Annotated in this window: 29 protein-coding genes and 2 pseudogenes; 15 read left to right on the top strand and 16 right to left on the bottom strand. The window is 65.8% G+C overall.

Translation table 11 applies throughout. The features are described from left to right. Nucleotides 1-146: 146 nt before the first annotated feature. From ON19_RS14750 to ON19_RS38895, 6 genes are all read left to right on the top strand, one after another. Nucleotides 147-1,940 carry a choline/carnitine O-acyltransferase gene (locus tag ON19_RS14750; protein WP_218006417.1) on the top strand — a complete coding sequence of 598 codons (1,794 nt, stop codon included), beginning with the start codon at nt 147-149 and terminating at the stop codon, nt 1,938-1,940. Nucleotides 1,941-2,116: 176 nt separating this feature from the next. Beyond that, entirely contained in the window at nt 2,117-3,544 is a 1,428-nt protein-coding gene (locus tag ON19_RS14745; RefSeq protein ID WP_043691711.1) for an MFS transporter, read from the top strand. Between the two features lie 112 nt (nt 3,545-3,656). Beyond that, nucleotides 3,657-4,841, top strand: a complete 1,185-nt coding sequence (locus ON19_RS40210) for a pyridoxal phosphate-dependent aminotransferase (RefSeq protein WP_368854284.1) — start codon at nt 3,657-3,659, stop codon at nt 4,839-4,841. Further along, on the top strand, nt 4,838-5,869 hold the full coding sequence (locus tag ON19_RS14740) for a 2-hydroxyacid dehydrogenase (protein WP_083899378.1): 1,032 nt from the start codon (nt 4,838-4,840) through the stop codon (nt 5,867-5,869). The genes ON19_RS40210 and ON19_RS14740 overlap by 4 nt, the downstream gene beginning before the upstream one ends. A 161-nt stretch (nt 5,870-6,030) precedes the next feature. Further along, nucleotides 6,031-6,201 (top strand): hypothetical protein, encoded by a 171-nt coding sequence (locus tag ON19_RS41880; RefSeq protein ID WP_157229708.1) that lies wholly within the window; start codon nt 6,031-6,033, stop codon nt 6,199-6,201. A 6-nt stretch (nt 6,202-6,207) separates the two neighbouring features. Beyond that, nucleotides 6,208-6,564, top strand: coding sequence for a hypothetical protein (locus ON19_RS38895; protein ID WP_051168881.1), 357 nt, complete (start codon nt 6,208-6,210; stop codon nt 6,562-6,564). An 11-nt stretch (nt 6,565-6,575) separates the two neighbouring features. On the opposite strand, the gene ON19_RS38890 is transcribed toward ON19_RS38895, so the two are convergent. The 12 genes from ON19_RS38890 to ON19_RS43735 form a co-directional block, all read right to left on the bottom strand. Continuing rightward, nucleotides 6,576-6,788, bottom strand: coding sequence for a hypothetical protein (locus ON19_RS38890; protein ID WP_157229707.1), 213 nt, complete (start codon nt 6,786-6,788; stop codon nt 6,576-6,578). A gap of 111 nt (nt 6,789-6,899) precedes the next feature. Continuing rightward, nucleotides 6,900-7,532 (bottom strand): GNAT family N-acetyltransferase, encoded by a 633-nt coding sequence (locus tag ON19_RS14730; RefSeq protein WP_043691707.1) that lies wholly within the window; start codon nt 7,530-7,532, stop codon nt 6,900-6,902. After that, nucleotides 7,529-8,737: a cytochrome P450 family protein gene (locus ON19_RS14725; protein ID WP_043691704.1), complete on the bottom strand. Its 1,209-nt coding sequence runs from the start codon at nt 8,735-8,737 to the stop codon at nt 7,529-7,531. Before ON19_RS14725 ends, ON19_RS14730 begins: the two co-directional genes overlap by 4 nt. Beyond that, the gene (locus tag ON19_RS14720) at nt 8,734-9,399 is read right to left on the bottom strand and encodes a glutathione S-transferase family protein (RefSeq protein WP_218006416.1); all 666 of its coding nucleotides are present in this window, start codon (nt 9,397-9,399) and stop codon (nt 8,734-8,736) included. Before ON19_RS14720 ends, ON19_RS14725 begins: the two co-directional genes overlap by 4 nt. Beyond that, nucleotides 9,396-12,386 carry a type I polyketide synthase gene (locus ON19_RS14715; RefSeq protein WP_051168879.1) on the bottom strand — a complete coding sequence of 997 codons (2,991 nt, stop codon included), beginning with the start codon at nt 12,384-12,386 and terminating at the stop codon, nt 9,396-9,398. Before ON19_RS14715 ends, ON19_RS14720 begins: the two co-directional genes overlap by 4 nt. Continuing rightward, nucleotides 12,383-17,677 (bottom strand): type I polyketide synthase, encoded by a 5,295-nt coding sequence (locus ON19_RS14710; RefSeq protein ID WP_043691701.1) that lies wholly within the window; start codon nt 17,675-17,677, stop codon nt 12,383-12,385. The genes ON19_RS14715 and ON19_RS14710 overlap by 4 nt, the downstream gene beginning before the upstream one ends. Then, nucleotides 17,667-24,221: a type I polyketide synthase gene (locus ON19_RS38885; RefSeq protein WP_083899377.1), complete on the bottom strand. Its 6,555-nt coding sequence runs from the start codon at nt 24,219-24,221 to the stop codon at nt 17,667-17,669. The genes ON19_RS14710 and ON19_RS38885 overlap by 11 nt, the downstream gene beginning before the upstream one ends. Before the next feature lie 459 nt (nt 24,222-24,680). Next, on the bottom strand, nt 24,681-25,268 hold the full coding sequence (locus ON19_RS14700) for a recombinase family protein (protein WP_043691698.1): 588 nt from the start codon (nt 25,266-25,268) through the stop codon (nt 24,681-24,683). 229 nt (nt 25,269-25,497) lie between these two features. Further along, nucleotides 25,498-26,043 (bottom strand): hypothetical protein, encoded by a 546-nt coding sequence (locus ON19_RS14695; RefSeq protein WP_043691723.1) that lies wholly within the window; start codon nt 26,041-26,043, stop codon nt 25,498-25,500. Nucleotides 26,044-26,095: 52 nt separating this feature from the next. Beyond that, entirely contained in the window at nt 26,096-27,352 is a 1,257-nt protein-coding gene (locus ON19_RS43745) for a Tn3 family transposase (RefSeq protein WP_043691695.1), read from the bottom strand. 21 nt (nt 27,353-27,373) lie between these two features. After that, a complete protein-coding gene (locus ON19_RS43740) occupies nt 27,374-27,802 on the bottom strand; it encodes a hypothetical protein (RefSeq protein WP_227954856.1) in 429 nt (142 codons plus the stop codon). Between the two features lie 2 nt (nt 27,803-27,804). Further along, nucleotides 27,805-28,875 (bottom strand): hypothetical protein, encoded by a 1,071-nt coding sequence (locus tag ON19_RS43735; protein ID WP_227955061.1) that lies wholly within the window; start codon nt 28,873-28,875, stop codon nt 27,805-27,807. Between the two features lie 112 nt (nt 28,876-28,987). Here ON19_RS43735 and ON19_RS44965 point away from each other — a divergent pair, with 112 nt between their 5' ends. Further along, entirely contained in the window at nt 28,988-29,380 is a 393-nt protein-coding gene (locus ON19_RS44965; RefSeq protein WP_372478693.1) for a Rossmann-fold NAD(P)-binding domain-containing protein, read from the top strand. A gap of 3 nt (nt 29,381-29,383) precedes the next feature. Here ON19_RS44965 and ON19_RS14670 read toward each other — a convergent pair whose 3' ends face one another. Continuing rightward, nucleotides 29,384-30,772 carry a CHAT domain-containing protein gene (locus ON19_RS14670; protein WP_227955036.1) on the bottom strand — a complete coding sequence of 463 codons (1,389 nt, stop codon included), beginning with the start codon at nt 30,770-30,772 and terminating at the stop codon, nt 29,384-29,386. 636 nt (nt 30,773-31,408) lie between these two features. On the opposite strand from ON19_RS14670, the gene ON19_RS41875 reads away from it, so the two are divergent. Further along, on the top strand, nt 31,409-31,696 hold the full coding sequence (locus ON19_RS41875) for a hypothetical protein (RefSeq protein ID WP_157229705.1): 288 nt from the start codon (nt 31,409-31,411) through the stop codon (nt 31,694-31,696). A gap of 336 nt (nt 31,697-32,032) precedes the next feature. Here the strand turns inward: ON19_RS41875 and ON19_RS44670 are convergent, their stop codons facing one another. Beyond that, nucleotides 32,033-32,281, bottom strand: a complete 249-nt coding sequence (locus tag ON19_RS44670) for a hypothetical protein (RefSeq protein WP_368854283.1) — start codon at nt 32,279-32,281, stop codon at nt 32,033-32,035. 22 nt (nt 32,282-32,303) lie between these two features. Here ON19_RS44670 and ON19_RS44665 point away from each other — a divergent pair. The 4 genes and pseudogenes from ON19_RS44665 to ON19_RS14645 form a co-directional block, all read left to right on the top strand. Next, nucleotides 32,304-32,474: pseudogene (locus ON19_RS44665) on the top strand (hypothetical protein); the annotation flags it as partial. A gap of 120 nt (nt 32,475-32,594) precedes the next feature. Then, nucleotides 32,595-33,500 (top strand): site-specific integrase, encoded by a 906-nt coding sequence (locus ON19_RS42850; protein WP_169334180.1) that lies wholly within the window; start codon nt 32,595-32,597, stop codon nt 33,498-33,500. 149 nt (nt 33,501-33,649) lie between these two features. Further along, a complete protein-coding gene (locus ON19_RS14650; protein ID WP_157229704.1) occupies nt 33,650-33,847 on the top strand; it encodes a hypothetical protein in 198 nt (65 codons plus the stop codon). Nucleotides 33,848-34,600: 753 nt separating this feature from the next. Further along, nucleotides 34,601-35,296, top strand: coding sequence for an IclR family transcriptional regulator (locus tag ON19_RS14645; protein ID WP_083899380.1), 696 nt, complete (start codon nt 34,601-34,603; stop codon nt 35,294-35,296). An 84-nt stretch (nt 35,297-35,380) separates the two neighbouring features. Here ON19_RS14645 and ON19_RS14640 read toward each other — a convergent pair whose 3' ends face one another. After that, nucleotides 35,381-37,282 (bottom strand): FAD-binding monooxygenase, encoded by a 1,902-nt coding sequence (locus ON19_RS14640; protein WP_043691675.1) that lies wholly within the window; start codon nt 37,280-37,282, stop codon nt 35,381-35,383. 126 nt (nt 37,283-37,408) lie between these two features. Further along, nucleotides 37,409-38,793: pseudogene (locus tag ON19_RS14635) on the bottom strand (MFS transporter). A gap of 83 nt (nt 38,794-38,876) precedes the next feature. Between ON19_RS14635 and ON19_RS14630 the strand changes: the two are divergent. The 3 genes from ON19_RS14630 to ON19_RS14620 all read left to right on the top strand — a co-directional run. Then, nucleotides 38,877-40,397 (top strand): fumarylacetoacetate hydrolase family protein, encoded by a 1,521-nt coding sequence (locus tag ON19_RS14630; protein WP_227954857.1) that lies wholly within the window; start codon nt 38,877-38,879, stop codon nt 40,395-40,397. Next, nucleotides 40,384-41,088 (top strand): GntR family transcriptional regulator, encoded by a 705-nt coding sequence (locus ON19_RS14625; protein WP_051168874.1) that lies wholly within the window; start codon nt 40,384-40,386, stop codon nt 41,086-41,088. Before ON19_RS14630 ends, ON19_RS14625 begins: the two co-directional genes overlap by 14 nt. Nucleotides 41,089-41,128: 40 nt before the next feature. Continuing rightward, nucleotides 41,129-41,845, top strand: a 717-nt coding sequence (locus tag ON19_RS14620; RefSeq protein WP_043691668.1) for an aldehyde dehydrogenase family protein, incomplete at its 3' end; no start/stop codon positions are given.

Genomic DNA, 41,845 nt, shown 5'->3' with positions numbered 1-41,845 from the left:
TCACCACGGCCGCCGTGCTGACAGGACGCTCCTCACAACTCGCGCCGAAGGTCGCAGCTCCTAGGTAAAGACGCTTGTGTGGCCTCATCCGGCCTTCCCACTGATGGAGCCAGCCGCCGCAGCGGTGGTGGTGGGACACTCGGACGGTGAACGAGAACCGCGGCAGCGAAATCAGCGTTGGTACATTCGATTTCGACGATCGACTACCTCGACTCCCCATCCCGACGTTGGATGAGACGTGCAAGCGGTTCCTCGAGCGATGTGCGCCTTTGCTGACAGCCGAGCAACTGGCTGTCACCGAGGCTGCGGTGGAGGGGTTCCTCGCAGCGGACAGTCCGGCACGGATGTGGCAGGAGGAGATCGAGCGATTCGACCGGATGCCCAGCGTCCACAGTTGGCTCGATGCATTCTGGGCGTCTCGCCATCTCGGCTATAGAGACAGTATCGCGTTCAACGCGAACTCCTTCTTCTTGTTCACCGACTCCGAGCATGGACAACTCGAACGTGCCGCCGAACTGATCTCGCGCACCGCCGCATACAAGCTCGAACTCGACGCCGAGTTGGTGTCCCCTGTGGTGCTGCGCGGCCGGCGACAGTCCATGCATCAGAACAGATACCTATTCGGTACGACCAGGATTCCCGGCATCGAATGCGACTCCGTGCGCTCCGCCTACAACGCCGAGGAACCGGGTCCCTCGACGGCAAGCCACATAGTCGTCCTTCTTCGTCGACATGCGTTCCGCTTGGATATCATCGCAGATGACGGAACCGCATATCCTGTCCAGGACGTGATGGCCGGGCTGGACGCGATCAAGGCCACCGATGCGGCTGTGACGCCATCGCCGGGAGCGCTGACGACGACTTCGCGTGTCGCATGGGCGACGGCCCGCCAAGCCCTCATCGAAGATTCGGACAACGCCGCCGGACTCGAGACGATAGAAACGGCACTGTTCTGCGTAGCGCTCGAGGATTACGTGCCCGAGGACGAACGCGCGGCATGCCGCCAGCTCATGCATGGGGATGGCGGGAACCGTTGGTACGATAAAGCGCTGACGTTCATCGTGTTCGCCGATGGCCGCGCGGGCCTCAACATCGAGGAATCCGGTCTGGACGGAACAACCGTGGCCAGCTTCTGCGACGCCGTTTTGGGCGGTTCGACGACAATTTCGGCGGAGAAGACCGGGCGAGTGCCCGCGATATCGCCGATCGAGTTCCATCTCAACCACTATCTGCAAAAGGAGATTCGGCAAGCCTCAGCCGATTTCGTTAGGCAGGTGAATGAGACGGTCACGGAAGTGGTCACGATCGGCGACTTCGGGTCGGACACTGCCAAGCGACTCGGAGTATCCCCGGATGCGTTGGTGCAGACGGCTTTCCAGCTGGCCCATCAACGATCGAGAGGATTTCTCGGCAGCACCTACGAATCCGTTGCTGTACGGCATTACCGCAACGGCCGCACAGAGGCCCTCCGGGCGGTGACCCCCGAGGTCGTTCGCTTTGTAGCCTTGATGGATGATCCGACCGCGACTGCCGGTGCTCGGGCTGAAGCGCTACGTGCCGCGGTGGAGGCGCACGCCGCCAACACCAGAGACTGCCAAGCGGGGCGCGCGCCCGAACGGCACCTGGTGGAGCTACAGCGGATCCAGCGACACTGCGGCGATGAAGCGCTCGCGCTCTACGAATCGCCCGGTTGGGAAATTCTGCGCGATGATTACCTCAGCACCAGTTCCGTCTCATCGGCCAATGTCCGATTCTTCGGTTTCGGCCCTATAAGCACCCGCTGCATCGGAATCGGTTACACCCTGCAGCCCGGACGTCTGGATATTCACCTCAGCGCATCCAGGGAAACAGAGCAGCAAATGCAGAGATTCGCGCTCGCTATGTCGGCCGTAATCCCGGAGTTGTCCGATCTTCTCGGGACGGCAGTCATCGCGCAATGACGCAGGTCGATTATTGATACTGAAGCTTTCACTAAACAGTGCAAGAAAGATGTGAAGCACAGATGCATGGGCGCGGTGGCAAAGATGCCGAACAGGCGTTTCTGATCGAATTCCACACCGGGTGAGCGGAGGTGAAAGCCTATCTAGAGCTTCTGGCAAATCGAACAGTATGTGAAATGGTGTTGCTCAGCCTACTATTCCGTACTGTTCTCAACTCCCAATCTCTGTTGCTGGTCATGCATGTGCGGAGTACGTTGGATCTCTCCTTCGCCGCTGCAGGCCTATTGAGCACCATGGTCTACCTGTGTATGGCCGGAACCGAGCTACGACGCGGCCCGCACCTCAACCGCCTGGGCACGCGCCTCACCCTGATTCGAGCTATCCTGATCAACGGGATGTGCTGGGCAATAGCGCCATTCGCTCCCTTTACAGTGCTGCTTCTGCTCGCAGCGCTGGCAGCATGGTTTGAAATACCAGTTATCAACGTGGCAAAACAGGCTATAACCGTCGCCACGACCGACCGTCAGCGGCGCCCGGCGCTGGCCGCGTACGAAGTGACCGCGGATGTTTCCGTTCTGGCCGGGCCGCCGCTGGCGGTCGCAGCAGTGAGTATTCTGGACACGGATGTGGTGCTCTTGGTGGCACGAATGGTGGTCTTGTGTTGCGGGGCAGTCCTTTTGTTGAGACCCAACCCATCGTTGCGAACCGATACAAGGCGAATACATCGACCAGTCCCACGGCGGTCCTGGTTACAGTCCGGATTCGTCGCGGCCTGCGTCGCGTACGCCGCGGCCGGTGCCATAATCAGCGCGGAGGAAATGTTTGTCATCGCGATGATGAGCGATTTCCACGCCGAAGAGGCAACTGGCCTGATGCTCGCCGTCGGCGCAGCCGGCGCCGTGGCAGGCGGCTATCTTTATGGTTCGATATCCATAACCATTTCGCCGTATGTACTGCTGGCGGGGCTCGGAACCGGCATGGTGCCTTGCGCCTTCGCGTCCGGACCGGTTGAGCTGGCGATAACCGTCTTCATAGTGGGCATGCTGGCCGGTGCGGTTTTCCCGGCATGTACTGATCACATGAACGCAGCATTTTCCCAGGATGCGCCTGGTGAGGCCCTTGGTTTTCATTTCAGCCTGATGTGGGTAGGGATTGCCATGGGAAGTACCGTGGCAAGTCAGACCGTTCACTTCGCCGGTTCGTCGGTAGGAATACTATCCACGGCTGTACTCGGTATCGGTGCGGGAATCGTGCTGGGCCGAATCGCGGCGCGTGCGATCCCCACACGCGGGCAGGCCGGCAAAGCGGGTGGAGCGCGCATTGTCACCGCCGCGCGATGGATACTCGATATCGCACAAGTTGCATTTTCCCGAAATAGCGACGGCTCGCTCGACATATTCCTCGGTGGAAACAGTACCGCCGAGGAAAAGGAGACGCTGCTGGTTCTCGACCTTCGCGATCCGACCCAACTTCGTGACGGGTCATCGGCGGTTTCCAGGCCAAGCGTCAGCGACCGGTCCCAGATGCACGATTCTCGAACGCCGTGGACCAGAATCAGCACCATAGAGAAAATAGAATCACCATGGAACCGATCACCGAGTTGATCCCAAGTTTTGCTGACCACTGTGCACTTCCGGCTATCGCCGTTGGAACGTCCGATATGCGACCAAGTCAAAAACGCCAGATACAACTACGAATATCCGAGGTCAACCGAGCGTGACAAGTATTCAAACGCAAACTTCACATCCCGACCCTACCGCGCAAACAACTAGTACCACGTACGAGCGGCGAAGTCTCGATCAAGCCATAAATTTATCTGACGCCCATTGCCGGCAACCGCTTACGTCTACGCAGATCGACATTATCAACCGATTTCCAGCTCTCTTCCACCAAGCCCGAAAGCGGCCCCAGTCCGAGTTGGAAGAGGTGTTCATCAGCGCTTTCATGGACCTCGCCGGCGAGCCGATACACCATGACTTCTCCAGGTATATGCTGTCGTATTCCGCGTCATCCGCAATAACAATGGTGGCAAGCCACTGCGCTCACACAGGCAAGCGAGTTGCGTTGATCGAACCGGTTTTCGACAATATCTCGTCCATCTTACTCCGCGAAAATGTCAAGGTTGTACCGATATCGGAGCAGGATTGCACGGTCGAGCAACTGCCCGTGGCATTGGCACGGTTCGAGCCTGCGGTGGTATGGCTCGTATCACCTAACAATCCAACCGGATGGATACTGTCCGAACTCGAATTCAGAACACTGGTTCAGCACTGTGTCGACCGTCGTTGCACTCTTGTTCTGGACGCCTCTTTCAGATTCTTTTCACCTGCGCCGCCCGGCTGGTCGCAGTACGAAATCCTCGAACATTCGGGCGTTTCGTATATCGTGCTCGAGGATACGGGTAAGACATGGTCAAGCAGTGAGATAAAGGTCGGGTTGACGGTGTGCAGTCCTGACATGTACGCAGACATGTACCGCCTACACGATGATTTGCTGCAGGGCGTCTCTCCATTCCATTTGCGGGTCCTGACAGAGTTCATCCATGACAGTGCGAGAAATGGCATCGAGCATAGCATTCTGCCTTCGGTCATGAAGAACCGATCTATCCTTCGCGCAATTCTATACGACGGGGATTTCGAATTCGTAACCGAGATGCGATCACCTGTTTCGGTGGATTGGCTGCGTCTCCCGGAAGGAAGTGATTGCGAGGTATTCGTCCACGATGCGATTCGAAATGGAGTTCACATTCTACCCGGAACCAACTTCTTCTGGAACCAGCGGGAGCGGGGGCGAAATCTCGTACGCGTTGCCCTGGCTCGGGATCCACAGTTGATGCTGGAGGGTGCGCAGTTACTGCGACACACCGGAATAAAGCTCGCCGCGCGAGGGATCCAACGATGAGGACTCAATCGAGCCGTAGTCGTGTCTTGGTCACCGGGACGGATTTGATGCCAGCCGATATCGGATGGCTGTGCCAACAGGATCTCGAGGTCGAAATGTGTGACCGCGACCTGTCCGAAATGCAGTTGGCACGTGCTCTGGTAGGCAAGGACGCATACATTCTGGGGGGTGTGGAGCGTGCTACATCTGCTGCGTTGTCCGCCGCCGAAGACCTCAAAGTCATTGCATTCATGGGGGTTGGGTATCAGGCGTACATCGACACCGCCGCAGCGACCGCGGCGGGAATTGCGGTGACCAACGCCCCCGGAGCCAATGCACGTGCGGTCGCGGAATTCACGATCGGTCTCATGGTCGATGCCTGGCGCAGCATCACGGACCTGGCCATGGAAACGAAGGCGGGTCGATGGAACAAGCATATAGGACGCAACCTGCATTCGAGGACGCTGGGCGTCGTCGGCATGGGTACCATCGGCGCTCTCGTCGCTCGGATAGCGGCCAACGGGTTCGGGATGCGAGTAGTCTACGTGAGCCGGACAGCCAAACCGGAATTGGAAAGAGATATCGCCGCTCGGCGGGTCGAGCTACCTGAGCTGCTTACCGAGTCCGACGTCATCAGCCTGCACGCTACCTACGGCCAGCAGACAGAGCGGATGATCGGCGAATCGCAACTTGCTTCCGTCAAACCCGGTGCGATTCTGATCAACACGGCCGAGGCGGAGCTGGTGGATCCTGCATCTTTGCGGTCCGCGCTGCTCGATGGTCGTCTCGCTGCCGCCGCTATGGACAGCTACTACATCATGCCGACGCCATCGGACCGGACCGATCCCCTCGGGTTGATTGCATTGGGCAACAGACGGTTTCTCGTCACCCCGCACGCGGCCGGTGCTACCGAAGAGTCCTTCCGCAGGATACTCACGGCGAATGTCGATTCCATAAAAAATGTCTTGGAAATCGGAGAAGACCCACGAATTATCAACCCTGACTACCGTGACAACGCCCATTGGTTGCCAGTTCGGCAGAGACCTTGAAGTTCATGATTCACGGTCCTGTTCTGCGGCGCATGAACACGCGGTAGGCAGGGCAGTTCATCTCGCGCTCCGACTCGTCACGCACGACCCGCCGGCAGCGAACTCGGGAGCAGCGGGAAGCCGCAGCAAGGAGGCAATGTTGATCGAGAAACAAGAAGACGATGACATTCGCCGGTGTGCCCGAAAGCCGCTGGAGTCAGGCCGTTTTGACCAAGCCACGGTTGGCCGAGATGATGATCGGCCGGGCACTGGCCGCGGGTGTGATCGCCGGGTGGGTGACCGCCGATTCCGCCTACAGGCGTGACGGCAGATTCAGGGCCTTCCTGGAATAGCATCGGATGCCCTATGTGGTAGAGGTCCCGGTCAGACACACCATCATCGACCTCGATGGCCGCCGCAGAGTCGATACCCTGATCAGCCGCGCCCCAGCCGAAGCATGGCACCGGGTCTCGGCCGGTCTCGGAGTCCGAGGTGAACGCGAATACGACTTCGCCTGGGCCACCCTGCCGGTCCTCGACGACATCCGGGCTGGTTTGTACGACACTCTGCTGGCCCGGCGATCTCTCGACGATCCCGCGGATATCGCCTACTACGTGTGCTTTCACCCAGACACCATCGATCGCGGCCAGATCGTGGCCGTGGCCGGTGCGAGGTGGGCGATCGAGGAATGCTTCCAAGCCGCCAAAGGACAATGAGGTCTCGACCACTACCAAGTCCGCAAATACGACGCCTGGTACCGGCACATCACCCTGGCCATGCTCGCCCACGCCTTCCTCGCCGTCACCGCCGCCACCGACCCAAAAGCCCACGCGGGCTGGGCCGAATCACAGTCGCCGAAATCCGCCGTCTCCTGGCGATAGTGCTCCACCCCGCCCGCACCCTCACCCATGCCCTCGCCGCCTCCCGCTGGCGCCGCCACCACCAACACCGCGCCCAACACATCCGCTACCAACGGACCCGATTACCAAAGTAACGAACTACAACTGTCGTGCTAGGTTGCGTCTCCCGATAGGGATGGTCGTTCAGGTGATCATCGACCGGATGTGTTCCGCACGACGATCGCGCCGTAGTCCCTGCTCGGCGGATCTGGATAATAGCCGGGGATGATGTGCTGTCGGTCGGGCACCAGATAGCCGTGCCCCCGGTACATCTCCAGGAATGGATCGACGAGGCAGCCGCCGAGCTGCCGAAACGCGTAGTCGGCTGCGTCGATCTCACCGAACCGGCGGCAGTAGGCGTCGTAGCCGGGGATCTTGGCTCCGGTGAGAACATAGTCCAGTGCGAACCGCTCGGCCAGCTCGACGGGGGTCTCCATCATCACCGCGTATGCCATTCCGCCGCGCGCGGTCCGCTTCAGTGAGCCGGAGGCGAGGTAGATGGCGTTCGCGGCGTCCAGGTCTATCGTCGGGTAGTAACCGTGGCCGGTCACCGTATCCCAATCGCTGAGCTCGGCGACCTTGTCCGGCCTGTAGTGCATGGGGAAGCCCATCAAGGTTCCGACGACCTCATCGTCCTGCTCGAAAATCCAGAACCCCTCGGGGAACACGCGCAGGCGAGCGATCATCTGATCCCGGCTCGCCCGTTGGGATTCCTCCCAGTCCTGCTCGACGGCCATGATGTCATCCAGGTCGTCCAACGCCGCCTGGCGCACCCGGATCGTCATCGCGCCTCCCAGGTCACAGGGAGGCATTCCAGGCCGTGGACGAATACGCCGATCTTCCATCGCAATGTGTCCGGATCGGCCGCGAACCCCAGTCGGGGAAAGCGCTGCACCAGGGTGCCGATGGCAACCTGCGCCTCGAGTTTTGCCAGCGACGATCCGAGACAGAAGTGCAAGCCATGGCCGAATCCCAGATGCTGGTTCGGTGTCCTGGTGATGTCGAACCGGTCCGGTTCGGGGAACCGTTCGTCGTCATGATGTGCAGACAGCAACGAAGCGACAACCAGTTCCTCGGCCGGAATGACCGTGCCTCGGAACTCGACATCGGTCAGCGGAAAGGCCCCGGTGCTGTTTGCCACCGGCGGGCAGTATCGTAACACCTCCTCGATGGCGGGTTCGATGAGTTCAGGCGTGTCGCGCAGCCGCCGCAGCTGCGCTGGATGACGGAGCAGCGCCCACACCCCGTTGCCGATGAGGTTGCCCGTCGTCTCGAAACCCGCCGCGATGAGCAGGAAGACCATGCTCATCAGTTCCACCGATGAGAGCCGGTCACCATGCGTCTGCGCCTCGATCAACGCACTGGTGAGGTCGTCGCGGGGGTGCCTGCGGCGTAGCGCGAGGAATTCCTCGAGGTACTGCTGAAACTCGATCGCCATCCGGCGCAGGGCGTCGAAGTTTCCGTCCGCCGGCGGAGCGATCAGAATTCTGGTCCACTCCCGGAAGCGCTCCTGGTCTTCGATCGGAACCCCGATCAGCTCGACCAGCACGGTGATCGGCAACCGGAATGCCAGTGTGTCGAGCAGATCCACCGAGTCCTGCTGCTCGGCCAGGTCCAGCAGCCTCTCCGTCGCCTCGGCGATGCGCGGGCGCAGCTGCGAGATTCGGCGGGGAGTGAAGGCCTTGGCCACCAGTGCGCGCATCCTGCTGTGCTCGGGCGGATCGGCGTAGAGCATGTGCTTGTCCAGCCGGTCGAACTCGGTAACCCGGAAGTATCTCGAGCGCGCCTGATCCGACAGTTTCCGCTTGTCCTTGCTGAAACGAGGATCACGGAGCAGTTCGACCACGTCGGCATAGCGGGTCACGCGCCACTCGGGCGCCCCCTGGTGCGGATTGAACAGCCGGACGATCGGTGCCTCGGCACGCATCTGCGCCAGCGTCGGCAACGGATCGACCCGCATCTGCTCACCCCACAGGTCGAACTGGTTCATTCGGGTCGCTCCAGCACCTTGCCGACTCGAAGCCAGGTCGGCCTTCCACTGATCTCCCGCCACCACCGCGCCAGGTTCGGGCGCGCCTCGATCAGGTCCGCGCCGTTGGAGGCGACCAGATATTGCAAGTAGGGCAGCCAGGTGACCTCGGCGAGTGAGAACTCGGGACCGGCGAGGAACTCCTGCTCGGACAGCGTGGCGTCCGCGACGTCGAAAGGTGTCGTCAGTGCGGCGCGGGCAGCGGCGATAGCGTCCTGGTCCGGCGGCGGCGGCAACAGCGGAGCAGCGGGGCTGCTCCGGATGATCTCGTAGACCGGGCCGCCACGGACCAGTTCCCACACCGGGCCGCTGACATAGCTTTGCTCGATGCTGATCCACTGTTCCATCAGCCCGCGCAGCTGGAGGTCATCCGGCGTCAGCGCGGGGCCCGGCAGTCGCTGATCGAGATAGCGGATGATCGCCCGCGATTCATACAGCAGGAACCCATCGTCTTCGAGTACCGGAATCTCGCCGAAAGGCTGACGTCGCCGGTGTTCCGGCGACTTGTCGTGTCCTTTGAGAACACTCACCTCGACCAGCTCGGCTTGCTGATCCTTCTCCGCCAGCACCATCAGCACTTTGTGCGTACACGCGCTGGTGGCTGTCCCGTAAACCTTGATCATGATCCATCCTCTTCGCGCTCCGCGAGCATCTTCAGCAAGTATCGAGTGATCGCCCGTGGGGTCGGGTGATCGAAGGCGAGGGTGGATGGCAGCGCGAGGCCCGTTCGCGCGGCCAGTTCGTGCCGCAGTTGCACGGTCATCAGCGAATCCATGCCCAGTTCCATGAACTCGCCGTCGACCGGGACATCGGATGGCGAAGACAACTGGAGCACGGCAGCCGCATCCGCGCGTACCGCTGACTCGATCGCGGCCTCCCGCTCGCCATCCGGCAGCCCGATCAGCTCCTTGAGCCAATGCACCGGTTCGACGGCGACCTCTTCGCGCGGGGGTTCCGGGGTTTCGAGCCAGAAACGCCTGCGCTGCCACGGATAGTGTGGCAACGACACCACCGGGCGGCGATCCGGGTAAAGGCCGCGGAAGTCCACTGGATACCCCACGGTATAGAGGTCGGCGACGGAGTTCAGCAGGCTGCGCATTTCCGGGCGCTGCCTGCGCAGCGTCGGTATCGCCGCCGACGCGCCGACACAGTTCGCGACATGACCGGAGAGCACAGAGTGCGGTGCTATCTCGAGGAAGAGCTGCTGCCCATCTCTGCCCGCAGCGTGCACGGCTTCGGCGAACCGGACCGGATGCCGGACATTGTCCGCCCAGTATTCCCCGGTCAATTCATTTCCGGCGATCCGGTTTCCGCGTGCCGTGCTGTACAGAGGGCACGCGGTCCGGCCGGCCTCGACCGTGCCGAGTTCCTGCGCGAGTTCCACGGCCAGCGGAGCCATCGACGGCGAGTGGAACGCGTAGTCGACCGGCAGCTGGCGGCAGCGAACGCCTTGTCGCTGGAGTGGGCCGAGCACGGTGTGCAGTTCGTCCACCGTGCCGGACAGCACGACGGATCTGTCGTCGTTGATCGCGGCCACAGCGACCGAAGTATCGATCGTCGACAACAAGGCCGCGACCTTCTCGTGGGTGAGCTCGACCGCGACCATCGCCCCCGAACCGGCTGCCCGCGCCATGATGCGGCCCCTCGACACCACGATCCTGACGGCTTCCGCGAGACTCAACGCACCCGCGACATGCGCTGCGGCGATTTCACCGACACTGTGCCCGATGACCGCGTCCGGTCGGACGCCCCATGAGGACAGCAGGGCGGTCAGCGCGATCTGGAAGGCGAACAGCGCGGGCTGGGCGATCTCGGTGCGCTGCAACCTCGACCGGTCCGGTGGCGCGGCCAGCTCCGCGAGCAGCGAGAACGATGCGTTCTTCGCGATGAGCTCATCGCATTGACCGAGCACAGCGGCGAAGATCGGCTCGCTGGATTGCAATTGCCGTCCCATGCCGATCCACTGCGAGCCCTGTCCGGAGAAGACATAGGTGAGCGCGGGCGGTGCGTCGGCTCGTGCCGCGGTGGCACCGTCTCGTGCGAAGGCGTGCAGCTTCTCGGCCAATTCGGCCCCGGACTCGCCGACCACCGCGGTTCGCCACTCGTGATGATCGCGCCGTGCCCCTGCTGTGTAGGCTATGTCGTGCAGATCATTGCCCCGCTCGAGGACACTCGCGTATGCCGAAGCCAGCTCGGTCAGTGCCACCGGGCTGCGCGCCGACAGCGGAAGCACAACCGGCCCGGCGCGCCGTGGCACCTGCTCAGGCGTCGGCGCTTCGGTGACGACGACATGCGCGTTGGTGCCGCTCATGCCGAACGAACTGACGCCGGCGATCCGTGTTCGATCGCCCTCAGGCCATGCGACGGCCGTCGTCGGGATCGCGAATGGTGTTCCGGTCAGGGAAATCCTCGGATTCAGGGTGCTGAAGTGCAGGTTGCGGGGAATCTCCGCATTCCGCAACGCTAGTACAGTCTTGATCAATCCGGCGATCCCGGCGGCAGCTTCGAGATGCCCGATGTTGGTCTTGACGGCGCCGAGCACACAAACGCTGCTGTCCGGCTCCGGTTCGCCGAAAACTTCGGTCAATGCCTCGATCTCGATCGGGTCCCCGAGCGCGGTTCCGGTGCCGTGGGTCTCCAGGTATCCGATGTCGGCGGGGTGCACACGCGCATCGGCGAACGCTTGACGCAGCATGTCCTTTTGCGCCAGTGGGTTCGGCGCGGTCAGTCCGGCCGAGCGACCGTCGGAGTTCATCGAGGAACCCCGCAGCACAGCAAGCACTCGATCACCGTCAGCGAGCGCGTCGGACAATCTCTTCAGCACCACGATGCCGCAACCTTCGCCCCTGACGAACCCATTCGCACGCGCGTCGAATGCGCGACACCGGCCGTCCGGCGACAGCGCCTGCAGATCGGCGACCATCTGGGTCACCGACTCGTCGAGAACGAGGTTCACTCCCCCGGCCAGCGCGAGCGAGCTCTCTCCTGTCCGCAGGCTGCGGATCGCCAGGTGGACCGCAACCAGCGACGATGAGCACGCGGTGTCCACCGCGAGACTCGGCCCACGCAGTCCGAGCAGGTACGACAACCGGCCCGCACCGAAACAGTGGGCAGTTCCGGTGCCCGCGTACGCGCCCATCGCGCCGGATCTGGCGCTGAGCAGCAGATAGTCATTGCTGCTCATGCCGACGAACACACCGGTTCTGCTGCCGGCCAGCCGCTCGGTCACCACGCCGGCATCTTCGAGCGCTTCCCACGCGACTTCGAGCAGCAGCCGATGTTGCGGATCCAGCGCCGCTGCCTCCCTCGGCGAGATCCCGAAGAACGCCGCGTCGAAACCGTCGACAGCGGAAAGAAAGGCGCCTGTACTCGCGGCATCGTCAGTGGCGCGAACTGGTCGCTGGGACACCGCGTCGACGCCGTCGGAAAGCAACGTCCAGAATGATTCCGGGTCGTCGACGCCGCCGGGGAAGCGGCAGCCCATGCCGATCACGGCCACAGGTTCGGATTGCTGCCGCGTCAGCCGCGCGACCTCGGCCTCCAGGCTGCGCAGCGCGGAAGCAGCTTTCACCAGACGCGAGCGGTAGCCTTCCTCGTCGATGACGGTCACGGCCGCTGCCTGCGTTCGAGCCGTTCGATCGAACCGTCGATCTGCGCCAGCAGGTCGCCGAGGTCCTCGAACTCGTCGGTGGCCTCCTGGGGCTCGGCCATGCCGAGCACGTCGAGTAGCTGTTCGGTCAATGCCCGCACCGTCGGTGCGGTATACATCAGCGTCGCGGACAGCCGGACGCCTAGCGCCGCCTCCAGCCGGTTCCGCAGTTCGAGCGCCATCAGCGAGTCGACTCCCATGGTCGTCAGCGGTGCCTTCCGGTCGATCGAGTCGGCGTCGAGGTGCAGGATCCGGCCGAGTTGCTCAGTGACGAGATCATCGATCAAGCGCGGGCGTTCGGCAGCTGTCGCCGCGCGCAGCCGGTCGGTGAACCAGGGATCCGATGGCCTGCTCGCACTCTCCCGGCCATCGTCACCGAGTTCGGTGAACAGCGACGCACCGGCCAGAACCGGGTAGAACGCCAGCCACTGTCGCAGATCGAGATTGGCCGCAGCGATCTGGCTGGTGCTGCCACCCAGCAGCAGACCGAGGATGTCCATGCCCTGTTCGGGGGTCAGGGTGCCAATCCCCCGATGCGCGAGTCGCTGCCCTTCGGTGTTGCGTTCTGCCATGATTCCTTCCTGCGAGTACAACCCCCAATCCACGCACAGGGCCTTTCGGCCACCGTGTACCCGATGCCGGGCGAGCGCGCCGAGAAATGCATTGGCGGCCGCGTAGTTGGCCTGTCCCGGCGAGCCGAGCAGGGCAGAGGCCGACGAGTACATCACGAAGAACTCCAGCTCCCGGTCTTCGGTGAGTTCATGCAGATTCCATGCCCCACGCATCTTGGGTGCCAGCACGCGGTCGTACCGTTCGGCATCCAGTTCCCGAATGGTCCGATCGTCGAGGACCATGGCCGCGTGCAGCACTCCGCGCAGTGGCGGCAGCCGCTCGTCGATGTCCGCGAGCATCGCGGCGACGTCCTGGCGCCGGGCCACGTCCGCCCGCGCGACCACGACCTCGACGCCTTCCCTCCTGAGCTCTTCGATTCTGGCCTGCACGTCCGGAACAGGATCATGCCGTCCGGCCAGCACGAGGTGCCGTGCACCGTGCGCGGCCAGCCAGCGCGCCAAACCGATGCCGAGCCCGCCGAGCCCGCCGCTGATCAGGTACGTGCCCCGGGCGAAGGACAGTCCGACGTCACCTGGCTCGAACGAGGCCCGTACCAGCCTCGCCAGATTGCGCCCTCCCTCCCGTAAAGCGATCTCGTCCTCGCCGTCGGCCCCGACCAGTTCGGGAAGGAGTTCGTCGGCGCAACGGGTCGGCCCCCAACCCGATCGGAGGTCGACGCGCACGCACTCCAGTTCGGGGTGCTCGACGCTCAATGTCCTTGCCAATCCCCACAACGGCGCTTGGGACACCTCGACCGGTTCGGGGCCCACCTGCTGTGCGCCTTTGGTGACCAGCCACAGTCGGGGATGGTCCCGCATCGGGAGGCGAGCGAGCGCGCGGACGAGGCGCACTGTGCTGAGTCCGGTGATGTGCTGATCGGCGCTCAGCGTGTCGGCGGTGACGTGTTCGGTACTTGTGGTGTCCAGGCTCCACAGATGCACCACCCCGACGCAGGCTCTTTCGCCACCGGCGGCGACGTCGTCGAGCAACGCGCTCCACGCGTCGTCGTCGGCGATGTCGATATCCCGCTTGTCGACCAGTACGCAGGTTTGGCCACGCTGTTCGAGCAGCGTGGCCAGCGCCGTACCGACGCCGGTGGAATCGGTGAGCACCAGCCACGTCCCAAGAGGTCCCTCGCCAGGATCCGGGGCCACGAGCCGCTCCGCGGCGCGCCATGCCACCCGGTAGAGCCAGTCCCGGTACGGTGTCGGTTCGGCAGGCCTTGCCACTGTCAACCCCTCGACCTCGATCAGCACGGTGCCGTCGTCGTCGAGTACCAGCAGATCCCCACTGTCCTCGGTGGACCGGGCGCGTGCGTGTACCCACACACGGCCACCGGGGGGCCGGTGCACTCGGAGCCGGTCGATCCGAACCGGAATGACCCCGGCGCTCGCTCGCCGGTCGAGTAGCACGCTGCCGAGCACCTGGAAGCAAGCGTCCAGCAGAGCAGGATGGCAGACATACCCCGAGGGCAACCCGGTCAACTCGACCAAGGCCACACCCTCACCGTCGCCGGTCCAGATTCGTTGCACACCACGGAAGGTCGGGCCGTAGTCGATAGCTCGCCCGGCATACCGCGCGTAGTGCTCCGCTACGGCTACCTCGGTGCCGCACCGGTCCCGCACCGACGATGGCGGCTCGGCCATCGGCAGCCTCCCGTCCCCAGGACGGACGGATCCGTGCGCGCACAGAACCCACGGTTCGTCCCTTGCCGCTCGGCAATACACCTGGAAATGGTCGGCCTGCTCGATGAACTGGACGTGTCCGGAGCCGTTGTTTGCGAGAATCGCCATCCGGTCGAATGCGAGGTCCTCCAACACCCTCGATCGCCCGCAGGCGCCAAGCGCCATCTCCACATAGCCCGACGCCGGGAACACCACCGCGCCGTCCACCATGTGGTCGGCCAGGTACGGCAGACTCAGCTCGCGCTCCCAGATCCGGGTACCCGGCGAGGTCGCCGGGCTGACCGGCTCGCCGAGCAATGGATGCCCGTGGTCGGCGCGCGCGGCCGGAGTTCGATCCACCCAATACCGCTGGCGCCGCCACGGGTAGGCAGGCAGTGGCACGCAGCGTCCGCCACGCGGGTGGAGGGCGGGCCAGTCCACCTGGCAGCCCCGGACATACAGTGCGGCAAGCGATTCGAGGAAAACCGCGCGCTCATCGTGTTCGCACCGCCCGGACGGAACGACCAGGCCTCCGTCCTCTTCGATCGAGGGAAGCAGGATGGGGTGCGGCGTCAGTTCGACGAATATCGTGCGCCCCAGTGCCATGCAGTCACGAACCGCCTCCGCGAACAGCACGGGTTCGCGAAGGTTGCGTATCCAGTACGCGGTATCCAGCTCGGCGCCGTCGCAGACCTTTCCGAGCACGGTGGACCACATCGGCACCGTGGTGGCCTCCGGCGTCAGCGCACCGAGTTGGCGACTCAGCTCATCGGTGATGGCATCGACTTGTGGGCTGTGCGCGGCCACCTCGACCTTGATCCGACGACAGAACACCCCCGCACCGGTGAGCTCGGCCAAGACCTCGTCCAGCGCGTCCGGGTCGCCGGAGAGCACGGTCGAGCGCGCGCTGTTGCTCGCCGCGATCGACACCTGGTCGGCGAATCCGGACAGCACCGCGCTCGCTCGCTCGCTCGGCAGTTCCACCAGCGCCATCGCGCCGCGTCCGGCCAGTCCGCGCAGCAATCGGCTGCGGCGGCAGATGATGCGCGTCGCGTCGGTCAGCGTGAGCGCGCCGGCCACATGCGCGGCGGCCACCTCACCCATGCTGTGCCCGATGACGGCGTCCGGCTGGATGCCCTTCGATCGCCACAGTGCCGCCAACGCGACCTCCATCGCGAACAGAACCGGCTGCACGACGTCCACCCGGTCGAGCCGCGACGTGGATGGCTGAGCGGTCAATTCATCGATAACAGACCATCCGGTCTCTTTTTGGATGGCGTGGTCGCATGCCTCGACAGCCGCTCGGAACGCGGGCTCACCGGCGAGCAGTGCACGCCCCATGCCGAGCCACTGCGAGCCCTGGCCGGAGAACACGAACACCACTCGCGGCCGTTCGTCCGGCTCAGGGCCGGGCACCAGCCGCGGCGGCCCCTCGCCGGGCAGCACCAGGGCGGCCCGGTACTGATGATGATGCCGGCGGACAGCAGCGGTATATGCGATATCCGGGACCTCGGCCTGCCGCTCGTCGAACTCAGCGCGGAACGCAGAAACCAGATCGGTCAGCGCGCCGGCATCGCGCGCGGAGATCGGCACCAGTGCCGGTCCTGGTTCGGTCGCGGGAGGCTCGGCGGACTCCGGCGGATCGGCGACGATGACGTGCGCATTGGTGCCACTGATCCCGAACGAGCTGACACCCGCCATCCGCGTCGCACCGTCGTGTTTCGGCCACGAGACCGGATCACTCGGCAGTACCAGGGCGGTGCCGGTGAGGTCGATCCTGGGATTGACGGTGCGCAAGTGCAGGTTCGCCGGGATACGCTCCCGCTGCAGCGCGAGCACGACCTTGATCAGTCCAATCACCCCGGCGGCCGCCTCGAGATGCCCGATGTTGGTCTTCACCGCGCCGAGCACGCAGCGCGAACCATCGTCCCGCAACCCGCCGAGCACGTCGGCAAGCGCGTCCACTTCGATCGGATCGCCGAGCGGCGTTCCGGTGCCGTGCGTCTCGACGTAACTGATGTCAGCCGCGTCGGCTCGAGCGCTGCGCAACGCCTGACGGAGCAAAGCCTTCTGCGCGGAGACGTTCGGCGCGGTCAGCCCGGAAGATCGGCCGTCGGAATTCACCGCGGAACCTCGGATCACCGCGAGCACCGGATCGCCGTCCGCCACCGCGTCGGAAAGCCGTCGGAGGACCAGCATCCCGCAGCCCTCGCCCCGGACATAGCCGTTGGCCAGCGCATCGAAGGTTTTGCATCGCCCATCCTCGGACAGCGCGCGCGAGCTGGCCAGCATGTCGGTCATGTCTTTGGCCAGCATCAGGTTGACCCCACCGGCCAGCGCCATCTCGCTCTCTCCCGAACGGAGGCTCTGGACTGCCAGATGTACTGCGACCAGCGACGAAGAGCACGCCGTGTCCACGACCATGCTGGGTCCCTGGAGGCCGAGCACGTAGGACAGCCGTCCTGCGGGGAACGAGTGCCCGTTGCCGGTCACCGTGTAGATGTCCCGGTTTCCGAGGCTCAGCCGGTCGTAGTCGGTGACGACAACACCGGTGAAGACACCGGTTCTCGAGCCGGCCAGCCGGTCCAGGCGAGCGTGCCCGGCCTGTTCCAGCGCCTCCCAGGCCACTTCCAGCAGCAGGCGCTGCTGGGGGTCCATCGCCTCGGCCTCCCGGGGCGCGATGCCGAAGAAGGCCGCGTCGAATGCGTCCACATCGGACAGAAAGCCACCCCAGCGCGCCGGACTGCCGACCTCACCCACCCACCGGTCCGGTGGCACTTCGGTGATCGCATCGACGCCGTCGTCGAGCAGTTGCCAGAACTCGTCGGGGCCGCAGCCGCCGCCCGGCACACGGCAGCCGATGCCGATGACGGCGATCGGCTCGGTCTTCGCCATCAGCTCCCGGTCCAGCCGGGTCTGCAGGGTCCGCATAGCCGCCAAAGCCTGCTTCACCGGCGATGTCTGCTCAGTCGTCATGTTGTTCCTGTTCGACGAGCCGGATGCTCTCCAGCAGCATGGCCTCGGCTTCCTCGTCGGAGAGCAGATCAATGTCCGCTGCCATGGAAGGCCGATCGTCCGGTTCCGGTTCTCCGGCCGGAGTGCCGGTCACGGCGAGTTCGTCCGCGACGAACTCGGCGAGCGCGGCGATGGTCGAGTAGGTGAAGACCAGCGCGACGGACAACCGGACGCCGAGCGTCGATTCCAGCCGGTTGCGTAGCTCCACCGCCATCAGCGAGTCCATACCCATGTCCTGGAACGTCGACTGCCGGCTCAGGCTCGGAGGATCTCGCTGCAGCGTCAGGGCAACCTGTTCGATCAGGTGCTCTTCGATCAACCCTGCCCGTTTCGGGGCGCTGGTCGCGGCCAGCCTGTCGGCGAACGCGGTGGTGATCCCCGAGGCACGGGACTCGATCTCATCGAACAGCGGTGTCCCCGCCGCGCTGGGAAACGATTCGAACCAGTGCCGGAGGTTCAGCTTCATCACCGCGAGTTGACCGAGATCCGCACATACCCCGTGGTCCAACGCTCGCCCGAGATCTGCCGAGGACGCATCGGCGATGCCGTGTGTCGCCGTGCCTGCCTGCGCGAGGTGCAGGCTCAGTGCACGCAGGCCGCGGGCACGGCGATGGTATGCGATCGCGTTCGACCGTGCGCTTCCTATCGAGTCGCCCGGAGACCCGAACAACGAGGCGACCGAGGAGCAGAGAACGAAGAGATCCAGCTCGCGATCGAGCGTGTGTTGATGCCACCGCCACGCGCTGTCCTCGCCCGCGGCGTGGACGAGCCCGCGCAATGGGCCCCACGCAGCCTCGATCTCGGTGATCAGCCCGGTCGTCTCGTGGTCGTCGGTCGGGTACGTGTCGAGGGTCGACACCTGTGCCCCCGGAAAGCTGATCGGCCCGATGGCGCCGTCTCGGTCCAGGATCACGATGTTGCGCGCACCACGGTCGGCCATCCACCTGGCAAACGATTCCGCGAGTGCGGCATCCGCGCCGACGATCAGGTATGCGCCGTCCGTCCGCAACGTCGCCACTCGCTCACCAACGTCCGGCGCGCGGACCAGCCTGGCCACGAACCGGCCACCGGGACGCAGGGCGACATCCGTCTCCCGATCATCGCTGAGCAAGACCGTCACCAGCGTGGCCGCGTCATCGGGTGTCGTCTGCGCGGCAAGGTCCACCCGCGTGACCGACAGCTCGGGATGGTCGAGCCCGATCGCCCTGCCGAGTCCCCACAACGACGCCTGGTCGACATCCACCGCCGAGACGTGCTCGCCGACCGCCTGGGCGGCACGGGTCACCAGCCACAGCCGTGGCTGATCGCGCCAGCCCATGCCGACCAGCGCGTCGGCCACGCCCCGCACGCTCGCGCTGCCGAGACTTCCGATGTGCACCACCCCGGTCGGCGCCGATCCGGTCAGAACCGCCCGTAGAGACTCTGTTCCGGTCGGGTCCGTTCCCTGCGCGGTCACCAGTTCACACTGCTTGCCTCGAGCCCTCAGCTCGTCCGCGAGCTCGGCGCCGAGACGATCCTCGCCCGCCAACACGATCCACGACCCGGCTCGATCTCGCGCCGGTTGTCGGTCCGCTCGTTCGCGCCATTCCACCGTGTACAGGCAATCCGCCACCGGGTCGGGATCTTTGAGCGGCCGCAGGCGCACGCCCTCGGCCTCCACCAGTACCCGGCCGTCGTCGTCGAGCAGATAGAGGTCGCCGCCCGACCCCGCTGATCGGGCGTGTGCCCATACCGGGCCCGCCGGTGTCCGATGCACTCGCAACCGACCGATCCCGGTCACCACATTGCTTCCGGACGAACCGTTGCACAGGGCGATCAGCGCCTGCAGACCGGCGTCGAGTACCGAGGGGTGGATGCGGTAATCGGTGTCTCGACCATGTGGCTGCTCCGGCAGTACGAGCCGGGCCAGCACTTCCTCCTGGCCGAACCACAGCTCCGATACCCCACGAAGGTGCTCTCCGATTGCCAGGCCCGCCCCGGCCAGCGCGCGGTAGTGCTCTGTCCGGTCCCGGTGCGCGGTGCAGCGGTGCCGAATCAGTGCGGGCTCTTCGCGCACATCCGGCTTTTCGGTGTCCGGCCCGACGGTGGCCAGTGCGTGCCGCACCCAATCCGGACCGTGGTGGCCGAATACCTGGAACAGTCCTTCCCGTGTGCTGATCACCGTCTGGGTCGTGGGCACCGCTGCCGCGGTCACTTCCAGCATGCGCTCGAACACCAGGTCGGTGACGGCGATGTCCTTGGTTCTGTACGCCTCGGCGCCCGCTACCAATGCCATTTCGGCGAACGTAGCCGCCGAGGTCACGGTGTTCCCGCGCACCGCGAGGTCCGCGAGATACGGCAGCCTTACCGGGTCGAGCGCGCGTTGCCAGTAGCGGGTTCCCCGCTCTACCGCCGAGATCAGGCCTGTGCCGAGCAGCGGATGGCCCCGGTCGTCGCCGACGGCGAGCGCGGTGTGTCGGTCGGCCGCGAGCCAGTATCGCTTCCGTTGCCACTGGTAAGCGGGCAGCGGAACGACCCTGCCGGTTTCGAGTAGCCGAGCGAAATCTGGCTTGCAGCCACCGGCGTACAGTGCGCCGGCCGCGCGGCGCAGCGCGGATCGTTCGTCCTCCCCCTTGCGCAGCGAACCAACGGCGTGACCGTCGATCCGGCGGGCAGCAAGGCATCGCTGGACGTTCTCCAGCAGAACCGGATGCGGCCCGATCTCCAGGAAAACCCGGTACCCGTCGGAGATCGCGCCGTTCATGGCGTCCGCGAACCGCACTGTCTCCCGCACGTTTCGTACCCAGTAGTCCGCGTCGAATCGCTGATCATCGATGAGCTTCCCGGCGACTGTGCTGTAGACGGGCAACCGGTTCGGCCCCGGAGTAAGCGAGCCGAGCACCTGAGACAATTCGCGCCCGGCCGGATTCATCCGCGCACTGTGGAACGCGTAACCGACCCGGAGCTGACGGCATGCGATCCCCTCGCCGCGCAGCCGTCCGAGCAAGTCGGCAAGGGCGGCGGCGTCACCGGAAACGACGGTCGAATCGGGATCGTTGATCGCGCCGATCGTGAGCTCACCCTGGTACGCGCTCAGCAGGTCGCGCACTCGCTCGGCGGGCAGTTCCACCGAAGCCATCCCACCTTCTCCGGCCGCAGCCTGCATCAACCGGCCCCGGTGATACACCACCTCGACCGCTTCGGCGAGGGGCAGCGCCCCGGCCAGGTACGCGGCGGTGACTTCGCCGACGCTGTGGCCGATCAACGCGTCCGGCGCAAGTCCCCATGCCTGCCACAGCCGCGCGATCCCCACCTGGACAGCGAACAGAGCAGGCTGCGCTACCGCGGTCTCGTCGAGGCGGCTCCGTTCCGCCGGCGCGGTCAGCTCGGCCGTCAGCGACCACGTGGTCAACGGCCGTAACCACTTCTCGCACTCTTCGACAGCCGCGCGAAACACCGGCTCGGCACGCAACAGGTTTCGGCCCATACCGGCCCATTGCGAACCCTGGCCGGAGCACACGAATACAATCGCTCGCCGCTCGCCGCGCGCCACACTGCCCATCCACGTGTTGCCGGGCATGGTCCCCGCAGCCGCGGCACGCAATGCATCGGCCAGCTCCTTCGAAGACGAACCCGTCACCGCGAGCCGGTGTTCGTGGTGGTCCCGCCGCGCCGCGGCCGTGTAACACAGATCGCGCAGGGCGATGTCGTTGTCACCGCTGAGCTCGCGCGCCATCGTGGTCGCCGATGCCAGCAGGGAATCGCGAGAGCGGGCGGAGAGCACCAGCAACTCCGTCCGGCCCTGGTCCTTCGGCGGCTGGACGGCGCCCAGGGTGTACAGCGCGCCCAATGAGTCGATCAAGGTCGAGCGGTCGCGGTCCGCACGGCGCAATGTCGGCAATACCATGCCGCCGTGCTGCTCGACCACAGACGCGAGAATCGGATGCGGGTCGACGTCAACGAAGATCTGGCGGCCCCCGGCGAGTAAGTGTCCCATCACGGTGTCGAATCGCCATGGTTCGCGTTCGGTGCGCACCCAGTGCTCGGCATCGAGCAGCGCGCCCTTCATCTGTGCCCCGGTGGCCGAGGAATAGAACGGTATCCGGGTCTCGCCGGGTCGCAGATCGGCGAGCGTGGCCCGCAGGTCAGGCAGCACCTCGTCGACGTAGGGACTGTGCGAGGCGTAGTCGACCCTGATCCATGCCGACGCGACCGAGCGCGCGGCGAGTTCGTCCCGTATCGCCTTGATTGCTGCTCGATCACCGGAGATGACCGTGGATCCCGGGCTCGCACAGCCTGCGACCCATACGTCACCACCGTGCCGGGACAGCAGGTCGGTCGTCTCCTCAGCGGACAGGTCGAGTACCGCCATTCCGCCGTCGCCGGACATCCCGCCGGCGATCGCGCTGCGCCTGCACATGATCAGCGCGGCATCATCGAGAGTGATCGCTCCGGCGACGTGCGCGGCGGCGACTTCACCCATGCTCATCCCGGCGACGGCATCCGGCTCGACTCCTTGTGATCGCCACAGGTCGGTCAGCGCGAGTTGCATCGCGAAGATCGCCGGCTGGACCAGCTCAGTGCGCTCGATCCAGCTCTCGTCGGCCGAGGTCAGCAGCTGGGTGAGGGACCAGTCGACGTGTGGGCGCAGTGCGGTCTCGCACCGCATGATCGCCGACCGGAATGCGGGCTCACGCAACAACCGCGCACCCATCCCGGTCCACTGCGCACCCTGGCCACCGAACAGAAACGTGATCCTCGGCCGGTCGCTGTCGATAATCCCGGTGCTGATTCCGGCTCCGGCACAGCCGCTGAGGAATTTCTCCGTGCCCGTGGCGATGTCGTCGCGGTCGCGAACGGACAGTGCGAGCCGGTGCGAGCCGTCCGCCTCGACCGACGCGGCGGCGCACAATCGGGCGATCGGCGGCAGGTCCCGAGTGGACGCCAGCTCCCGCGCCGCGGCACGGAGGCCGTCTTCGGTGCCCGCGGCAAGGGGCAGCAGGTGGACCGGAGTGTCATCACCGCTCTCGAGGACCACATGGCAGTTCGTACCGCCGAAGCCGAACGCGCTCACCCCGGCGACGAGGCGACCTTCTGCGTTGCCGTGCCACCGCTCCGCCCGCGTAGGGACCCTTAAACCCCATTCATCGAACGGGATATTCGGGTTGGCTTCCTCGAACTGGCCGCATGGCGGCACGGTGCGATGCCGCATCGCCAGCAACACCTTGATCAGTCCGGCGATCCCGGCCGCAGGTTCGAGATGGCCGATCGCGCTCTTGACCGAACCGACCGGCAGCAGTTGGTCGCGAGACCGGCCCGCGCCGAGCACCGCGCCCAGCGCGCTTGCCTCGATCGGGTCACCGAGCGCCGTTCCCGTCCCGTGCGCCTCGAGATACCCGACCTCGGCGGGCACAACCCCCGCTCGGCGATAAGCGCTACGCAGCAAGGATTCCTGGGCCAGCGGGCTCGGCGCCGTCAGGCCGTTACTGAATCCGTCGTGGTTCACGGCGCTGCCCTTGAGCACGCCGTGAATCGGATCACCGTCGGCGAGTGCCTGATCGAGCGGTTTGAGCACGATCATGCCGCCACCTTCACCGCGGCCGTATCCATCCGCACGCGCGTCGAACGCCTTCGACCGCCCGTCTGGTGCCAGCGCGCCGAGCCGGGACAGCGCGTGCACCGTGTCCTGCGCCAGCATCAGGCTCACGCCACCGGCCAACGCGAGATCGCACTCGCCTTCACGCAGGCTCTGGGCCGCGAGGTGGACCGCGACCAGTGACGACGAGCATGCGGTGTTCACCTGAAGGCTCGGCCCGCGCGCACCGAGCGTGTAGGACAATCGGGCGGGAATAATGCTCGGATCGCCTCCGGCCAAGGTGTGCTGGGTGACCAGGTCGGGGTCCGCGCGAATGCCCGCCCCGTACTCACTCCACATCGCACCGACGAAAACTCCGGTCCGGCTGCCTTCGAGACCGCTTGGCGGAATGCCCGCGTCATCGAGAGCTTCCTGCATCAGTTCGAGCATGAGCCGTTGCTGCGGGTCGACGTGCGGAGCCTCCCGGGGAGATATACCGAAGAACTCCGGGTCGAACTCGTCGATCCGGTCGAGGAACCCGCCGCGCGGCGGACCGTCGCGGCCCCATCGACCATCCGGCGGTTCGGTGAGCGCGTCGGCACCCGAGCTGAGTAATCGCCAGAATGCCGTCGCGTCGGGAGCGCCAGGGAACCGGCAAGAAAGACCGACGATCGCGATCGACTGATCTTGACCTGGCGTTTCGCGCTGCACCGGTGGCGTCGAGCCGGCTCCGGTCAGCCTGCGCGCCAGAGTGATCGGCGACCGATGCGCCCAAAACAGGACTGGCGACACGGGGTGCCCCCGTGCCTCACTCAACTCGTCGGCGAGCGCCGTCAACATCAATGAATCGAGCCCGTAGCTGGTAAACGGCTCACGTCCATCGATCGCACCGGGATCCAGCCCGCTCAGGGCGGCGGTTCTAGCTATGAGCCAGTCCCGGACAGATTCCATAGACCAGGACAACACTGGCAAAGCCACCTCCAGCAACAATCCAGTTCGTGGCTTATCCCGATGCCCCACCGGCGGCTCGCCCGAATCGGACCAGATGGTATCCCTGCTGAATTACGTATGTAAAGCGCGGGATTCGTAGGTCGGCTTCAGGTGCCTACCAGCGGATTGGAGGATCCCGAGTTTCACGATCTGGTCAGCGACAGCGAGCGCCGGGCGATTCGGCCCGGTGTTCTGGTCCGACACCAACCAAGGGAGCCTGCCGGGATACGAGCGAAAGGGGCAATACCCGTAACGTTGCTGGTCAGCGCTGCGGAAGTCTGGCTCGGTGCCGTGGGTTGCTGACTAGGGCTGTCAGGCGTCGTTGTCGGCGAAGGCGGTACAGGGCCAGCCGGGATACGGGCCAAACCTGCCGCGGCGTGTTGCAGTGCCTGGCCAGTGAGCTGAATGTCGGTGACCGCGTTATGCGGTGGGCGCTTCAGTGAGGTAAGGCTCCAGGGCGCGGTAGAGGGTGGAGCGGCCGATCTTCAGGTGTTTGGCGATGGCGGTGACCGACTCGCCGCGTTTGCGGCGGTCGATGGCGATGGCGAGGGTGTCGGGGTCCACTGCTGGGGGGCGTCCGCCTTTGCGGCCTTGGGCTGCGGCGGCGGCCAGGCCGTCGAGGGTGCGCTCGCGGATCAGCTCGCGTTCCATCTCCGCGGCCATGGCCGCGACCATGAACAGCATCTTCTCGGCCATGGTCTGGCCGTTGGGTTTGTGCAGGCCGGCGCAGATTCCGGTGAGGATGTGCAGGTTGACCTCGCGGGCGTGCAAATGGTCCTCGAGCAGGACGAGGAGTTCCTTCATGGATCGCGCGACCCGGTCCGGCTTGTAGATCACGAGTGTGTCGCCGGGCTTGAGCATGGCCAGTGTGGTGCGCAGCTTCGGTCGGTCGCCGCGCGTGCTGGTGGTCTCCACGATGACCTCGCGGCAGTCGGCCGCGGCCAGTGCGTCGAGTTGGAGCTGGTGATCCTGCGATCGTCCGGAAACCCTGGCGTTTGTGCGTGCCATCCCCGGATCGTCCCGCAAACTGTCCCGGAACTCAACGTCGGGCACCTGGTTGCGGGACGTATTCCGGGACGGCCGGTCGTGGGCTTTCGCGACCGCTCGGTGGTCGTCCCGGATTCGGACCGATATCGGGACGACTACCCTCGCCTGTCAGTGGGGGCTTGTCCCACCCTTCAGCGGACTTTGCCGCTCTCCTCCGGATCTTGTTCACCCCTGGTGCTGACCGTGGCCCTCAGCTGTACCAGTCATCCGGTGCAGGAACCGCGCTGTCCCATGCCTTTTCGAACTCCTCCGCTGTGATCTGCTGCTCAGCCAGATCTGGATCCCACAAGTCGATCGGCGGATTGAGAGGAAAGTCGTCGAGGCCGGTCCGGACCGCTTCGCCGGTACCACGCACTTCGACCTGACGGGTGCGGTAGCCGTTGGTGATCTCGGTCAGGTAATCGGCGGCTGGAACGCCGTCGTCGCCCTCCGCGCGCTCGCGCGTGTACAGCAACTCGCGGTCCGCCAGCACCCCGAAACCCGTCCGGTTTCTCTGGGCGAGTCGCTGAGCGCGAAGTTCGTACAGTGCCGAGTCGGCGAGATTGTCGATATCGACCTCGTCCAAGTCCCATCCCTGGGCATCCGCCAGTTGCTGCGGTTCCTCGATGACCCAGGTCTCGGCGAAGGTCTCAACGATCTCACGGGCTGAACGCGCATGAACCCACCACCAGAGACCACCCATCCCGTAGTCGTGGCACACCAGGAAACGTTGCTTCGGGGTCCCGTCGACACTCACGGTTACCAGCGTAGGCAGCAAGCCATCCAAGGCACCAACCCGTCAACCACCCTCATGAGGTGATGTCGCCGGGGAACAGCGCCCCCGGCACCAGGTCCAGCGTGGTGACCGGCACCGCGTCCGGTGGGGACAGATCCAGCACCCAGTCGCCGAACCGGCGGATGGTGTGGGTGATGTACGGGGAGATCGTGGCCAGATCATCGGTGTCGATCGGGTGCCCGTCGGAAGCCAGCGCGTTCGCTGCGGCGGTGATGTCGCAGGCGTTGGAGTAGTTCACGCAGTTGGCGAGCAGCTCGTTGAACTTGATGATCTTCTCCTGGTAGTCCGGGTCGTTGCGCCCGATCACCTCGCCGCCGAAGCGCAGCCACGCGGAGAAGCCGTGGAACGCCTCGGCCTTGTTGGTGATCGCGGTGATCTGCTCCCGCAGCTGCGCGTCGGCGAGGAACCGCAGCAGTGTGATCGTGCGGATCACTCGTCCCAGCTCCCGGAACGCCCGGTAGAGGCGGTTCTTGCGGGAGTTGTTGCCCAGGCGGCGCAGCAAGGTGACCGACGACAGGCGGCCCTGGCTGATCGAGATCGTGGTGCGCAGCAGGTCGGGCCAGTGCGTGTCGATCAGTCCCCAGTCGATCACGTTGTCGCCGAACAGCGAGTCGATGTGCTCGAAGCCGGCGTCGGCGCTGGGCCGGTAGAAGTTCAGGTCGGCCCAGTTGCGGATGCGCGGGAGAAGGTCGAAGCCGAGCAGCGCCGCCAGCCCGAATACCGGCAGCGACTGGCCTTGGGTGTCGGCGTGGATGGTGTCGGGCTGGATGTCGGAGTCGTTGCGCAGCAACCCTTCGATGATGTAGACGGCCTCCCACACCCCGCACGGGATGAAACGGGAGAACAGCGCAATGTAGGTGTCGGAGATGTGCCGGTAGGCGATCCCGCCATACCCGCCATAGCGGATATGGGACTCGGCGAGGATGTTGTTGGCCCACGTGTCCACCTGCGTACCGTCCACCGCGACCACACGGCCGTCGCCCCACATGCCGGCGACGTCGAGCTTCGCGAACTCGTTGATCACGTCGGTGGACGCGGCGTCGATCTTGGCGCAGGTAGTGTGCTTGTTCGCCGCGATCGACAACTCGTGCGCCGACACCTGGTCCCGCATGTGCCGCGCGACCTGCGCCGGGCCGAGCAAGGTGCCGTTGGCGAACACGGTCAGGACGTAGCGGGCCATCGCGTCGCGGATCTTCGGGTCTGATCCCGACGCCGGTCCGAAGTGTCGCGGCCAGCCGACCAGGTGTGCGGTGCGAGCCAGGATGTCCAACAGCCCACGCTCCGGGAGCCGCTAGTGGATCGCCTCCTCCAGCGCGAGCGCGGACGGGCGCCGGTCGGCGCCCTTGCGGCGCCGCAGGACCGGGCGCCCGTCGGCGAAGGACAGATCGGTGTTGTGCGGGAACCCGGCGTCCACCACCGCGGCGATGTCGCTCAGGGCTGCCCGGTAGTGTGCCGTGAGCTGCGTCGGGTCCGACGGGATCCCGGCCTGGCCGCAGAACTGCTCGGCCAGCGGAACGCACTCGTCCCAGGACATCAGCTGGGCGTACAGGTTGGCGTAGGAATCGGCGCCGACCACCGCGATGTCCCCGGAGCGCAGTTCGGAGGCGAGGTAGGAGAACACGCACACCTCCAGGTGGCGACGCACCAGCGTGCCCGGCCGGTCGCGCACCAGCAGAATCTCGCGCCACGCCTCGGTGACGAAGTCGATGTCGATCGCCACGGTCACCGCGTCGGCCCGCGCCCGACGGTCACCCTCTGCGGAACGTACTCGCCGGTGCGGCCCCGGATCGCACGCAGGAACTCCACGGCGTCGGCCACGCCGTGATCCGCACTGGTCGCTTCCAGCTCCAGGGTGTCGAGCAGGGTGAACAGCGCCGAGCGGTGGCTCTTGTAGAATCCCTCCAGCAGCGGCAGGTAGTTGTTGCCGTGGTGCGCCGACACCACCTCATGCGCCGCCGACAACTGCTCCACCCCACCTGCGGCCGCCAGCGTTTTTAACAGCAGCCGCCCGGCCCGCTCGGCCACCACCGCAGCCGGTCCCGCGCCGTCTCCGGCCAGGGCGGTGGCCTCCCGGGCACCAGCCAACACGTCGCCGAACACATCGATCAGCCGCTCGGTCTCGACGCGGTGCTGCTCACGCAGCTGCTCCAGCCGCTCCTTGCCCTTCTTATGGATCACGGCCATCCGTTTGCAGAACATCGTCGCGACCTCGTCCCGAGCCGCGGTGCGGCACTCGTGGATCAGGCTCGCCAACAGCGTCCACCGCTTCGCGTCACCGATGTCCCGCATGTCGCCTACGTCGGTCATCCGGGCTTCACCGGCGAAATGCGTGATCTTCGTCGCGGGGATGCCGTCGAGCCACTGCTCGGTCGCGCCGAGTTCGTCGAGTGCCTGCAGGTGGGCCAGGCGCAGCTTGAACTTGCCCAGCGTTGCCGCCTTCGCCGGTGTCTTCAGCCGGTCGAACTCGCTGCGCCCTGATGTCGGGTCCCGCCACAGGATGCAGCTCAGCATGCGGAAGTCCGCGCCCGAATCAGGTTTGCCCCACCCGATTCGTCTGGCGTTCGGAAAACTCCGAGCCAGCAGCGCTGATATGGCGCGCTCAAGGTCTTCCGGTGAGAGCCGATACCACCGCTCGTCTGAAGGCACATCGTGATCAAACCATGTACCCGCAGGCACCGGGGCTATCTTTCGAACGGTCAGTCTTTCTCCTCCTGCCGTGGCGCGGCCCAGAAGCGCCTGCTGCGTGAGCGGATGGCCGGCATGGGCTGGTTGACCCCGCGCATCCTGACGCACTTGGACGACACCCCGGACTTCTACCTCGACCAGGTCGCCCAGGTGGTGATGGACCGCTGGTCGCACGGGCGGGTGGCGCTGCTGGGGGGACGCGGCGTTCAGCTCGTCGCCGATGTCCGCGCAGGGCACCGGCCTGGCCCTGGGCGGCGCGCACCTGCTGGCCGGAGAGCTGGCCGCCGCAGGGTGGGACCCCGAGGCCGGGTTCACCGGCTACGAGGCGCGGATGCGCTCGTTCGTCGAGGCCAACCAGGAGATCGGCCGGTTGCACGTGCGCAGCCGCGACGTCCCCGGCCCGGACACCGAGCCGAGCCCCGACTTCACCGGCGAATGGTTCACCGAACTGATCGAGCGCGCGATCAACGGCGTCGAGTTGCCCGACTACGCGGGGGTGCCGGACTCCGGGCCGCTGCCGGACCGTCGATCACCTCGTCGGCCAACGCGTAGGTGTCACTCCGAAACCGGACAGATGAGACTGACCGCAAGCTCGCCGGAAACGCTCTCCTGACCCCTATTCTTCGAGGCCGACGGCGCAGAGACCGGCCCAATCGAAGACACTGAGTTCAGGGTGCTCGGCACGGATCGCCCGCTGCGCGTCGCGTAGTGCCAGTGGAATCGGCTGCCTCTCCGCGAGACGACGCAGCAGGCCCGCCGCAATATGCGCGGACACCATGCCGCCGATGAGGCATATTCCCGCGATGACCGTACTGGCGCCGCCCAGAAGCGCACCGACCGCGAGACTGAGGGGGTCCTGACCGAAGCGGCTCATCGGAGTACCGCTCCAGCAGCCGTTCAGGATCACCAGCGGGGGAAGAGAAGCACCCGCGAGTGCTTCGAGCGAGATGTCGCTGTTGGGCTGGGCGTCGGTACCCGCCGCGCGGCCGGTGCCGTTCACATAGAGAATCGAGGTGTTTCCGATGGCCGCCAAAGACGTCAGGTCGTTCATGCGGTGATGGTCGAGCGGCCATTCGTTCAAGGCGGCGAGTTCGATTTCGCTTCCCGGCAAGGTGGTATCGAGAACGCTGGCAGCCGGCCCGTGGTCCGGTCGGGAGTCTCGGTTCCACTCACGCAGCAGCTCGACGGTTCGTAGGCTGGGTACCAGCGCGACCGTCGCGATATCGAGCAGCCGCACCCCGGATCGCACCAGGGCTGGGTAGGGCAATTGCCACAGACGGGGATCGGGACCGAGGACCAGTGATATGGGCTGGTCTATCGATCCGCTCCAGATCTCGTTGTCGGGCAGCAGAAAGTCCGTCAGCGCACTCCAAGTCGCGAGGGTGACACCGCGCGGCGGTAGAGGTCTACCTTCCACGAGATCATCGATATGGCCGCGGATGCGCTCGGACGCGCGCTGATAGCAGGTGCGCCACGGGCCACTGCCCCGGACGCCGACGACCGACCACCAGTCGCCGTTGTCCTCGCGCCCGATCTGGGCGATCATCGTAAGAGTTCTTCGGGAACCGTTCGCGGGCGCTTGCATCGGTACGGGTGAGCCGGGCAGCGATGGCACCGGGGGCGGGGACGCAGTGCAGTCGTGGAGATAGTCGGCTACCGCTTTCGCCGTGTCGAAGACTTCATCGAGCCGCCGCAGCGGCGCAGCCGACGTCGCGAGGGGCGAGTCGGTGATTGCCGCTCGGATGTCGGCACCGGTGGACAGGAGTTGGTTCAGCAGATCGGCGCGGCCGATTTCAATGATCCGCACCACGGAGTCGGCGTCATCGGCGTCGTGGTGCAGCCGGATCGCAGCACCATGGATCTGTTCGCGCTGCCGGTGCATAGCCCAGCGATCGGCTGTTTCGTCGAGCGATGTGCGCTGGAGGTCGGCAGCGAGCAGGGCGGCATTGCCCGCGGCCAGCGTCACCTCGAACGGAGGCGCCACAGCTTCCGGCAAGCGCAGCACCTCGTACAACGCCAGCATCGTCCTGGCGAGATCGCGCCGGTCGGGCTGAGCTGCGCTACGCAGCACAGTGCACAGATGCGCTACGGCCTGTTCGGGATCGCGGCCGGTACGCAGTAGGTTCCGGGCGACCTGGTAACGCCAGCGCAGAGACTCTAATGATGACGAATTGGCGTAGTACTCGCCGGCGGCGGCCGGAACGTCGGCAGCCTCATCGCGCCTGCCGAGGTCGTCGAGCAGCTCCGCACGTTCGATGAGCACCTGACCACGTCGATACCCGTTCACCTCGTCGAGAAGCTCTTCGCTCAGGTCCGCGGCCTCCTGCTGCTGTCCGAGGGCACGCAAGCAGGAGATCTGGCGAATTCGCGCGAAGACCAGATTGTTCGGGCTCGTGACGCGAAAGTAGTTCTCGGCACGTCTGAACTCGAACAGGGCATCCTCGGGCCGTCCGATGACGATATTCAGTCCACCGGCTCGCAGAGCGATGACGCCGAGGAGATTGGCATCCGAAGATCGTGTCGCGAGTGCGCGGGCCAGCCTGAGGTCATCGAGGGCGATGTCATTCCTGCCGCGCAGACGGTTGATGACCGAACGCTGGATCAGCGTCTTGATTCTGACCTCGTCCATGTTCTCGACGTAATGGAAATCATCGCAGATTCGCATCGAGCGGTCGCAACAGTCGAGCCCGAGCCGGTAATGCCCGGTGACTTCACGGATAGCGGCGATTTCGCGGAGCGCAGCCGCGTGGACCGTGGCGGTGCTCGCATCCAGCTCGCTGCTCAGCAGCCAGTGATTCCACGCCTCGGCGGCGACGGAACCTTCCCTGAGCAGTCGGTGTCGTTGTGGGAGGTAGGCAGTGGATTACCGGGCGCGACTCCAGTTTCCAGCACGTTCGAACGCGCACTTAGCGGCGAGCAGCATCCGTAGCCCGAAAGCATGGTTGTTGCTCCGCCAGGCTCGCTCCGCGAACCTGTCGTACACGGTGCCGAGCTCGAACCACTCGCTCCCACCATAGAATTCGTGCGCCTGGCGAACGAGTTCGGAGGTCGTCGGGATGGCTGCGCCCTCGGTGGCGGTGAGGTCGGGTATCGAACGGAAGCTGAATGCTGGGTCGAGCAGCAATCTTCCGGTGTGTTCAGGCAGCACACATGACATCATGCAGCCATGGCGCACCACGCGGATTCGATGTTCATCGTTCAATTCGCCGTCGGCATCGAGGCGGTCGAGCGGCGTGATCTGGTGGAGGCGCTGTCCGGATCGGGACTACCCGTTCGTACCGGTCTCGACCTCGGGCATCGAGGAGCCGAGGACGACGATTCGACGATCGCGGTCGTCAGCATGCCCGCGGACGCCGACGCCGACCAGATCGCCGAAAACGTTGTGCAGAGCCGACAGTGGCTGCGTGCCGTCGACCCGGAGCATCGCTTCCGGGTGGATATCGTGAGCAGAAAGTACGACGCCGTGGTGCGCATCAGCGCGGACGACACGGAGGAAATCGCCGAACTCGTCCATTCGGTGCTGATGAAGTTCTCGGATGACCCCGCGGAATTCGCTGCGGAACAACACACCGGGAGCCCTCAGCGCGAGCAGGATAACGCCGATTCGCCGGCGCCATCGGTCCTCGCCATTGCGACCGAGTGGTTACGGGCTGAGCACGCTGAATCGGAGTCTCTGCGCCGCGCTGTCGGCGGCGGGCGCCACGGTCTACTGCATGGTCCCGCGTGCGACTCAGGAGGAGCGGCAGGACGCCCCGCGAAAAACGTACATCTCCTCGAGGCGGCCGATTCCGACCTTTCGGCATTATATCGCGCAGGTCTCGGCCTCGGTGCCCAGGACGATCCTCGACAATTACGGACCGTCTTGGAAGGTACTGGAGCGGTTGTGGGGTGATCGTCTGATCACTGATCCGACCTACACCGAGATCCAGCAGCTGGTGAGCGAGCACCAGGTGCGCGCCGCCGCGACGAAGCGGTCGAATTCTCGCGGCGGCCGCGGTGCCGCGGCGACGATGGTATCGGCTGTCCGGCATCTGTATCGCCACGCCGAACACGACAGGCTGATCCACCCGCTGGACAACCCGGCCGCCAAAGTGTCCAAACCACGGCAGCCGTCCAGTTCACGGCATGCTCTGAGCCTCGAACAGGTTCACGACCTCGGACACATCGCCTCGACAACAGGCAACGACCGCTCGCTCGATGCCCCGATGCTGCGGCTGTTCATCGAAACAACCTGCCGCCGTGGGTGTCTCGTACACCTGACGCTCGAGGACCTCAACGCCGAAGACTGCCTCGTTCGGCTCCGAGAGAAGGGAGGCACTCTGCGATGGCAGCCGGTCTCCCCCACCCTGATGCCACGAGTCCTCGATCACGTGCAGGCCCGTGGCGGACCCGAGGCAACCGACCGGGTGCTGCGTTACCGCGACGGACGCCCGGCGGGGCGGCGGCGCATCGACCATCTGTTCACACGGATCAGACGCACTCTGCCCTGGGCAGAAGCACTCGGTGTGAACGCACAGTGGATACGGCACACGACCCTTATCTTCGTCGAACCACAATTCGGGATCGCCGTCGCACGGGCGTACGCCGGCCACGAGGACGGCCGTCGGGTTTCCGGGGCGGCGACCTTCACCTACACCAAGGCCGGCCTGCTGGATGTGATCGGCACTCGTGGCGTTGACCGGAGAGGACCACCCACTGCTGCCGGGCCGCGATCGGCACCCCCTGTCACTTAACGACTGGCAAACGCTCAGCGACCACAGGCGGTAACATAACGGGCTATGAACACTCGCCCGTTGCGAATTCGCCACGCCACGAGTGTCCTAACCGTCGATAGGACACTGTTATGGAGCGGATTCGCAGGCCATTCCAAGACGGCAGCTGCGTGCACACGCCATCCCCTCCTGCCGACCGAGCCGACCGCGAGTTCAAGGATTTGGCCGTGCTGCTGTGCGCACGCGATCCAGGCCGCCGCCGCGATCCCGACGTCGTCGCACAAGCACTGGCATACCACCACGCCGAGGGATGGATGCGCCTCGATGAACTGGCGAAGGCGCTCGACCAAGCGAACGAACGACGATGACCGCCTCACGATCGATGATGACAGTCACATCGAGGGCGGCACGCGAGACCTCTACCGCTGAGCTCGCCGCCTACGCCGAGGACCAGACGGTCCTCGCAATAAAGCTGCCGTGCGCGGGTTCCGACTGCCATTGCGGCAACACCGCCGACTGCGGCACAGTCAAGCACCCGATCTGCGGATGCCGCCTTGCCGACCGCCCGGACGTCCACGAGCCGGAGGGACGCCGCGTAGATTCCCCTGTGCCCTGACTCGGGTTATGGCACGACTGCGCCTGGTCGAGCGGCGAAGACGGCGATACGGGCGATCGCGCGCGCAATCGCCCGTATCGCAGCAGGAGAAGATGTCAGAGCGGGGCGCGCAGACCCTCGATGAGGGGCGTCGTCGGCCGGCCGAGCAGGCGCGCGAGCGTGCCATCCGTTTCGGCGAGTGCGCCGTCGCGGATGTCCGCGTCGAGCGCCGTCACGAAGCCGACCGTGCCGGCGTCGAGGCAGGCCGCCTCGAGCGCGGCGGCGAGCTGCCCACGAGGTCGTCCAGATCGTGCAGGCCCTCTGGGGCAGCTGGGAAAAAGATGCCTGGACACTCGACGTCGCCGGAAACCGGTTCGCCGATATGACAAAGCTCCGGCCGGTCGACCTCCGAGGCCGCTATGTCGCAGCAGCATTCGGCGCGGCAAACGATCGAATAGTGAATTCCATATTCTACTATCGAGCATGATAGCCCGATAGGCGTGGATTGAACGAAAGGTCCGCTCTCGTGCGTGACAAGCCAGGACCCTCGGGGTCGCAAACTCTCAGCCGTGGCATCTGCCTGCTGGAGATTCTTGCCGCCGCGGGCCGGAGCTTGACGATCGACGAACTCGCCGAATCGCTCGGTGCGCACCGATCGGTCGCCTACCGGCTGCTGCGCACGCTGGAGGATCACGGCCTGATCGCTCGTGACCCGGCGGGCCGGATCGTGCTCGGCGCGGGCCTGGCCGCACTCGCCTCCGGCGTCTCGCGCGACCTTCAGCAGGCGGCTGTTCCGCAATTGCGCGCGGTCGCGAACGAATTGGGCATGACCTGCCTGCTGGCCGTGCGGCTGGACCGGGACGAGGCCGTCACCCTCACCAGCGCCGCTCCGGAGCACAGCGTGGCCGTCACCTATAGACCCGGCCATCGGCACCCGCTGACTCGCGGTGGCCCGGGCAAGGCGATCTTGCTCGAACTGCCGGAAGAACATTGGCCGCAAGAGTTGCACGAAGAGCTGATCCGCAGTCGTTCGCGCGGGTTCGCCGTCAGTCACGACGAAGTGGTGCCGTCGCTGCGGTCGGTCGCGGTCCCGCTCGTGGTGCCCGGTCAACCCGCCGCCTCGATCGCTGCCATCCATGTGTCCCTTCCCCGGCCCGAGGCCGAGATCGCCGACCGTCTCACGGCGGCGGCCGAAGCCGTCGCCCGGGCGCTCGGCGGCTGATCGCGGCCTCGACCGCACTCGAACCGGTCGGTGTGGGACGCCCACACGGGACGCCCCACACCCCCTCATCCGGGCGCCGACCGATCAGACAGCGCTCAGTCGACGCACGAAGATCCCGCCGAAGAAGGCGGCGAGTTCGTGCCGTGCGTCGAGCGGCAGTACGTGAGCGACGTACTGATCGGGCCGCACCACGACCACCGCACCGTCTCGGGAGACGCCACGGGCGGCGAAGATGTCGTCGGCCGGGGCGGCGGCGTACACCTTCTCGTAGTCGGTGACCTGGAACGGCCCGACCCTGGGCAGGAACACCGCGGGCACCTTCCCCAGGTCGACGCGCGTGTGATCCTGCTGGTAGATCACCTTCACGTCGAACCACGAGTCGAGGTCGACCCCCTTCGGGGTGTAGGCGAGCACGGGCGACTCGGACGAGGTCAGGAGCCACTCGGCCAGGGCCGCCGTCCGCGATGCCTCGCCGGCGGCGGGCGTGTCGGCGAACACGTAGACGCGCCAGCGACCGTCGGCGGTCGCATGATGCCCGAGATGCTTCGGATTCGCGTCGCAGACCCTCGTCACAATGTTCGATTTGAAGCGTTTGCCGACCGGGAACCCGGTCGCGATCTCCTGGTACGCGGCGTCGGCGACGAGCATCGAGGGCGCGTACTGCGTCATGAAGCCGGCGGGGAATTCCGCGGTCTTGACGTAGAACTCCTCCAGTTGGGTGGGGTCCTCCAGCTCTTCGGGCTTGGCCGCCATCAGCGCCGACCATTGCCGGTCGAAGTCGATGAGGTTCTGCGCGATCACCTGACGCTCGGCCGAGTAGGTGTCGAGAATCGCTTCGGGTGCGCGGCCGTCCAGCACGTGCGCCAGCTTCCAGGCGAGGTTCCACCCGTCCTGCATGGACACGTTCATGCCTTGGCCCGCCTTGGCGGAATGGGTGTGGCAGGCATCGCCGGTGATGAAGACCCGCGGGGTCCGGGTTCCGCAGTGCTCGGGGTGCACGTCGTCGAACTTGTCGGTCACGCGGTGGCCGACCTCGTAGACGCTGCGCCACGCGACGTGCTTCACCTGCAGCGTGTAAGGGTGCAGGATCCGGTTCGCGCGCTCCTCGACCTCCTGCTGCGAGGTCTCCCGCACTCTGCCGTTGTCGCCTTCGGAGACTTCGCCGAGATCCACATACATGCGGAACAGGAAGTTGCCCTCACGCGGGATGTGCAGGATGCTGCCGCCGTCGTGCGACTGGATGGCGCACTTGGTGCGGATGTCGGGGAAGTCGGTCTCGGCGAGCACGTCCATCACGCCCCACGCGTGGTTGGCCTGCGCGCCCACGAATCGACGCCCGATGGACTCGCGTACCTTGCTGCGCGCGCCGTCGCAGCCGATCACGTACTTGGCCTTCACGATTCGCTCCTGGCCGTCCAGACTGCCTGCCGTGTGCCGCAGGGTCACGGTGACCGGGTACTCGCCCGCGTCAGCGACCTCGAGGGTGACGAACTCGTAGCCGTAGTCGGGCTCCAAGCGCGTCGGCGCGTTGCGCGCCACCTCGGCGAAGTAGTCGAGCACGCGCGCTTGGTTGACGATGAGGTGCGGGAACTCGCTGATCCCGGTCGCGTCGTCGGGAGTGCGCGCGGCGCGGACGATGTTGCGCGGATTCCGCGGATCGGGCTTCCAGAACGCCATCTCGGTGATGCGGTAGGCCTCCGCGATGATGCGCTCGGCGAAGCCGAACGCCTGGAAGGTCTCCACGCTGCGCGCCTGGATCCCGTCGGCCTGCCCGACCTCGAGCCGACCGGGACGGCGCTCGACGAGACGGGTGTTGATGTTCGGGAACTGCGCCAACTGCGCCGCGGCGATCATGCCCGCCGGGCCCGAACCGACGATGAGCACGTCCACCTCGTCGGGAAGCTCGGCGGGGCGATCGATGCCGAAACCGCCGGGCGGGTGGATGCGCGGGTCACCGGACACGTAGCCGTGGTGATGGAACTGCACGGAATCTCCTCACTCCATGGAGCCGAGTGGGCTGGTTGTTCGATAATAGAACATCGAATTCTCATATAGAGTTCCTTGATCGTAGAGGGTGACCCGGCTCTCACACAACCGGCTGCCCGCCGCGGGTCACTTCTTCCAGGCGTAGATCCCCACTTGCTGTTCGGCCTCGTTGGACGGACGCAAGTCGATGCCCTTGCGGTCGCGCAGCAGCAAGGTGCCGACCAGGCCGAGCGCGGTCATGCCGAGCAGGTAGTAGGCCACGTTCGCCGACGAACCCGTCGCCTGCTGGATCCACTGCGCGATCGTCGGAGCGAACGCGCCGCCGAGGATCGAGCCGAGCGCGTAGGAGATCGACACTCCGGAGAACCGGACCGACGCGGGGAACAGTTCGGTGTACCAGGCCGATTGCGCGCCGTAGGTGAAACCGAGTCCCAGGGTGAGCAGCACGAGCCCGGCACCGAGCAAGCGGACGTCACCGGTGTTCACCAGGGGGAAGAGCGTGAGCACGAAGACGCCCTGCAGACACCAGCCGATGAGGTAGGTGGCCCGGCGACCGAGGAAGTCCGATGCCCATCCGGCGGCGAAAGTGGCGATCAGCCAGCTCACCGACGACGCGGTCACCGCCCACAGCACGTCACCGCGGTCGAGCGCGAGCGGCCCGTCCGGATTGGTGGCGTACCCCTGGATGTAGCCGCCGGTCGTCATGTAGCCGACGGTGCCGTTACCCGCGAAGACCAGCGCCGACAGCAGTACCAACGGGGTGAAGCGGGCGAACAGCTCGACGACGGGCGCCCTGGTCTGCTCCTTCCGCTCGGCGATCTCGGTGAACACGGGGCTCTCTTCGACGCTGCGGCGCACCCATGAGCCGACGAGGATCAGCACGACCGAGAACAGGAACGGGATGCGCCATCCCCAGTCGAGGAACGCGTCACCGGGGAAGAGCGCGTCCATCGTCGCCATCATGGCGCTGGCCAGCAGTAGGCCGATCGGCACGCCGATCTGCGGCATGGCGCCGAAGAGGCCACGGCGGTCCGACGGCGCGTGCTCGGCGGCCATGAGGACGGCGCCGCCCCACTCGCCGCCTGCCGAGATGCCCTGCAGTATCCGCAAGATCACCAGGAAGATAGGGCCCAGATGTTGATGGAGGAGTACGTGGGCAACAGTCCGATCAGCGCGGTGGCCAGGCCCATCAGGATCAGCGTGGTCACCAGCACCGGGCGACGGCCGATCTTGTCACCGAAATGCCCGGCCAGGAATGCGCCGAGCGGGCGGAAGAGAAAGCTGACGCCGACGGTCAGGAAGGACAGGATCGTCCCGAAGCCGGAACCGGCCGGTTCGAAGAACAGCTGGCCGAAGACCAGCCCGGCGGCCGAGGCGTAGACGAAATAGTCGTACCACTCCACCGCGGTGCCGACCACCGTGGCGAAGGCCACGCGCTTGCGATCGGCGGTCGAAGCGATCCTGCCGGGCGGCGTGACCGAGCCGGCAGCAGCTGAAAGATTCGCGGACATCTGACATTCCTTTGTGACGCCGTGGTGAGTCCGTCCTCACAACGGCTTTGCGACGCGAATAATGATCGTATACGATTTCAGATATGACAATGGGCAAAGGAGCTCCGATCAGTACGCCGACCGCCGATCCCCGGTTCGCGGCCCTGCCCGCCCCACCCGGCAAGATCGTCGCGGTACACCTCAGCTACGAGTCGCGCGCCGCGCAGCGGGGGCGCAAACCCGCCGCGCCGTCGTACTTCTTCAAGCCCGCGAGTTCCGTCGCGGCCTCCGGGTCCGAGATCGAGCGGCCCACGGGGACGGAACTGCTCGCGTTCGAGGGCGAAATCGCCCTCGTCATCGGCACGCCCGCTCGGCACGTGGCGATCGAGGACGCCTGGTCGCACGTCGCGTGGGTCACCGCGGCCAACGACTGGGGGCTCTACGACCTGCGCGGCAACGACAAGGGCTCGAACGTGCGCAACAAGGGCCGCGACGGATACACACCGCTCGGGCCGGGGCTCATCGACGCACGCGGCGTCGACCCGGCGGCATTGCGCGTACGCACCTGGCACAACGGGCAACTCGTGCAGCACGACACGACGGCGGCCCTGATCTTCCCCCTCGCGCAGTTCGTGGCCGACCTGTCGCAGCACTTCACGCTCGAGACCGGCGACATCATCCTCACCGGCACCCCGGCCGGATCCTCGGTCGCGGTACCGGGCGACGTGGTCGAGGTCGAGGTCGACGCTCCGGGCGCGGCGGGCGCACCCACCAGCGGGCGGCTCGTGACGCGGGTGGTCGATGGCTCCGCCGCCTTCGACCCCGCGCTCGGGTCGCTGCCTTCGGTCGACGACCGGCAGCGCGAGGAAGCGTGGGGATCGCGAACCGCCGCAGGACTTCCCGCCACCGAGCCACCGTCTTCGGCACTCTCCCCCGCACTCCGGGCGAAACTTCTGGAAGCCCCCGTAGCGGGACTGTCGCAGGCGCTGCGCAAACGCGGCCTCGACAACGTCTCAATCGACGGTGTGCACCCCCTGCGGCCCGGGACGAAGCTGGTCGGCACGGCGAAAACCCTGCGGTTCGTGCCGAACCGGGAGGACCTCTTCCGTAGCCACGGCGGCGGCTACAACGCGCAGAAGCGCGCGTTCGACGCCGTCGCCCCCGGCGAGGTGATCGTCATCGAGGCCCGCGGCGAACGCGGGTCGGGAACCCTCGGCGACATCCTCGCGCTGCGGGCCAAGGCGCGGAACGCGGCGGGCATCGTGACCGACGGCGGCGTGCGCGACTGCGCGACGGTCGCGGATATCGGCATCCCGGTGTTCACCCAGGGCGGGCACCCGGCCGTGCTGGGGCGCAAGCATGTTCCGTGGGACGTCGATGTCGCGATCGCCTGCGGCGGCGCGACGGTGCTTCCCGGCGACGTCATCGTCGGCGACGACGACGGCGTCATCGTCATCCCGGCCGCGCTCGCCGAAGAGGTCGCCGACGCGGCCCTCGCCCAGGAGGCCGAGGATGCCTGGGTCGCCGAGCAGGTGGCGGCGGGACACCCGGTCGACGGCCTGTTCCCGATGAACGCCGAGTGGCGGGCGCGGTATGCGGAGGCACACGGCGATGCGAAGGCATGATTTCGTGGTGGCCGAGACGATCGATACCCCGAGCAAATCCCAGCGCGCGTACGAATGGATCCACGCACGCATCACCGACCGCAGGTTCGTGCCGGGATACCGGCTCGTGCTCGGATCGATAGCCGAGACGCTCGGCATGAGCGTCGTTCCGGTGCGTGAGGCCATCCGGCGGCTGGAGGCGGAGGGACTCGTCGAGTTCGAGCGCAACGTGGGCGCCCGGGTCGCCTTGATCGACCCGTCCGAGTACGTCTACACGATGCAGACCCTCGGGGTCGTCGAGGGCATCGCCACGGCGCTGGGGGTCCCGCATCTCACCGATGCCGAACTCGACCGGGCCGCCGCCGTCAACAGCCGGTTGCGGGAATTGCTCGATGATTTCGACCCGCGCCTGTTCACGGTGATGAACGAGCAGTTCCACACGGTGCTGTTCGAGCCGTGCCCGAACCCGCACATTCTGGACCTGGTGCGTCGGGGCTGGACGCGGATGTCGGGCGTGCGCGATTCCACCTTCGCGTTCGTGCCCGAGCGCGCCCACGAGTCCGTCGACGAGCACGACCACATCATCGACCTCATCCGACGGCGGGCCGATCCGCTCGAGATCGAGCTGGCCGCCCGCGAACATCGCTGGCGAACGATGAACACCTATCTCGCTCAACGTGATTCGGGCCGCAGCACCGGCCCGACCGACTGACCGAAACCGTCACCTTTCCCTACCGCGAGGAGGAGGAACCATGGCCGACAGCGCACTGCGCAGCCGCCACGTCCCCGCCGACCTGCCCGAGCGCATCCAGCACTACATCGATGGACAGTTCGTCGACTCCGTCGACGGCGACACCTTCGAGGTGATCGATCCGGTCACGAACGAGACGTACGTGCGTGCCACCGCGGGCAAGAAGTCCGACATCGACCGCGCCGTGCGCGCGGCGCGCACGGCGTTCACCGAAGGCCCGTGGCCCAAGACGCTTCCGCGCGAACGCTCCCGGGTGCTGCACCGCGTCGCCGACCTCGTCGAGTCGCGCGACGCTCGCCTGGCCGAGTTGGAAAGCTTCGACTCGGGTCTGCCCATCACCCAGGCGCTGGGCCAGGCGCGCCGCGCCGCGGAGAACTTCCGGTTCTTCGCCGACCTGATCGTCGCCCAGGCCGACGACACCTACAAGGTGCCCGGCCGCCAGATCAACTACGTCAACCGCAAGCCGATCGGCGTCGCGGGTCTGATCACGCCGTGGAACACGCCGTTCATGCTGGAGAGCTGGAAACTGGCTCCCGCGTTGGCCACCGGCAACACCGTGGTGCTCAAACCCGCGGAATTCACGCCGCTGTCGGCGTCGCTGTGGGCGGGCATCTTCGAGGAAGCCGGGCTGCCCCGTGGCGTGTTCAACCTTGTCAACGGAATGGGCGAGGACGCGGGCGACGCGCTCGTGAAGCACCCCGACGTCCCGCTCATCTCG

This window comes from Nocardia abscessus NBRC 100374 (assembly GCF_000308455.1).
GTDB classification, from domain to species: Bacteria; Actinomycetota; Actinomycetes; order Mycobacteriales; family Mycobacteriaceae; genus Nocardia; species Nocardia abscessus.
The sequence above is the reverse complement of the archived record's forward strand: the minus strand, read 5'-3'. Positions and strand labels throughout refer to the sequence as shown.

What these genes read in the sequence shown, in the direction of transcription:
- ON19_RS14630 (WP_227954857.1), top strand. Translation starts at nt 38,877, where the DNA reads ATGACAATGGGCAAAGGAGCTCCGATCAGTACGCCGACCGCCGATCCC.
- ON19_RS14720 (WP_218006416.1), bottom strand. Translation starts at nt 9,399, where the DNA reads ATGATCAAGGTTTACGGGACAGCCACCAGCGCGTGTACGCACAAAGTG.
- ON19_RS44670 (WP_368854283.1), bottom strand. Translation starts at nt 32,281, where the DNA reads ATGGACGAGTTCGGCGATTTCCTCCGTGTCGTCCGCGCTGATGCGCAC.
- ON19_RS14700 (WP_043691698.1), bottom strand. Translation starts at nt 25,268, where the DNA reads ATGGCACGCACAAACGCCAGGGTTTCCGGACGATCGCAGGATCACCAG.
- ON19_RS14710 (WP_043691701.1), bottom strand. Translation starts at nt 17,677, where the DNA reads ATGACGACTGAGCAGACATCGCCGGTGAAGCAGGCTTTGGCGGCTATG.
- ON19_RS14625 (WP_051168874.1), top strand. Translation starts at nt 40,384, where the DNA reads ATGCGAAGGCATGATTTCGTGGTGGCCGAGACGATCGATACCCCGAGC.
- ON19_RS44965 (WP_372478693.1), top strand. Translation starts at nt 28,988, where the DNA reads ATGTCCGCGCAGGGCACCGGCCTGGCCCTGGGCGGCGCGCACCTGCTG.
- ON19_RS41875 (WP_157229705.1), top strand. Translation starts at nt 31,409, where the DNA reads ATGGAAATCATCGCAGATTCGCATCGAGCGGTCGCAACAGTCGAGCCC.
- ON19_RS14740 (WP_083899378.1), top strand. Translation starts at nt 4,838, where the DNA reads ATGAGGACTCAATCGAGCCGTAGTCGTGTCTTGGTCACCGGGACGGAT.
- ON19_RS14725 (WP_043691704.1), bottom strand. Translation starts at nt 8,737, where the DNA reads ATGAACCAGTTCGACCTGTGGGGTGAGCAGATGCGGGTCGATCCGTTG.
- ON19_RS38885 (WP_083899377.1), bottom strand. Translation starts at nt 24,221, where the DNA reads ATGGAATCTGTCCGGGACTGGCTCATAGCTAGAACCGCCGCCCTGAGC.
- ON19_RS41880 (WP_157229708.1), top strand. Translation starts at nt 6,031, where the DNA reads ATGACATTCGCCGGTGTGCCCGAAAGCCGCTGGAGTCAGGCCGTTTTG.
- ON19_RS14730 (WP_043691707.1), bottom strand. Translation starts at nt 7,532, where the DNA reads ATGACGATCCGGGTGCGCCAGGCGGCGTTGGACGACCTGGATGACATC.
- ON19_RS14745 (WP_043691711.1), top strand. Translation starts at nt 2,117, where the DNA reads ATGGTGTTGCTCAGCCTACTATTCCGTACTGTTCTCAACTCCCAATCT.
- ON19_RS38895 (WP_051168881.1), top strand. Translation starts at nt 6,208, where the DNA reads ATGCCCTATGTGGTAGAGGTCCCGGTCAGACACACCATCATCGACCTC.